The following is a 57,671-nucleotide window of genomic DNA, read 5'->3' on the forward strand; positions in this document are numbered from 1 at the left end:
GTAGAGGCTACCGAGCGCGTACAGAACATGGTTCGCCAAATGGATCTCGAAGGCTTCGGAAACTGCACCAATACCGGGGCGTGCGAAGTAGAGTGCCCCAAGGGTATTTCACTTGAGAACATCGCCCGTATGAACCGGGAGTACTTAAGTGCGACTACAAAAGGTTAGCCCATTACGAGTGCAAAGCGCACTTTTTTACATATAGAAAATCCCAAACCCAAGATAAGGAGTTTGGGATTTTTTGTTATTTTAAACCATGCCCAAAGAGTATTCCGAAGAGCGTATAAAAGTACCCCGTTTCAACGAAGAATTAGGGTTCTACACTACACCCGAACGTTCGAAGATTATGAGCAAGATAAGGGGAAGGAATACCAAGCCCGAACTTGCCTTTCGAAAGGCCCTGTACGCAGCGGGCTATCGGTACCGGGTCGATTATAAAAAGCTTATGGGCAAACCCGACATCCTTCTCAAAAAATACAAAACGGCCATTTTTATCGATGGCGAATATTGGCATGGCCACAAATGGGAGGAACGTAAGCCCAAAATAAAGACCAATCGCGAATTTTGGATCGCAAAGATCGAACGGAACATGCAACGCGATCGTGAGGTAAACCAAGAGTTGGAGCGCTTGGGCTATACCGTTTTCCGGTTTTGGGAAACCGAGATCAAGAAAGAACTCGAACGCTGCCTTGCCGAGGTCATCGATCACCTTAAGTCTGTTCAAACGAGCTAATATCTTCCCGAATTCCGCAAAGGGATGCGGTTTTTACCCGGTATATTGCGAATGAACGAATTAATAATCATTTAAAATATACATATGAAGAAGATAGCAATATTGGCTACGAACGGATTTGAGGAAAGCGAACTGGCATCGCCAAAAGAGGCCATGGAAAACGAAGGCTTCCAAGTAGATATCGTTAGTCTGGAGGCAGGAGAGATCAAAGGATGGGCCGACGGGAATTGGTCGAATGCGTATAAGGTAGACAAAACCTTGGACCAAGTAAATGCGACCGACTATAATGCCCTGATGCTGCCGGGCGGGGTTATCAATCCCGACTTGCTCAGAAGGGAAGACAGGGCCCTGACCTTTGTACGCGATTTCTTTAAGCAAGAAAAGCCCGTAGCGGCCATCTGTCATGCCCCGCAGGTGTTGATCAGCGCGAATGTTGTGGAAGGTAGAAAACTTACATCGTTTACATCCATTAAAGACGACTTGGTCAATGCCGGTGCCCATTGGGTAGATGAAGAGGTGGTCGTAGACCAGGGCTTTGTTACCAGTAGGAACCCGGGCGACCTACCCGCCTTCAACGCCAAATTGATCGAAGAAATCAAAGAGGGGAAACACGAAGAGCAGCACGCCTAGTCAACGAAACGTTTGACCCGGTCTACACCAACGAGCCCCTGCCCTGCGCAGGGGTTTTTCATTGGGTAAGGCGAATCATCAGGGCAATGTTGAGGGGTATTTTATCGATGAATTTGACCGCTCATATTTTTCACAACATATTGGGGCCGGTTCACAACAATAATTTAGAAAGCTGAGGCAAGGGGCGTAAGTTTACAGTGTAATTGAGTGATGGTTACGACCCCAAATCGAATCTAGAACTTAACCGAAACAAGTAACGAACCCCCAAGTCCGCTACTTAACCTACAAAAGCTTATACAGTATACCGGTTCCCGCCGGAAGAACAAAGACCTACTTAAAAAAAATAAAGCCCTGAAACGGGGCTTTATTTTTTTGTGGTGTCCACGATTTTAAATTCTTGTCGGACCTCTATTCCCTTTCCTTTCAATTCGACCGTATAACTTCCTTTGGGCAAATAGGCTTTTCCGTTTTTTGCGGCCTCAATGTGCTGTTTGCCCTTTTTCATGTAGGCTTGCTTACCGCTTTCGGAGAAGGCAAGATCGTACGAGAGGATGTTCAGCCCTTGGTCGGAATCGATGGTCGTGGCACTGACCACGATTCCCTTTTCATTGCGGATTTCGGCGCTTAGGCCCTGTGCTTTTTTGCTGAAAAAAACGACGTCGAGACCGGGAGTACTCGGTTTGCTCCAGGGGCTGGGCGCCTTGCCCCAGTCTTTGCTATATTCGATATCGTCCAGCTTAAAGACATGGAGGTCCTTTGCCAGCAGTTCGGGGGTGATTTTTTGAAGTACGGCAATATCTGCCTTGTAAATGCTTCTTCCGTGGGTGCCGACCAATAGGTGTTTGTCCCTGGGCTGGATCACTAGGTCGTGAACGGCCACGTTGGGCATTCCGTTTTGGAAGGCGTGCCAAGAGGCCCCTTGGTCAAAAGAGGTATACAGGCCGTTGTCGGTGCCGACAAAGAGCAGGTTTTCGTTTTCGGGGTCTTCCATGATGGTGTTAACCGGTGAGGCGGGAATGTTGCCTGAAATATCCTTCCACGTATTTCCATAGTCTTCGCTTTTGTAGAGGTAGGTGGTAAAATCGTCTTGCCGATACCCGTTCAGGGCCAGGTATACGCGTTCTTTTTTGTGTTTTGAGGCGAGTACACGGCTTACCCACCTGTTTTGGGGAAGGGTGTGGGAAATAAGCTTCCAGTCGGCCCCTCCGTTTTGGGTAAGGTGTACAAGGCCATCGTCGCTACCCGTGTATATGAGTCCGAATTTTAGGGGCGACTCCGAAATGGTGGTCAGGGTACCGTAGGCTACATTGCCCTTTTTTCCCCCTTGTGTCAAGTCTTCCGAAAGGGTTTCCCAATCGTCACCTTGGTTCATCGACCGATGGAGCCGGTTGCTTCCGAGGTAAAGAATATCCTGGTTGTGCGGCGAGAGCAAGATGGGTGTCTGCCAATTAAAGCGAAAGGGTTTTTCGCCCAAATCGCGTTTGGGCTGGATGTATTTTCGTCGGTCGTTTTTTAGGTCGATGCGGTAGTAGTTTCCGAATTGATAACCGGTATAGACGGTGTTGGGGTCGCGGTTATCGATTTCGATCTGCATACCGTCGCCGCCCATTATCGATTTCCAAGGGTAATGCCCCGTCTGATGCCAACTGCGGTCTTCCTTTGCGTTGTGCGGGCCCTCCCATACCCCGTTGTCCTGGAGTCCGCCATAGACGTGATAAGGCTCTTGGTTGTCGACGTTGATGGCATAAAACTGTCCTACGGCAGGCGAGTTGTTCTTGATCCAGGTTTCGCCGTCGTCGTAAGAGATGTTTACCCCGCCGTCATTTCCATTGATCAAATGGCCGGGCATTTTGGGATCGACCCATAGGGCGTGGTGGTCTACGTGTACGTTTTCGCGGTTGATGGAGGTAAAGGTCTTGCCCCCGTCGGCCGATTTTAACAGGGGCACGCCGCCCACATAGATTTTATCGGCATCGTTGGGGTCTACCCGTATCTCGCCAAAATAATAGCCATAGCTATAAAAAAGGGCATCGATATAATTTGTGTTCTGCTTTGCCCAAGAATGGCCGCCGTTATCGCTGCGGTATACCTCGGCACCGATTACGGGCGTATCGAAAAGCATGGTATTGGCATCCTCGAGGTATTGGGCCAGGTCTGCAGGTTCTACAAGGTTGCTGCGGATCATTTGCTTTACATTTTCCGAGCGGTATTTTTCCTGAAATCCGTTCTTTTTGAGAAAGTTGTTCAGTTTTTTATCGTCCAAGCCTAGAAAATCTTCCTTGGTCATCGATTTGAAGTCCGAGGCCGTAAGCACGTCGGGGTCCTTTGTTTTTTCTTCGGATGCCTCTCGGTGGTCTTGATTGTCGAGAAGCGCATATACGATGTTTTCATCAAAGACGGCCAAGCCGATGCGGCCCGTTCCATAACCTGTGGGGAAACCACTTCCGGCATTTGAGATTTTCGACCAGGAATTGCCCCCATCGGTGCTCTTGTAGATACCGGAACCATATCCGCTGCCTAAAAAATCCCATGCCTTTCGATCTTTTTCCCAAGCCGCGGCATACATGACCTTAAAGTTTTCGGGCGCATGGGCGATATCGATAATTCCGGTGTCGGAATTGATAAAAAGGGTTCTGTGCCAGGTTTGGCCCCCGTCGGTCGTTTTAAAGATACCGCGTTCCTCGTTGGCCGTATAAAGATGGCCCATGGCCCCCACGACTACTTCCTCCGGATTGTCGGGGTTGATTACGATACGGCCGATATGGTGGGAGTCGATCAAGCCCATATGCGACCATGTCTTGCCTTGGTCGGTCGATTTCAACAGGCCGATGCCCGCATAGGACGACCTTGAGGCATTGTTCTCTCCCGTTCCGACCCAAAGGGTTCCCGAAGGCCAATGTACGGCAATGTCGCCGATGTTTTGCGTGGGCGCATTGTCCATTACGGGGGTGAACGAGGTTCCGTTGTTGTTGGTGTACCACAATCCGCCACTGGCATAGGCCACGTAAAATTCGACGGGGTTTTCGGGGTTGACGTCGAGGTCGACTACCCGACCGCTCATAATGGTGGGGCCAATGTTTTTCAAGGGCCAGTTTTTAAGGATCGACCCGGTCTCCATGGCCTGCTTTTGAAGCAAGGCACTTTTTACCTTTGAGGGGGGTGTCGGTAAAATCTGCGAGTGGCCAATAAAACAGGAGAACAGAATAACAAGAACCGAAAGGTGTTTCATGGTTTCTTCGGATTGATGGTTTAGGTAACGAAAGGTAGCAAATCTTAAAAATTAACAGCAAGCATAATTGCGCAGCAACTTAATATTTTGTTAATTTATACCAGACTAAAACAAAACTCGATTAAAGGAGGAAAATAACATAACCAATCTTTAAATGAGGAAGAGGCCTTGAAAAGGGTCTCTTTTTTTGTTCTAACTTATTTGGGTTGGGCCCTTTGGGCCTTTTTCCGAAGCATAAAACCCGTTATTTTCCTTGTTTTTCCAAACCGCCCCACCCCTAATGTTTTTTACAGAATCGCTACTTTTGAAAAAACAAAAAATAGATGAAGTACGAACAAATTAAGAACAGTCTATTTATAAAGAATAGGAAAAAGTTTATGGCGGAAATGCAAGCGAAGAGCATTGCCGTGTTCAACTCCAACGATATTTACCCCATCAGTGCCGATAGCACCCTGCCCTTTGAACAGCACAGGGATATTTTTTACCTAAGCGGTGCCGATCAAGAAGAGACCATTTTGGTACTGTTTCCGGATGCGACGGATAAAAGGCACCGCGAAATTCTTTTTGTGCGTGAGACCAACGAACACATAGCCATTTGGGAAGGCGAAAAGCTGACCAAGGAAAAGGCTACCGAGGTTTCGGGAATCGCGACCGTTTATTGGTTACAAGATTTTGACAAGGTCTTTTTCGATTTGATGACCGAGGCCGAAACCATCTACTTCAATACCAACGAGCACTATCGCCAAGCCGTAGAGACCCAGACGCGCGAAGACCGTTTTATAATCGACTGTAAACGCAAGTTTCCGGCCCATAAGGTGGCCAAAAGCAATCCCATCCTGCAAAAGATACGCGGCGTAAAGGAGCCCGAGGAAATCGAGTTGATGCAAAAGGCCTGCGATATTACCGAAAAAGGCTTCCGTCGTGTGCTGGGCTTTACTAAACCCGGGGTCTGGGAGTACGAAATAGAAGCGGAGTTGCTACACGAGTTTGTGCGCAACCGATCAAAAGGCTTCGCGTATCAACCTATTATAGCATCGGGCAACAACGCCAACGTGCTGCATTATGTCGAAAACAACCAACAGTGTATGGGCGGGGACCTAATTTTGATGGACGTTGCCGCGGAGTACGCGAATTATTCGAGCGATCTTACCCGAACCATTCCCGTTAACGGAAGGTTCACCAAACGTCAAAAAGAGGTCTACAATGCGGTTTTGCGCGTTAAGAAGGAGGCGACGAAAATGCTGGTGCCCGGTACCCTTTGGGCCGAGTACCACAAGGAATGCGGCAAATTGATGACCTCGGAACTGTTGGGGCTGGGACTGTTGGACAAGGCCGATGTGCAGAATGAAAACCCGGATTGGCCCGCCTATAAAAAATACTTTATGCACGGCACCAGTCACCATATCGGATTGAACACCCACGATTACGGCGAACTGAAAACCCCTATGAAGGCCAATATGGTCTTTACCGTTGAACCGGGCATTTATATTCCTGACGAAAATATGGGCATCCGTATCGAAGACGATGTGGTCATCCAAGAGCAGGGAGAACCCCTTAACCTGATGCAGAATATTCCCATCGAGGTAGAGGAAATAGAAGAATTGATGAACCAATAATATCACATTATGAGATTAGTATCGTGGAATGTTAACGGAATTAGGGCCTCGGTCAAAAAGGGGTTTGCAGACGTTGTGTCGCGTTTTGATGCCGATATTTTTTGCGTTCAGGAAACCAAGGCCCAAGACGATCAGGTTAAAGAAGCCTTGGCGGGGGTTTCCGATTACGAGCTGTTTTGTAACAGTGCCGAAAAAAAAGGCTATTCCGGTACGGCAATCCTTTCCAAGAAAAAACCGCTGACCTTTACCGTCGATATGGGAAAGGAGGAACACGATGCGGAAGGGCGGATTACCCATGCGGAGTACGAAGAATTTCATTTGGTCAACGTATATGTGCCCAATAGTGGGAGTGGATTGAAGCGATTGGATTACCGGGCGGTATGGGACAAGGATTTTACGGCTTACCTCAAAGAATTGTCGCAGCACAAACCCTTGATTCTAACGGGTGATTTTAATGTGGCCCATACGGAAAACGATCTGGCCAACCCCAAGTCTAACTACAACAAAACCTCGGGCTTTACACAGGTAGAGATAGATGGCTTCGATGCCTTGTTAAAAGAACTGAACCTAGTGGATAGCTTTAGGACCTTGCACCCGACCACTTTTGATAAATACACTTTTTGGAGTATGCGCGGCGGTGCCCGGGGGCGTAACGTAGGTTGGCGTATCGATTATTTTTTGGTCAGTGAGTCCCTTTGGCCCAAGGTCAGGTCCGCCCAAATCCACGATCAGGTAATGGGCAGCGACCATTGTCCCATTAGTCTCGAAATAATGTTCTAGGATATGGGTATGTTTCTATTGTGGCAAGAGGTGTCCGAAATCGAGAAGAAGATTGAAGAGGCCCCGGACAGTGCCTACGAAATTGGGGTGGCCATAGGCACCTACCTTCCGTTTGTGGTCTTGGTCTTGGTGGCCTACGCCTTTTACTATTTTTCCAAAAAACGTAACGAAGACCAAGAAGGGTAAGCCCTTGCTGGTTTTTTTGTGTTTTGTGGCCGAATTTTTCGCCGTCCTGGCCAATTTGCCCTATTGGGGCCGGGCAAATAGGGCAGTCGCCATAAAGTAATCCTTTACTTATAAAATTAAACTTAAAATTTTGCTACCTTAGGGTTGTACTCATGTATAACCATTAACTAAATATTTCAAAATGAAGAAATTAGTAGCAGAATTTATCGGTACCCTTTGGTTGGTTCTAGGGGGGTGTGGAAGCGCAGTATTGGCTGCAGGTTTTCCCGAATTGGGAATTGGCTTTGTGGGCGTGGCCCTCGCATTTGGTCTCACCGTGGTGACCATGGCCTATGCCATTGGCCATATTTCGGGCTGCCATTTGAACCCGGCGGTGTCCATTGGCCTTTGGGCAGGTGGTCGGTTTGATGCAAAGGACCTTGTGCCCTATATCATAGCCCAAGTTTTGGGCGGGATCGCCGGGGCGGGTATTTTGTATGTCATTGCCTCCGGGCAACCCGGATTTGAACTGGGATGCTTTGCCGCCAACGGTTATGGCGAACACTCCCCGGGAGGCTATAGTATGATGGCCGCCTTGGTCTGCGAAGTCGTCATGACCTTTATCTTTTTGTTCGTAATTCTCGGGTCTACCTATACCAAGGCGCCGGGCGGCTTTGCCGGATTGGCCATCGGCCTTTGTTTGACCTTGATCCACCTGATCAGTATACCGGTTACCAATACCTCCGTAAATCCGGCCCGGAGTACGAGCCAAGCACTATTCGTGGGCGATTGGGCCTTGGGCGAACTGTGGTTGTTTTGGGTTGCGCCAATCGTGGGTGCCGCGTTGGCCGGACTGGTGTACAAGGCCCTTTCGCCGGAGATAGTGGAATAGCTCGTATGGGACGGTTTTAGTAGGGGAGCCGGAAGGGGTGGTTTTAGGCCTGATCTTTTCCGAGCAGGTTGGCCATTGTAAAAACCGCCCCTGCCGGTAATACCCATCCTAGGCTATAAGTACCCAAAGGAACGAATCCCTGTAGGTAGGATTGGGCTTCGGCAAGGCCCAGGCTTCCCAAAAAATCGGGAACACTGAAAACAAAGGTGGTAACGACCACGGCCCGAAACACTTTTTGGGAGGCCCATTTGTCGGGCACTATATTTAAAAGGATAAGTACAATGGTAATCGGGTAAATGAACATAAGGGCGGGCAGGGCTACCGCAATGATGTATGCTACGTTAAATTGACCCATCGTTATTCCCAGTATACATCCCAATAAGGCAGTGGCCGTATACGCCGTTTGGGAATCGTGAAAACGGTATTTTACGAAATCGGCAGTGCCCGTTACTATGCCCACGGCAGTGGTAAAACAGGCCAGGCTTACCAAGATGCTGATGAACAGGTGGGCCGTTCCGCCCAAGGTTTTTGAACTTATGCCGTTCAACAGGGCCGTACGTGAGACGGTGGCTCCGAACTCCCCCTGCATAAGCGCACCCGTAAGGATGAGTCCGCAATAAATAATTAGGAGGCCGAGTCCGGCCAATAGGGCCGAACGCCTTATCAGGGCTTTTTTTTCCTCGTAAGTCGCTTCTTTCTTTCTTAGGTTGATCGAGATGATGATGACCCCTCCCACCACTACGGCTCCTATGGCGTCGAAGGTTTGGTATCCTTCAATGACGCCTTCTGAAAACGGGTGTTGGTACAGGGGCGTGCCGAAATGGAAATCGTATGAAAAGACGGCCGTGCCAATAATTAGGAAGAGAATAAGGATAATGGCCGGGGTCAAAAGTTTTCCGAGAATATTTAAAATCTTTGAGCGGTTGATGACGAATAGGAAGACCAAGGAAAAGTAAACCACGCTGGTCAGTAGGGCCGGCGAATCGAAAAAAGGTTGGATGGCCATTTCATGGGTCACCGCGGCGGTTCGGGGCGAAGGTAGGCCAATGGAGATGCAATAGATCAGCAGGGCATAGACGAGGCTAAAGCTCGGGGATACTTTTTTGCCAAAATCGAAAATCGTGCCCTGCAGTTTGGCATGGGCCATTATGCCCAGTATGGGTATGAGCACGGCGGAAGCACAGAAGCCCAGGGCAACGAGCCACCAGAGCCCTCCCGATTTATGGCCCAAGAGCGGGGGCAAAATCAAGTTTCCGGCTCCAAAGAAGAGCGAAAAGAGGGCGAAGGCCGTAACAAGGGTTTCCTTGGTGTTCACTGTAATGGGCATACTATCAAGATCACGGGGCATATATAAGAATTTAAATTCGATAAATCCCAAAAAAGGAGTGTCGTACATCGAATTCGATGAACTACGGGCACAACGAAAAGGGGGCGCCCCATTTTATAGAACCTTTGGAAGATGCCGTAAAACCACTTGATCACAAATGTTGTTCTCCCTGTAAAAAAGCTTCATTTCATCGAAAAAAATGCATTTCGTCGAAAAAAGGACCTTAAAAAAGACATCGACCCAATAAAAAAAGAGGTGTGTGCGTTCAGGATAAAAAGTGGTTCACATCACTTGAGTTTTTTACCCAAATTTTGATCAGGCAATTAGCGGTTTCCCAATGACCGACAATGCGTTTTAAACCTACAATTATGAAAAGATTCTTTTGCAGCCTTTTCGGCCACCATTACTCGGTTTCAAAAAAAGTAACCCTACACATCAAAGAGTACAAATGCATCCACTGTGGTAAAGAGGTAACCACGGATGTGAGCGGTAACCTGTCAACGCTAACCCCAGAGCTTCAGGATATCAACAAAACCTTGGAAAATATATTTCAAAAGAGACATAGGGCAGCCGATCACGCTGCCTAACCCTGAACTTGATTCAGCGTTAACTATGCTTTGGCAACCAAATCTTGACCCTTAGGGACATCAGGATTTAAATGACATTCCCGAAAAGTAAGTTGCAACCACGTTCTCCACTGTCGTTCGCCCCACAACAGTTTAGTTAGGTTTGCCTTTTTCGGGAATTCTTTTTTTATACCGGTCGTTTACAGGCCGCCCTTCCCGCACAAAAAACATCAATCGTTTGTAAAAGAGTTCCAGCCTTGGGCCGTCAAAGGTATTTTGGTATTGGCCCGCGTAACCAAATGGTTGCCTTCGTTGGCCTCGGTCATATGACCGATTACCGTAAGGTTCGGATTCCCCTTGATTTTATCAAAGTCCTTTTGGTCGATGGTGAAAAGAAGCTCGTAGTCTTCGCCCCCGCTGAGGGCCACCATGGTACCGTCCATCTTAAACTCCTCACAAGTGGTAATAACCGTAGGGTCTAGGGGTATCTTGTCTTCAAAAAGGTTGCAGCCAACCTTGCTGCACTTGCTGAGATGAAGGATTTCCGACGATAGTCCGTCGCTGATATCGATCATCGAGGTGGGCTTGACCCCAAGTTTTTTCAATAGGTGGACGATATCCCTGCGCGCTTCAGGCTTTAATTGCCTTTCGACGATGTACGAGTAGGGTGAAAGGTCGGGCTGGTTGTTCGGGTTGACCTTAAAGACCTCTTTTTCACGTTCCAAGACCTGAAAGCCCATGTAGGCGGCGCCCAGGTCTCCGGTTACCACCAAAAGGTCGTTGGCTTGGGCCCCACTGCGGTAGGTGATATCGGCTTCGGCAACCTCGCCAAGGGCCGTAATGCTTATGAGCATGCCCTTGGTAGACGAGGTCGTATCGCCACCCACCAAATCGACGTCGTATATTTTACAGGCCAGGGCAATACCCTCGTATAGCTCTTCGAGGGCCTCGAGCGGAAAACGGTTCGATACGGCCAGGGAAACGGTAATCTGTGTGGCCTTGGCGTTCATGGCGTACACATCGGATAGGTTGACCATTACCGCCTTATAGCCCAAATGTTTTAGGGGCATATAGCTTAGGTCGAAATGCACACCTTCTACCAAAAGGTCGGTAGTGAGCACCGTTTTCTTGTCCGAGTGGTCCAAAACGGCTGCATCGTCACCGATGCCTTTTACCGATGAGGGGTGGTTGATCTTAAAATTCTTGGTCAAATGGTCTATAAGTCCGAACTCGCCCAATTTCTCCAAGGGGGTTCGCGCTTTGTTCTTGTCTTCTAGCATGCTGCAAAAATAAGCGTTATTTCTTGGATAACCATTAGGAAGGTGGCGGCAATGGGCCTTAGTATCGAGATACGATTATACCAATTGGAATATTTATTGGCTCTCAGCAAAGACCGGTCATCTGTTTGCTGCCGGAATGGATCTGCAGGTAGAAAAAAGGATGCTTAGGGGGCAGATTTTCCTGAATAGGGAGCTCAAGCCAAGGCAAAAAAGGGATCGTAAGTTCAGTTTAAATCGTATACGATTTTATAGCTAACCGATGTATTTATTGGGTTTTTGTGTAAGTCGTTACGGGAAGGGGGAGTGGAATTGACCAAAAACAAGGTTCGTCTGCCTAGGGGCGGCAGAACCTTAAAAAATCGGTTTGGCCCGAAAGTTCGAAGTATTTCTCCAAGACCATAAAGCATAATAAATCTTCGGTACGCCGGTTTTTGAATTGAGCCACATGTCGGTGGGCGTTTGCAATAATCGCTTGTGCTTCCTTGGGCCGGCGAATATAGTATTGCATCTTTTCCTCCATATCGGAAAAATCGTTTTTCACTTCAACATAATGCTTTTCGGCTTCGAGGGTGCCCTCCATGAACCAGGTTTCGCAGGTGGGTTTGGGCATAATGCACAGCGAGTTCGAAGACATGGCCCATTTGAGGTTGGTCGCCACATCGTAGCCTTCGATACAGGCAATGAATTTGTGTTCGAGTTGGGTTTTGATATCCATAAACCCCTTTAAGTGCCGCCCTTGGGTGTGCAGCTTGTCGGTGAGGCCTACGTCAAAAGTCGGATTTTCCCAATACTTTTCGACAAAATACCGGCGTTGCTTTTGGTGCGATCGCCCCCGCCAGACTACCATGTCCTTTTTCTGTTCAAAGGTACGGGAGTCGCTTACCCATCGAAAATGCCGGCGTTTGTTCAGTTTGAAAAGCACGGAATTGGCATTTTTGTCGTTCAGGGGCCTGGCCTTGAACAGGGTGGGGTACGGGTTGATATGGAGTTCGTCGCCAAAGTGGTAGGTGAATCTGGCATCGGGTGAAAAATAATGCAGGAACTCCTTTAGGTCGAGGTAATAGCCGGTGCCCTTGGTTCGCTTGAAGTTTTTTGCCGCTACGGCATCCTCGGGGAGCTGGAATGCCGAATCGAGCTTGAGGTAATAATCCAGTCGCTTTTGCAGGTACGCTTGGTCGCACCGGTCCCGGTAGGCTTGAAGCCTTTTGAACTTCCTCTTAAAATAAAAAGGGGGCATGGCATTTTTGCCAAAATTCTTGGCATAGTAGTAGGCATTGATGTCGTCAGGTCGCATGGGCAGTATTAGGTAATGGAATTTCCAAAGTTAAGAATTCTACCCTTTGGGTGCGTTTGGAAGGATAGAGTCCGGTTTTGAAGGGCAAGTATAGGAATTGCCTATTAATGCATTCGTTATAATAATGTTAGTAAGCATGGTAAAACCCTACTAATAACCTATATTTGTGAACTATTTAGATTAAACCGAAAAGCAATGATACAAGTATCTGAAACAGCTAGAAAAAAGGTCGTGGACTTGATGACCGAAGAGGGTTTTGATGCTACGAAGGATTATGTGCGAGTAGGCGTAAAAAGCGGTGGGTGTAGCGGCCTGTCCTATGAATTGAACTTTGACAACAAGGTCAATGAGTCCGACAAGTTGTTTGAAGACAACAACGTGCGCATCGTTGTAGATAAAAAAAGCTTTCTGTATCTCGTGGGGACCACCTTGGAGTATTCCGGGGGACTCAATGGCAAGGGCTTTATTTTTAATAACCCGAATGCACAGCGTACCTGCGGATGTGGGGAAAGTTTTTCACTGTAAAAAGAGAATATGGCATATACTGAGGAAGAGTTAAAAAAAGAACTTGAGACCAAGGAGTATGAGTATGGATTTTATACCGATATCGAATCTGATACCATGCCCGTTGGGTTGAACGAGGATGTAGTAATCGCCATCTCCAAAAAGAAGGGAGAGCCCGAATGGATGACCCTCTGGCGCTTGGAGGCCTTTAAGTATTGGAAGGAGATGGAAGAACCCGAGTGGGCCAATGTCAAATATGAAAAGCCCGACTTTCAGGCAATTTCGTACTATTCGGCGCCGAACAAGAAACCCAAGTACGACAGCCTTGACGAAGTAGATCCGGAGTTGCTCGATACCTTTAAGAAATTGGGTATTTCGATAGACGAACAGAAAAAACTTGCCGGTGTCGCGGTCGATATTGTTATGGACTCGGTTTCTGTGGCCACTACCTTTAAAAAGACCTTGGCCGAAAAGGGCATTATCTTTTGCTCCATATCCGAGGCCATTAAAGAGCACCCTGAGTTGGTGAAAAAATACATCGGTTCGGTGGTTCCCAAAAAAGACAATTTTTATGCCGCGCTTAATTCGGCGGTTTTTTCCGACGGGTCTTTTTGCTATATCCCGAAAGGGGTTAGATGCCCTATGGAGCTTTCGACCTATTTTAGGATCAACCAGGCAGGCACGGGCCAGTTCGAAAGAACCTTGGTGATCGCTGATGAAGGAAGCTATGTCAGCTACCTCGAAGGCTGTACGGCCCCTTCACGTGACGAAAACCAGCTCCATGCCGCCGTTGTGGAACTGATTGCGCTTGACGGAGCCGAAATAAAATACTCAACGGTACAAAACTGGTTCCCCGGTGACAAGGAGGGAAGAGGGGGCGTTTACAATTTCGTGACCAAAAGGGGTCTTTGCGAGAAGAACGCCAAAATTTCGTGGACACAGGTCGAGACCGGTTCCGCGGTTACCTGGAAATACCCCTCCTGTGTGTTGAAGGGCGATAATTCCATCGGTGAGTTCTATTCCATTGCGGTGACCAACAATCACCAACAGGCCGATACCGGTACCAAAATGATCCATTTGGGCAAGAATACCCGCAGCACCATTATATCTAAGGGAATATCGGCCGGAAAATCGCAGAACAGCTATAGGGGGCTAGTGCAAGTGAACAGCCGTGCGGAAAACGCCAGGAACTTCTCCCAGTGCGACTCTTTGTTGATGGGCAACGAGTGCGGCGCACACACCTTTCCGTATATCGAGGCAAAAAACAAGACGGCCCAGATAGAGCACGAGGCCACGACGAGCAAAATCGGCGAAGACCAGATCTTTTATTGCAACCAACGGGGCATCGATACCGAAAAGGCCATCGCCTTGATCGTCAACGGCTTTAGCAAAGAGGTGTTGAACAAGCTTCCGATGGAGTTTGCGGTCGAAGCCCAAAAACTGCTCGAAATCAGTTTGGAGGGATCCGTGGGTTAAGAAAACAAATAGTAAAAACGAACGATTGAAACAAAAGGGCCGTTTGGCTTTTAAGAAGTAGACATTAAGAAGAGAATATATGCTTAAGATCGAAAATTTGCACGCAAGTGTAGAGGATAAGGAAATATTAAAGGGAATCAACCTCGAGGTAAATGCCGGTGAGGTACATGCCATTATGGGGCCCAACGGATCCGGAAAGAGTACCTTGTCGGCGGTTATTGCCGGAAAGGAAGAGTTTGAGGTCACCGAGGGCAGTATAAAGCTCGACGGGGAGGATTTGGAGGACGTATCGGCCGAAGAACGTGCCCACAAAGGTATTTTCCTGTCGTTTCAGTATCCCGTGGAGATTCCCGGGGTGTCGGTTACCAACTTTATCAAAACGGCCATCAACGAATCGAGAAAGGCCCGTGGCCTCGAAGATATGCCCGCCAATAAAATGTTGAAGCTCATCCGCGAAAAATCGGAGCTCTTGGACATTGACCGCAAGTTCTTGTCGCGTTCCCTGAACGAAGGCTTTTCCGGTGGTGAAAAGAAACGTAACGAGATATTCCAAATGGCGATGTTGGAACCCAAACTCGCTATTTTGGACGAGACCGACTCTGGTTTGGACATCGATGCACTGCGTATCGTCGCCAATGGCGTGAACAAATTGAAAAGTAAAGACAATGCGGTAATCGTAATTACCCACTACCAAAGATTATTGGAATACATAGTACCCGATTTTGTACACGTGCTGCACAACGGTAAGATCGTTAAGTCGGGCGGTAAGGAACTGGCCATCGAACTGGAAGAGAAAGGGTACGACTGGTTGAAGAACGAGGCGGTAGTTGAATAGCCGTGCCTAACCAAGGGCCCTAGGGTTTTAGCGAACAGGTACAAGCAATAAGAATATTATGGATTTAAAAGATAAACTGATATCGTCATTTATGGCATTTGAGAACAACGTCGACATCGAACACCCGGTGCACGATGTCCGTACCGAAGCCATGAAAAACTTTGAGCTTAAGGGGTTTCCATCAAAAAAGGAGGAAGCTTGGAAATACACCTCCCTAAAGAGCTTGCAAAAAACCGATTTTAGCATTTTTCCCAAAGAGGAAGGGAATACCTTGGAATACAAGGACGTCAAGCGTTATTTTTTGCATGAGATCGACACCTACAAGATCGTATTTATTGATGGTATCTATAGTTCGTACCTCTCCGAGACAACGCACGACGGGGTCGATATCTGCCTTATGAGCTCGGCCTTGACCAAGCCGATGTACAAGCCCGTTATCGACGTTTATTTCAACAAGGTAGCTTCCAAAGACGAGTCGCTTACCTCATTGAATACGGCCTTTAGTAGGGAGGGGGCCTATATCTATATACCCAAAAACAAAATGCCCAAAAAACCGATCGAGATCATCCATTTCGCGACCGGGAACGAGGCCTCTTTGTTACTGCAGCCACGCAACCTGATTATTGCCGAGGAAAACGCCGAACTGCAGGTCATCGAACGGCACCAGAGCCTGACCTCCAATGAGGTGCTGACCAATTCGGTCACCGAAATTTTCGCGGCCGATAGCGCCATCGTCGACTATTATAAAATACAGAACGATGCCGAAAACGCCTCGCTGATCGACAATACCTATATCGACCAAAAAAATAAGAGTGTGGTCAAGGTACATACCTTTTCATTTGGGGGCAAGTTGACGCGCAACAACCTGAACTTCTATCAGAACGGTCAGTATATCGATTCGACCATGAAGGGGGTTACCATTTTGGGCGATAAGCAGCACGTAGACCACCATACCTTAGTGCATCATATAGAGCCCAATTGCGAAAGCCACCAAGACTACAAGGGCATTTATGGTGAAAATTCCACTGGGGTTTTCAACGGAAAGATCATCGTCGATAAAATTGCTCAAAAGACCAATGCCTTTCAACAGAACAACAACATTTTGATCAGCGATAAGGCGACGATCAACACCAAGCCCCAATTGGAGATTTTTGCGGATGACGTAAAATGCTCCCATGGCTGCACCATAGGACAATTGGATGAAGATGCCTTGTTCTACCTGCGGTCGCGCGGTATTCCCAAGAAAGAGGCCCGTGCCCTGTTGATGTACGCTTTTGCCAACAACGTTTTGGAGAGTGTTCGTATACCCGAGCTAAAAGCAAGGATCAACAAGCTGATCGCTAAAAAACTAGGTGTTAATCTGGGGTTTGACCTGTAACACAGGGCCTTAGAGAGTTTTGTGCAAACCTATTCTTCCTGACCAAATATGCGGTCGCTTATAGTAACATTATCGGCCAGGGATTTCTTCTAGGGTCTATCGGGCCGAAGGCTATAGGTGGCAACTGATCAAATTAGAATTTGTCTTATACCCGATTTGTTTTTTCAATCGGGTATCTTTGTATTTAAGAAGAAGGACTTATGTTAGATATAAAAAAAATAAGGGGAGATTTCCCCATATTAAACCGGGAGGTAAACGGGAAACCTTTGGTGTACCTTGACAACGCGGCCACTTCCCAAACCCCTAAACAGGTAATCGATGCCATTGTAGATTATTATGAAAACTACAATGCCAATATTCACCGTGGGGTGCATGCGCTTTCGCAAGAGGCGACCGATAAGTACGAGCAGGCCAGGATCAAGATCCAAAAGCATTTTAACGCGGCCAAGTCCCATGAAATCATATTTACTTCGGGTACGACCCACGGTATCAACCTAGTGGCCAGCGGATTTACTTCCTTGTTGAAGGCTGGGGACGAGATTGTGGTGTCGGCCATGGAGCACCACTCCAATATCGTACCGTGGCAGATGTTGTGCGAGCGTACCGGGGCGGTACTTAAGGTCATACCCATGAACGACGAGGGCGAGCTGGTGATGCAGCAGTACGACCAATTGTTGTCCGACCGTACCCAACTGGTTTTTTGTAACCATGTTTCCAATGCCTTGGGTACCGTCAACCCCATTGCCGAAATCATCGAAAAGGCGCACAAGCTAGGGGCCGCCGTACTTGTAGACGGCGCACAGGCCGCTCCCCATATCAAGGCCGATGTGCAGGCGTTGGACGTTGATTTTTATACCGTATCGGCCCATAAGATGTGTGGTCCTACGGGAGTTGGCATGCTCTACGGAAAGGAAGAATGGCTGAATAAGTTACCGCCCTATCAAGGCGGGGGCGAAATGATCGCCGAGGTTACCTTCGAAAAGACGACCTATGCCGATTTGCCCCATAAGTTTGAAGCGGGTACCCCCAATATCTGTGGGGGAATAGCCTTTGGGGCCGCACTTGCTTATATGAATGCCATTAGCTTTGATCAAATTGCCGAATATGAACACGATTTGCTCGAATACGCCACCCAAGAACTTCTAAAAGTAGAGGGACTCAGAATTTACGGCACCGCAAAAAAGAAGACCTCCGTTATTTCCTTCAATATCGAAGGTGTCCATCCGTACGATATCGGGACGATTTTGGATAAATTGGGCATTGCCGTCAGAACGGGCCACCACTGCGCCCAGCCGATAATGGACTTTTACGGTATTCCCGGAACGGTAAGGGCCAGCTTTAGCTTTTATAACACCAAAGACGAAGTCGATGTGCTGGTCGAGGGGGTGAAACGCGCAAGAAATATGCTGCTTTGAATCCGTCGGCCTATCTTTGCACCAAAGAATTGATAAGCATCGAGACTTGTCGTATTTTTACAAAAAATGGATACCATGGGTATTAAGGAAATACAGGAAGAGATCGTCGACGAATTTTCGATGTTCGACGATTGGATGCAGCGCTACGAATATATGATCGAGCTAGGCAAATCCCTTCCGTTGATAGATGAAAAATACAAGACCGACGACAACATCATCAAAGGCTGTCAGAGCAAGGTATGGGTACATGCCGAACTGGATGGCGATAGACTGGTCTTTACGGCCGACAGCGATGCAATTATAACAAAAGGTATAATTGCTATCCTGATCCGGGCATTTAGCAATCAAAAACCACAGGATATTATTGATGCCGATACCGATTTCATTGACGAAATCGGTCTAAAGGAGCACCTTTCACCGACCCGTGCCAACGGTCTGGTAAGCATGATCAAGCAATTAAAGCTGTATGCGGTGGCCTATCAAACACAGTTAAACTAATACAGGGTCGACCCGAAGCGGAGAGCAAGCGGCTGGACCCTATAAAAACAAAAGACAATGAGCGACGAAATAACTACCATTGACGCCAGCGAATTGGGCGAAAAAATCGTCAAAGTACTAAAGACGATATACGACCCCGAAATTCCCGTAGACATTTATGAACTTGGGCTCATATACGATGTGTTGGTCAACGAAGACAACGAGGTGCGTATACTGATGACCCTAACCTCGCCCAACTGCCCTGTTGCCGAGTCCTTGCCCGTAGAGGTAGAGGAAAAAGTGAAGTCCTTGGATATGGTCAAGGATGCCGAGGTCGAAATAACTTTTGACCCGCCTTGGACGCAGGATTTAATGAGCGAAGAGGCCAAATTGGAACTCGGCCTGCTCTAAAAGAACCTTTTTAAGATATACTAGCCATGGAGCCATCCAAAATGCCGGAAAATAGCGGGCCTATCGTTAATAGGGTCGCCCAGAGCAAACTGCTTACCTTCGACCTTGAGGACTACTATCAGGAGGGCAGCCGAGTCTTGTTCGATATCTCCGAATGGCTGTACGAAGGCATTATCCTAAGGGAAAAGGAATTCAGGGCCGCTGCCGAGGCCCACGATTGGACACGGTACCAAGATGCCTACGTGGCCCTTCATTGTGCTACCGATGCCATCGTACCGGGCTGGGCCTATATGCTCTTGACCGTAAAACTATCACCCTATGCGAAAAGAGTGGTGCAAGGTGATCTCGAGATGTTGGAAACTTCCTTATACCAATCGGTACTTGAAAACCTGGACCTTTCGGCCTATCAAGATAAGCCGGTTATCGTAAAAGGCTGTAGCAAAAAACCCGTTCCCCCCAATGCTTATTTGTTGATAACTGGTAGGTTACAGAGGGTGGCAAGGTCGGTAATGTACGGTGAAGCGTGCTCTTCCGTGCCTTTGTTCAAAAGAAAATAATCGTTGATAAACTTGTTTATTAAATGTTAGCATCGTTAACTTTGCCGTTGATAAACACTTATTCACTAACATTAACATTATGAAACGATTAGTAATTTCTTGCCTTGCAACGCTCGCTTTTTCCGCAGGTTTTGCACAAACAATTGACGAACTTAAAGCCGAGCAAGCGGCAAAAAAAGACTCAATCAACGCCATTCAAGGTAGGGTAGATGCCCTGCAATCGCAAATTGACGCATTTCCCGGGTGGAAAATAGGCGCCTTCGGTACCATTGGTGCCAACCTATCGAAATTCAATAACTGGTATTCGCAAGGAACACCGAACAATTCTTCCGGAAATATAGGGGTTACCGTAAACGCCTACGCCAATTTGGACAAGGAAAAATTCTTCTGGAAGAACTCCGCCAACATCAACCTGCAATGGGTCAAATTGGACGATAAGGACGATCCTACCGACAACGAGGGATTCGACGGAACTACCGATGTTTTTAATATCGTGTCCCTTTACGGTTATAAGCTGAACAAAAACTTTGCGATTTCGGCCTTGGGCGAATACCGAACCTCGATCATCAATAACTTTAACGATCCTGGTTACTTGGATCTTGGTGTGGGTGCAACATGGACCCCGATTGCCGATATGGTAGTGGTGATCCACCCATTGAACTACAACTTTGTGTTCGCCGACAATGATGCGGCCTATGAGTCTTCGGCAGGTGCCAAGATCGTGGTCGACTATACCAAGAAAATCGGTGCGATCAATTTTAAGACCAATTTCTCGACCTTTCAGAGCTATGAAGACGGTGATTTGTCCAACTGGACATGGATCAACTCCTTTGGTTACACCCTATGGAAGGGGATAGGCCTTGGTTTTGAATTCGGATTGAGAAGCAACAAACAAGAGGCCCTTGGCAATGCCTTGGCGCAGACTCCCGTTCCGACCCCGACCCCAACCTTGGGCAACATCGATAACGATCTACAGAGTTATTACCTCTTTGGTCTGAACTACTCGTTCTAACACGAAAGAACCTTAGATCCGTATAAAATAAAATGCCCCGGCCATTTTGGTCGGGGCATTTGTTTGTTAAGTAGGATGCTTTAATTTGGTACAGTTAATAAAAAAATCAAACTAAGCGGTTAAGTCGTAGCGATTTGGGTCGTAACACTAAATTTCAAATACAAAGCTAATGTACCCGACACTCGCCGAATTGCGAAAATTTTGTTGCGAAGGCCTCCATATTTGTGGTGAAATACGTTAAAATGCCTTTTTTTTCGACGAACGGACACAATAAAGGCTTTTTCCGCGATTTGGGTGGCAAGCCTACAAAAAAAGACCCTTCATTTGAAGGGTCTTTTTTTAAGTAGGTATTGGTAAGGTTAAGCTTTGTAGGTAAATTTCCGATCTGGGGATCGTAAGCTTTTCGGTCAAGTTCAAGGAGCGATTTGGGAATCAATTCTCTCACTTAATTACACTGTAAATCTACGCCACTCCTTTGAGATTGCTAAATAATTGTTGTGAACCGCGCCCCTGTTGTTGTGAAAAATATGAACGGTTTTGTTTCTTCGACGAATGGTGGCTTCGAATGCCAACCGGGGTTAGTATTCATCCAAATGCTCGGGGTATAGAAAGTTGTTGTACGGAAACCGCGTCACGTGGATATCGCGTACCTCGTCGTATACCCGCTTTCGGAACTCGTCGAGGTTCTGTTTGTTGAGTGCCGATATAAAAATGGCCTTATCCCCCACCCTTTGCATCCAGGTGCGTTTCCATTCCTCAATCGTAAAATGCCTTTCCGTTTTTTCGGTCACCAGATCGTCCGAATCGATTACCTCGTGCCGGTACTGGTCGATCTTATTGAAGACCATAATGGTGTTCTTGTCGGAACAGCCAATTTCGTGCAAGATTTTGTTGACCGAGTCAATGTGCTCTTCAAACTGCGGGTGCGAAATATCCACCACGTGCAATAGCAAATCCGCCTCGCGCACTTCGTCCAGGGTACTTTTAAAGCTCTCCACGAGCTGCGTGGGCAGTTTACGGATAAATCCTACCGTGTCGCTCAAAAGAAAGGGGAGATTGCCTATGACGACTTTTCTGACCGTGGTGTCGAGCGTCGCAAAAAGCTTGTTTTCGGCAAAGACCTCGCTTTTACTGATTACGTTCATCAAGGTCGATTTGCCCACATTGGTATATCCGACCAAGGCCACCCGGACCAGTGCCCCGCGATTGCCCCGCTGGGTTTCCATCTGCCGGTCGATTTTTTCAAGCTTCTTTTTGAGCAAGGAAATCCGGTCGCGTACAATACGCCTATCCGTCTCGATTTCGGTTTCACCCGGTCCGCGCATACCGATACCCCCTCTTTGGCGCTCCAAGTGCGTCCATAGTCCCGTTAACCGGGGCAAAAGGTATTCGTACTGGGCCAGCTCCACCTGGGTACGGGCGTAGCTGGTCTGTGCGCGCTGCGCGAAAATGTCGAGTATAAGGCTGGTACGGTCTACGATCTTGCAGCGCAGCAGCTTCTCTATGTTGCGCTGCTGGGCAGGGGTAAGTTCGTCGTCAAAGATTACCGACCCTATGTCGTTGGCCTTGACAAAAGCCTGGACCTCTTCCATTTTACCGCTTCCTATAAGCGTTTTGGGATTGGGAACGTCCATGCGTTGTACAAATCGTTTGACCACCTCTCCCCCTGCCGTATAGGTCAAAAACTCAAGTTCGTCAAGAAATTCGCTGACCTTTTCCTCGTTCTGTTCACGATTGATGACACCGATCAAAACGGCCTTTTCGTGCTCTATGCTATTCTTTTCTATCATATAGGTTGTAAATTGCAAATTTAATCAATACTGGCCGACCTATTTGAGCAATAATAGTGGCCCAAAACGTAAAAACCATGATTTTTTCGTTCTTAAAAAAGAAAAAAAAGCAAAACCGCCTAAATACCGTTGCATTTTATAACCTTGAAAACTTGTTCGATACCACCAACGACATCCATACCCTTGATGATGATTTTACGCCCAAGGGCTCTAAAAGGTGGACACCCAAGCGTTACAAAAGCAAATTGGACAAACTGGCCAAGACGGTATCGCGGTTGGGCCAGGGCGAAACCGGTGCGCCTCCTGTAATCGTCGGGGTGGCCGAAGTGGAGAACAAGAAAGTGGTACAAGACCTGCTCGCCTGTAATCCCTTGGACAAGATCGACTACGATTGTGTCCATTACGATTCTCCCGATGAACGGGGTATCGATTGTGCGCTGATTTATCACCGTAAACATTTTAAGGTAGAACACTCGGAACCGATCAATGTAATGGTCTATCAGGAGGACGGTACCCGCGACACGACCCGCGATATCCTATACGTAAGGGGTACGTTGAACAAGGAAAAGGTGCACCTTTTTGTAAACCATTGGCCGTCTCGAAGGGACGGAGATGTGCAGACCGAATCGAAGCGCTTGAAGGCGGCCGAGACCCTACTTGACTTTATGGCCCGCATTGAGGCTTCGGAAGCGGCCCCCAATTACATTGTAATGGGCGACTTTAACGACGACCCCCATTCAAAGAGCATACTGGCCCTGACAAAGGGCAAAGGCTTGTACAACCCCATGGAAAAATTGCTTACCCCACATCGGGGAAGTGCCAGTTATAGAAAGTCTTGGATGCTTTTCGACCAAATCATGGTGTCGCACAGTTTTTTGAACTACGAGAAAGGAACCCATAGTTTTGCCCATGCGAACATTTTTGACGAACATTTCTTGACCGAATTCAAGGGCAAATACAAGGGCTCGCCCTACAGGACCTATGTCGGCCGGAAGTATATAGGAGGCTATAGCGACCACTTTCCGGTCTACATCCAACTCAAGTACAACATGTAGCCTTGATCGTTACTTGGGGGCTAGTTGACGGCCAATAGGTCGATTTCGAAAATAAGTACCGAGCCCCCCGGGATACCATTGTAATCGAAGGTGCCGTAGCCCAAATGGGCAGGTACGAGTAAGAGTCCGCTACCGCCCTCCTTAAAATAGGTGATTCCTTCCGTCCACCCCGGTATAACCTGTTGAAGATTAATGGAGATGCCGTTTTCGTCGCTTTCGTCAAATACGCTTCCGTTTAGAAAATATCCTTTGTAGACCACGGTCACATCGGAGCTGCCTGTCGGTTGTGGCCCGGTACCCTCTTCGTCGATGATATAATAAAGGCCGCTCGCACTTCGTTGGGCCTCCAAATCGTTTTCTTCGAGATAGGTTCGTATATCTTCGTCGTTTTGGACACTAAAATCAATGGGGTTAGGGTTTGAGCTGTTGTCGTCCAAACACGAGGTTAGCGCAATGAACAGGAAGGATAAAAAAAGTATTTCATGTTGTAGTTTGCGGTAAATATAGAAAAGAACGAGGTATTCTCATACTTTTTTAATCTCCTCGTCGTGCAGGAGCTCCTCGCCCCTAAGGCGTAAAAATACCTGTGCGGTGGTCACGACATCCAGTTCGCAATACGTCACGATGCGATCGATGTCCTTTTCCTCGTAATACACTTGGCGTACCATACTCCCGTCAATGTCCTGTTTTGGGGAGGGGATGCCCAGGATATTCGCCAAGAGCTTCAATGACGTAAAGTGTTTGTAATCGCCGAATTTCCAGAGTTCCATGGTGTCCAAATGAGGTACTTCCCACGGTTTTTTGCCAAAGAGGTTCAGTTTGTAGGGCAGTTCGATACGGTTGATGATCATGCGCCGTGCGATGTACGGAAAATCGAACTCTTTGGCATTGTGTCCACAAAGCAGGTATTTGGGGGCGTTGAAATGGGTGTCGAGCAGGTTTTTGAAAGCTTTTAACAGTTTGGCCTCATCTCCATAATACGAGGTGGTGCGAAAGGTCCTAAGGTCGCCCCTAAAGTTGAAATAGCCTACCGATATACAGACGATCTTTCCGAATTCGGCCCAAATACCGGCCCGGTCGTAAAATTCTTCGGGGGTGTATTCGTCCTTGCGCTGGTACTGCGATTTCTGTTCCCAAAGCTCTTTTTTCTCCTCGTCCAACAGCTCGAAACGCTCCTTTTCGGGAACGGTCTCGATATCCAAGAAAAGAATATGTTCCAAGTTGATCCGCTTTAACATAAAGCCCTGTTACTTTCGTTTTCGGTCATTCAATATACGAACAAAACCGGAATGGTGTACATGGTCTTAACCTGGGGATGGTACCAGGGCACCTTAGGCCAAAACCGACCCCATAGTTGGTTCCGTACTTTCCCTTTCCGGGGGAGGGATAGGATGGCTATTGAAAATGCACGCTTTTATCGATGAACGGCATATTGATGGAATGGCGGCTTGGATGGGGGGCAAGGTACCGACCCATGGGTCGGTTAATTTTCAAAAAGCGATTGTTGTTTTATGGGATTTTCGTGCTCGAGAAGCCATTTTTTTCGGTGCAGTCCGCCGGCATAACCCGTTAAGGAACCGTCACTTCCAATAACGCGGTGGCAGGGCACCACGATCCACAAGGGGTTTTTGCCATTGGCCGAGGCGACCGCCCGGATGGCTTTGGGGTCTCCTAGCGATTTGGACAGGTCGAGGTAGGTTATCGTTTTTCCGTAGGGTATTTGGGCGAGGGCCTGCCATACCCGTTTTTGAAATTCGGTGCCCTGTGGATTGGTTTTCAGCGAAAAGGACGATCGTTCTCCCGCAAAGTATTCCTTGAGTTGGCGGGCGGGTTCTTGCAAGCTTTTCGGTATTTGGTGCGAAGGCATGTCGGTATGGTCAAGAACCCTGATCGACGATACGCCTTCCGAATCGCCGCGAAGTTCGGCAAGGCCCAAAGGGGTTTTAAGAAAGGCTACCTCCATGGGTCAAAGGTCTTTTTGTCCTTGGTCTAGTTTTTCATCGATAATCCCGATTCTTTGGGCTCGGTTTTTCCAGTTTTTACGGGCCAAATCCTGAAGATCGGCCACATTGTCGCTCTCGTCCATAATTTCCAGGCCCAAGAGGGTTTCAATAACGTCTTCCATGGTTACAAGGCCGCTTACCGAGCCGTATTCGTCTACGACAAGGGCAATGTGTTCGCGTTTGGCGATCAAGGTTTCAAAGAGCTTGGGAATGGGCGTGGATCTTTCGGTGACCAATATTTTCCGTTTGATATCCGATAGGGGAATGGAACCGTTGTCCTTTACCATTTCTTCGAGAATGTTGTCTTTCAGGACAAATCCGTCGATATGGTCCATTCGCTCGCCATATACGGGAATCCGGGAGAACCGCATCTTGGGGTTGGCTTCGAAAAATTCGCGGATGGTCTTGTTCTCGGGCGCAATCTTCATTACCGCACGGGGCGTCATGATATCCTTTACCAGCACTTCGTCAAATCGAAGCAAGTTCTTGATTATGGTCGATTCCGATTTTTCAAAAACCCCTTCTTCGTGGGCTATGTCGGTCATTGCCGTAAAATCTTCGCGGCTGAGCACACTGCCTTCGTGTCCGTGTCCGCCCACCAATTTGGTGAATAGCTGTAACAACCACAACAATCCCGTGTATTTAAGGCCTAGCACCATTATCCGGAGGGTTTTCGAGGTGAAATTGGCCAGGGATTTCCAATAGGTGGCGCCAATGGTCTTGGGAATGATTTCGGAAGCGACAAGGATCAAGATGGTCATTATTGTCGAAACGACCCCGACCATTAGGTCCTCCGAGAAGGGTACGCCCAAGACCGTTCTTTCGGTCGTTCCGTAAAGTTGGGCATAGGCCACCTTGGCCTGAACCCCCACCAAAATGGCTCCGACGGTATGGGCAATGGTATTCAAGGTCAAAATGGCGATAAGGGGCTTGTCAACGTCCTTTTTCAGTTCTTCGAGAACCAAGGCGTACGACTTGCCTTCCTTCTTTTTTACATTGATGAAGGTTGGGGTAATGCTTAAGAGCACCGCTTCGAGAACCGAACACAGAAATGAAAAAAATATGGAAATTAACGCATAGAAGATCAGCAGACCCATGACTTGGTTGTTTAATGGCTAAGATACCAATATTTGTATAATCTTGTGTGCTTATTCCCCAGGCAATGTTGCTTGGTAAAATACTTGTTGTACCGCAGTGCGTATGTTCATACGGTAGAGGTTGCGGTTTTCGCGGGTGGGATTGACCCGGTTGGACAAGAATATATATACCAATTGGTTTTCTGGATCGGCCCAGACAAAAGTTCCCGTAAAACCGGCGTGTCCAAAGCTTTGGGCGCTTACTTCGGGGGCAGGATACGCGTCTTTCAAGTCCAGTTTCGAATTGTTCAAAAGGGGCTTGTCAAAACCCAGTCCCCTTCGGTTGCCGTTCTCGGGGTATTGTTCCTTGATGAACTCTTTTACGGTTGCTTCCGAGAAATAGCGTTTGCCGTCGTAGATACCGTACTGCATGTACATTTGCATAAGTTTTGCCAGATCGGTAGCCGTGGCGAACAGGCCGGCATTGCCCGAAACGCCTCCCAAAAGGGATGCATTTTCATCGTGTACCCAACCCTGGGTCAGGGTATGGCGAAAAAGGGTATCGACCTCAGTGGGAACGATTTTGTTCGTAAAGCCCTTTAGTTTGGGGTTAAATCCCATGGTCGGTGCCCCTAGGGGCAGATAAAAGTTCTTTTCGAGGTAGTATTCGTACGACTCGCCGCTCAATTGCGTTACCAGTTCGGGGAAAATTAAGAAGGTGAGCCCGGAATAGGTGTATTTTTTCTCTTTTGAGACCTCGGAACGGTCGATAAGACGGTACATTTTTTTATTGAACCTGTTCTTGATATAGAGTCCGTCGTAGGCCTGATGGCTAAACCGGCTATTGGGGGATGCCCTTACAAACCGTTTTTTCACCTTGCCATTTTTCTTGAGTACCTTATTGAGAAAAACGATATAGGGAACCAAACCGGCCTGATGGGCCAGAATTTCGCGAAGGGTCAGGTCTTTTTTATCGGAAATTTTCCTCCAGCGGGTCCAATAGGTGCTAAAGGGCACATCGAGTTCAAGTTTTCCCTCGTCGACCAGCTTCATAACGGCAGGGAGGGCCGCCGTAATTTTGGTTACCGAAGCCAGGTCGTAGATATCGTCAAGGGCCACGGGCTGTATGCTGTCGTAGGTGTGAAAGCCATAGGCCTCGTGAAAGATGATCTTGCCATTTTTGGCGACCAAGACCTGTGCCCCGGGGAAGGCCTCATTTTTTATACCATTTGTTATTATAGAGTCGACACGGGCCTGTATGACCTTTGAGTCGAGACCCACCTCTTCAGGACTTCCGTAGGTGAGGGCATCGCTTCGACCTAGGTTCAGTTCAACCCTCGGGTTTTCCTGCCCGTGGACCAGCACAAAAAATAAACCAAATAGTATAAAAATATAAGACCTCATTGGGAACTACGATTAGGGTTGTTGTTTTTGGGGCTTAGCCCAATAGTTTTACGGCATCTTTGGCAAAATAGGAAGCGATAATGTTGGCACCTGCCCTTTTTATGGCGGTCAGTTGCTCCATCATCACCGCATCGTGGTCGAGCCATCCTTTCTGGGCGGCGGCCTTAAGCATGGCATATTCGCCTGAAACCTGGTATACGGCCAAGGGTACGTCTACCTCATTTCTGATTTCACGAACAATATCCAAATAGCAAAGTCCCGGTTTTACCATAACGATATCGGCACCTTCCTCTATGTCCATCTCGGTTTCCTTTAGGGCCTCGAATCGATTGGCGTAATCCATTTGATAGGTTTTTTTGTCCTTCGGGATATCTTGTACATCTACGGGGGCCGAATCCAGGGCATCCCTGAACGGACCGTAGAAGGCACTGGCGTATTTTGCGCTGTAGCTCATAATGGCGGTATTGAGGTAGCCTTCTTCTTCCAAGGCCTCCCGAATGGTGAGTATGCGCCCGTCCATCATATCGCTGGGCGCCACTACATCGGCACCGGCTTGGGCATGGGATAGGCTCATTTCTGCCAAGACCTCGGTGGTTTCGTCGTTCAGTATTTGTCCGTTCTCAACGATTCCATCATGGCCATACGATGAAAAGGGGTCCAGGGCCACGTCGGTCATTACCAGCATGTCCGGACACGCATTTTTGGCCGTTTTAATGGCCCGTTGCATCAATCCGTCGGGGTTAAGGGCTTCCGAGCCCTGGTTGTCCTTTAGCTTGTCGTCAACCTTTACAAATAGCAAAACCGATTTTAGGCCCAGTTTCCAGAGCGCCTTAACCTCCTTCTCAAGGTTATCGAGGCTAAGCCGATAGTAATCGGGCATGGAGGGAATCTCCTCTTTTACATTTTTTCCTTCCACCACAAAAAGGGGTACTAGAAAGTCGTTGGGGGTCAAGAAAGTTTCCTGCACCAATTTTCGCATGCTGTCGGAGGTCCTGAGACGTCGATTTCTTCTTAATGGATACATATGGTTTTATTTATTTTTCGCATTAAATTCACTATTCCCCCCAAATCCGAAAATTACCCTCATTACGGGTAATATCAAAGTTTGGGCGATTAAAATATGCACGGTTTTCACGATCAATGGTTTTGCCTGCATCGTATATGTTGGGCCAACTTGTCATTAAAGCCGTAGGCACCCCATAGGGTACTATCTTTCTGTATGGCCAAGGGGTCTTGGTCGGCGTCGATATAGTTTTTGATCGATTTGACCAAGGGGTGGTCCATGCCCCCGATTTTTAAGATGGATTTGTCCCCGGGGATGCTTAAACCTCCTTCGTACTCGTAGCAGAATACCAAAACCTTGTCACCTACCGATAATTCGAGATCGTTAAAACAGTCGCTTCTAAAATATTTTTGGTTTTCGTAACCGCCCGATGGCGGATTATTGATTTTAAATACCCTGTCCAAGGCAATGGTGCCCCATTGCGAAGTGTAGAGCGGTCCGGGATCATGGGTGGGGTTTTCGAGGTCGGTGATGGTACCGGCAAAGGCCAGGCTGTAATCTTCGCCGCAATAGCCTATAAAGGGGCCCGACTCTTCCCACCAGTATGTGTAGGCGACCTCGAGCGTATCGGAGGTAAACTCGATGTCGATATCGCTTTTCGAGCGGGTTCGCTTACAGGAGGTGCCCAGGCATAAATACGCTGATACCAAAATAAGGACAAGCGGTTTTAGACCCATGACCTGGGGTTTTTCAAAACGTTTACCAAGCGTTCTTCCTCACTGCCCGCTTTCGGGTGGTGGTCGTACCTCCATTGTACATGGGGCGGAAGGCTCATGAGAATGCTTTCGATACGGCCATTGGTCTTTAAGCCGAAAAGCGTACCCTTGTCGTGTACGAGGTTAAACTCGACATAACGGCCCCTGCGTATCTCTTGCCAATCGCGTTGTTGGGGCGTGTAGGGGAGGTCCTTTCTTTTTAAAACAATCGGTATATAACTCTCCAAAAAGCTGTTTCCTACTGCCGTAACAAAGTCGTACCAGTTTTCCATGGACATGTCTTCGGATGCCTTGCAGTAATCGAAAAAGAGTCCACCAATGCCCCTGGCCTCGTTTCTATGGGAGTTGTAAAAGTATTCGTCACATTTTTTCTTGTATTGGCTATAGAATTCAGGATGATGTTCGTCGCATACGTTTTTGCAGATGGTGTGAAAATGAACGGCATCTTCGTCGAAGAGGTAGTAGGGGGTTAGGTCTTGGCCTCCCCCGAACCACTGGTCTACGATATTTCCTTGCTTGTCGTACATTTCAAAATACCGCCAATTGGCATGTACGGTGGGTACCATTGGGTTTTTTGGATGAATCACCAAACTGAGTCCGCAGGCAAAAAAGTCGGCATCCCGTACACCGAAGTACTGTTGCATGCTTTTGGGCAGTTCGCCGTGTACGCCTGAAATATTGACCCCTCCTTTTTCAAAAACAGTACCGTTCTCGATTACCCGCGAACGGCCTCCACCACCTTCGTCGCGTGTCCATTGGTCTTCGCGGAATGTTGCCTTTCCGTCTACCTCTTCCAACTTGGAGGTAATCGTATTTTGAAGTTCCTGTATGTAGCTAAAAAATTTGTCTTTCATCGTTTGGATAACTTGCGCGTCGGTTTAGGTGCAAAATTACGGTTTAAAAACAAGGCTTCTATAAGTGCGAGCGAAGAATAGTAGCATAGGCCAAAGGCCATTATGGCATGGGGGATGTCGACAAACGCCCCTTCCGTATAAATTGAACGACCGTATCCCGTAATTTTTAGGAATTCATCGGTAAGTCCGAATTTTGGAATGTAATCGGCCGCCAACAAAAAGAAAAACAGCATAAAGAAATAGATAAGGGCCCCGAGTACCGAGGTAGTAATGATGCGATTTCTTATTTCTTTTGAAACATCCGAAAAGGCAAAGCGCATGCGATTGAACACGACCAAGAGATAGGCGATCAATACAATGTTGTTTTCGGCCATTGAGTTTATGGCCAGGGCGAACAGGCCATAAATCGGAAACAAAATATAGAGCGATAGTTTTTTGGGCATTAAGGCCATAAAAACCCCGGAGTGTACCATTACAAATTCGAAGAGCATCATAACCGACAAGGTGGCCAAGCGGCCCGTATCGTTGATTTGCGGATCGAACCAGAGGGTAAAAAACTGATAGGCCACAAATAGATTCATCAATATGCCGCCGTATTCGAACTGCCTATCGTATCTCTCGATTATCTGCATTTACCGGTCTTTTGAAAGTTGAAACAACAGCATATCCAAGGGTTTTTCATGGGGAGGCGTATATGCGGCCTTGAGCGCCTTCGTAAAGCTAAACCCGCTCTTTTCGGCCACCCGTCTGCTGGCCACGTTGCTTTCGTGCACTAAAATTTTAAGGCTTGTGAGGTTTAGTTTTTCAAATGCATGGCGCGAAAGTTCCATTACGGCACGGGTCGCCCAGCCCCGTCCTGTATGGGCCTGGTCCATACAATAGGCGACTTCCCCGACTTGGTCTTGCCGGTCGATATCTTTTAAGATAGCGAGTCCGCAAACCCGGTCGTCGGTTTTCCCCTTGATGGCGAAAGTGTATTCCAAGTGGCTGTCGAAGGCCTTGTTTTTTTGTGAGATATAGGCTTTTGATGCCTCAATGTCGAGGTTTTGGGCCAGGGTCACCGGGAAAAAGCGTTGAAAACGCCCTTGGTTGGACACCATCAATTCCGAAAGACTTTTGGCATCTTCGGGCCTTAATCGTTGCAGTATAAAAGCTTCATTTTGCATATCCCATCTTTGGGGCCATCCGTACCGTGCAAGAGCCAATCGGTCGGCACGTGAATGGCCTATCAAAAATTATACCTATTGGTATGTTAGGGTGCGAATAGGTATTATTGCCGGTATTCCTTGACCGCATCTATAAAAGCCTTGGCATTTTCCAACGGCACGTTCGGAAGGATGCCATGACCCAAGTTGGCCACATACCTGTCCTTACCGAATTCGTTGATCATTTGGGTAACCATTTTTTTGATGTCGGACGGGGGCGAAAGTAGGCGGGCGGGATCAAAATTACCTTGCAGTGTTATATGGCCACCGCTTAGGTAACGCGCGTTCTTTGCAGAGCAGGTCCAGTCTACGCCCAATGCGGCCGCCCCTGATTTTGCCATTTCGCCCAAGGCGAACCAGCACCCTTTACCGAATACGATAACCGGGGCCTCGTCTTTTAGGGCATCGATGATTTGTTGGATGTATTGCCATGAAAACTCTTGGTAGTCGACGGGTGACAACATGCCGCCCCAGGAATCGAAAACCTGTACCGCATTTACCCCTGCCTTGACCTTGGCCTTTAAATAGGCAATGGTGGTGTCGGTAATTTTCTGAAGCAGGGCATGGGCCGCTTCGGGCTGGGTAAAGCACATTTCCTTGGCCCGATCGAAGGTTTTGCTTCCCTGGCCTTGGACGCAATAGCATAAGATGGTCCAGGGAGAGCCCGCAAAGCCGATCAAGGGCACCTCGTCGTTCAGTTTTTCCTTGGTGGCCTTAATGGCGTCCATTACGTAACCCAAGGCATCGTTTACATCGGGTACGATGACACGGTCTACATCGTCTTGGGTACGAACGGGCTTGGGCAAATACGGACCGAAATTGGTCTTCATTTGTACTTCGATGTCCATGGCCTGCGGTACGACCAAAATATCGGAGAACAGTATGGCGGCATCCATTCCGAAACGCCTAATGGGCTGTACCGTTATTTCCGAGGCCAATTCAGGGGTCTGGCAGCGCGTAAAGAAATCGTATTTTTTCTTGATTTCCATAAATTCGGGAAGGTAGCGGCCCGCTTGGCGCATCATCCATACCGGTGGCCGTTCGACCGTTTCCCCTTTAAGGGCCCTAAGAAATAAATCGTTTTTTATCATTTTTAGTTCGAAGTTAATGGTTGATACTCGATTATCGCCCGACCATGTTCCGCTTTTATGTCAAAATGCCCTCTTGGGTCGGTCCTGATTTTGTTTCCGTCGTCCATGTACCCGCAGACCGCTTCGGGGTCACTTAACAATGCCCCGTTACGAATAACTTGAATTCACCAAGTCGATCGTACTTTCTACCGTTGGTATCTTGGCCACCCGTACCTCCTTAAAATGCTTTCTCGCCTCGGCGGCGGTTGTTTCGCCAATGCAGTAGGCCACCTTGTGGGGTGTGTTTTTCAGTAAATAGCTCTCGACTGCGGAGGGGCTGAAGAACATGACGCCTTCAACATCTTTATCGATCTCTACCGGTGCGTGCTTGGTGGTATACGCCTCTACCTCGTTTACCTTAATACCGTTCTGTTCCAATATGTTGGGAAGGTCGTCTAAGCGTAAATTGCTGCAGAAGTAGGTCACCTCGGTGCCGTCGATATATTCCACCAGATATTCGGCGAGCTTTTGGGCGTATTTTTCCTGATGCTTTACCGGGCCGATCCGGCGCTCGATCAATCGCTTGGTCTTTCGGCCAACACAATAGATGTTCTTGAACCTCAATTCGTCGCTAGTGGCTTGGGTCAATAGCGATTCAACCGTGTTTTTACTGGTGATGATGACGTTCTCGTGCTCCTTTTTTAAAACGGTTTTCGGTATGCGGTTGGGACTTATCTTGATAAAATCTTCCGCCTTCACCTTAATTTCCCCCTTAAATCGCTGTAGTTGGTCCGGGGTGAGGTTTTTGGTGGAGAATATATGGGTTTGAAGGCTTATTTCCTCGCTTTGGTTGATCAGGAGTTTTCCGCCTCGGGCGAGAATGCTGTTGGCGCAGTCGCGGCCCAAAAATTCGTGTTTGCCCAATGGGGCCGAGAACTCGGCTTCCAATTTTTTCTTTCCGTCAACGGAGAGCAAGACCCCCTTTAGGGTAACCTTGTCGTTTTCGTCAATGGTGGCATGGGCGCCGATGGGCGCCGAGCAACCTCCTTCGAGAATGCGGAGGAACTCGCGTTCGAGGTGGGTGCAAATGTCGGTGGCTTCGTGGTTAAGGGCGGCACAGGCATCAAGAATAAAATCGTTATCCTCCAAGGCGACCACCATTACGGCCCCTTGGGCCGGGGCGGGAAGCATCCAGGTCAATCCGATGGTGTTTTCGGGCTCCAGCCCTATGCGTTCCAGGCCGGCAGCGGCAAAAATGGCCCCGTTCCAGTCGTTGTTCAATAGCTTTTCGTATCGGCTGTTGACGTTGCCGCGTAAATCGACAACCGTATGGGTGGGGTATCGATTGAGCCATTGGGCCTTTCTTCGCAGGCTTCCGGTAGCGATTACCGCATCGCGTTGGGCGAGAAACTCCTCGTTGTTCTTATAGGCCAGTATGTCGAAATGGTTGCCCCGTTCAAGAACCGCTGCCTTGACGATGCCCTTGGGCAGGGCGGTCGGAACATCCTTCATACTGTGTACGGCGATGTCTATTTCGCCCTTGAGCATGGCGACGTCGAGGGTCTTGGTAAAAATGCCCGTAATGCCCAGTTCATAGAGGGGTTTGTCAAGTATTAGGTCGCCGGTCGATTTTACGGGTACGAGGGCCGTTTTGTAACCGAGGGCTTCAAGCTTGTCCTTTACGGTATTTGCCTGCCATAGCGCCAATTCGCTATCGCGGGTACCGATTCGGATGACTTTGTTCATGGAGTTTCTATTTCGAGTTGAAAAACTTTTTGGATCAGTTCGAGGCTGGTGTCGGCATCGACCTTGTCGTCTTTAAGGTGGTTGGCGAATTGTTTGGTGATTTTTTGGATGATGCGGTTGGAGATAACCTCGGCATGTTGCTCGTTAAAGTCGGAGAGCTTTTTCGATTGATAGTCGAGCTCTTCGTCCTTCATCGTCTTCAACTTCTTTTTTAGGGCCTTGATGACGGGTGCGAACTTTCGCGTTTCAAGCCACTGGATAAAATCGGTTTTCACTTCTTCTATGATCGCTTCCGCCTTGGGTACAAAGCGTTTTCTGCGTTCCAAGGTGTCGTCGGTAATACGCGAAAGGTGGTCTAAATGCACCAAGGTTACGTTTTCCTTTTCCGAAACGTCGTTCGCCACATTCTTCGGAATGGAAAGATCGAGGATCAAAAGGGGCTTTTTCGTATATATAAGTTCTTTTGAGATCGTGGGCGATTGGGCGCTGGTGGCCACGATCAGTACATCGGTATTTCTGATTTCGGTTTGAAGGTCGCCGTAATCCTTAACGATAAGATTGAATTTGCCGGCAATTTTTTCGGCCTTGTCCTTGGTCCGGTTGATCAGCGTAATCTGGTTGTTTTTGGTGTGCTTGATCAGGTTTTCGCAGGTATTTCGACCGATTTTTCCCGTTCCGAAGAGCAAAATGTTCTTTTCCGAGATGTCGGGTACATGCTCCATGATATAGCGTACCGAGGCAAAGGCCACCGATGTGGCCCCTGATGAAATTTCGGTTTCGTTCTTGATCCGCTTGCTGGCCTGGATGACCGAATTGCACAAGCGTTCAAGGAAGGGATTGGCGATACCGAATTTCTTGGACCGCGCAAAACTTTGTTTCAGTTGGCTGATAATTTCAAAATCGCCCAAAATTTGGCTGTCAAGTCCCGTGCCCACCCGAAAGAGATGGGTAATGGCATCGTTGTTCTTGAACACATAGGCCACCTCTTGAAACTCTTCTACCGAGCCCGAGGCGTTGTCGCAAAGTAATTTGATCAGTTGAAAGGGATGCTGTGCAAAACCGTGGAGTTCGGTACGGTTGCAGGTAGACGTAACCAAGAGTCCGTCTATACCTTGGGCCTTGGCCTGGGTCAGTATCCGGTCCATGGCATCGGCATCCAGGCTGAACTTGCCCCGGACTTCGGCATCCGCCTTTTGGTAGCTTAGTCCAATGGTATAGAACGAGTTATGTTTTGAAATGTGATAATCTTTCATGAAAGCCTTCAAAGCGGGACAAAAATAAGGGGGGATTATCGATAAAAATAACGCTAGCGGAACAATAAGTATCGTTACGGGTTTTTTTGGATGTATATGGATGTAAATCCGTTGAAAACCAATATTTTTGTAGGAAATGCAACGCTTCGACACTAATTTATTTAGAAGCGTTCTAAATAGAAGGGGAATATATTTTGGAGATTATGATGGAAAAAAATGTCGCTGAAGGTTCGTATCAGGAAGTGTTGATCGAAGATGGTTTCTTCGTGCTCAAAATTCAAAACGACGGGGTTCGTAAACAAAAGGTGGTTCGAGAAATCGACAGTTCGTTCATACAGTTTCATTTTTGCCTCAAGGGAAGTGCCAAGTTTATATTTAACGAGGGCAGGTATGCTCTCGAGGTTTCCGAAGAGAACTCGCTTTTGCTCTACAATACGCAACTGGACCTGCCCATCAATCTGGAACTCAACCCGAATTCGTGGTTGGTTTCGGTGGTGATGACCATTCGCAAGTTTCATTCGCTTTTTTCGAAGGAGGCCGATTACATTCCTTTTTTAAGTGCCGACAACAAGGACAAGAAATACTACTCGCAAGAAGGGGTAAGTCCGGCCATAGCCGTTATCCTGAGCCAGATAATGAACTACAACCTGCACAATTCGATAAAGGAGCTCTATATAAAGGGCAAGGTATACGAACTGATCGCCCTGTACTTTAACAAAAGCGACGATGCCGATATGGAGCAATGTCCCTTCTTGGTCGATGAAGACAATGTACGCCGAATTCGAAAGGCGAAGGAAATTATTATTTCGCGTATGGCCGAACCACCGACCTTGAGTGAACTGTCGGAAGAAATAGGCCTGTCACTGAAAAAGCTAAAAGAGGGCTTTAAGCAGATTTACGGCGATTCGGTTTTCAGTTTCCTGTTCGACTATAAGATGGAATATGCCCGTAAAATGCTTGAAACCGGCCAGTACAATGTAAATGAGGTGGGATTGAAAGTCGGGTATAGTACCGCTAGCCACTTTATTTCGGCCTTTAAGAAAAAGTACGGTACCACGCCTAAAAAATACCTGATGGCCCTGGCGAGCAATTAGCCCATGTTCGCTGTTTAGAGGGGAGCATGCGATTGCCTACCGGTTTAAGGGTATTCGGCCGTAAATTGGCTTGATGTCTAAAAAATATCGACATAAGGTTCGTTTTTGTCGCTGAAATTCAGATCTTCGTATCCCGAGATACTATAGCCCGAAGTTTTATTCCTTAATATCCCCCCCTGAAAATGAAAGAAAGACCTTTGTTAGGCCTGCTTTCCCTAACGTTTGTAATTTTATCGATTGTTTTATTTGCGGCCTGTCAAAAAGATGGGGAAGTGGTGCCCGAGGGGAGTATTAAGTCCGATATCATCGCCCCGGAACCTCCGAGAAATTTAACCGCTACCCATATAACCGATTCTTCGGCGGTCGTTTCGTGGCAAGAGGCAAAAGATAACATCGAGGTAGTCGACTATGTTTTATACCGCGATAGTGTGGAAGTTTTTCGCGATACGCTTACGTCGTACCACGCCACGGATCTAAAGCCGGCTACACCTTATAAGTTTTCCGTTAGGGCGGCCGACGCTGCAGGAAACCTTTCGGAATTCAGCAAACATGTGGAAGTGGTCACCAAGGCGGCCGATAGTTTGCCCGACGATGGTATAAATATCGATAGCCTAAACCGGTACAGCGTGTTGGTCTTGGCGCCGGTATTGGTGTTGGACAGCGTAACGACAACGGCGGTAAGCCTAAGCTGGAAATCGGAGACCAATGCTTCGGCAATTACCGAATATCGGGTCTATCAAGATTCCGTGAAGTTGGTTTCCTTGAACAAGAAAAAATATACCGTTCAGAATTTGGTTCCCGAAAACAGCTATTCTTTTTGGGTGGCGGCGGTGGACGTGTCGGGAAAGGAATCGAAACCGAGCAATGCGATCGACGTACTTACCTTGGCGGAAGAAGCTATAGTGCAGGATACGGTTGCACCACCGGCCCCGGTGGGGCTATCGGCCAATGCGATCACCTCGAATACGGTCGATCTTTCGTGGCGTTTTCCAACCGATAGTATACAAGTGTCGGGCTATAGCGTTTATAGGGACAGCGTACTTTTGACTACCGTGAAGGAAGCTTTTTTTCAAGTGGGGGATCTTGAGCCCGAAACCGGTTATAGTTTTACGGTAACGGCTTGGGACGATTCGGAAAACGAATCCCTGCCCAGCGAAGCCTTAATGGTGACCACGGAACCGGTTGAAAATCAAAACGAGGAGCAAGTCGATTCCATACCGCTTAGCGCCCCGATAAACCTTAGGGCGTTGGAAATAACCGACAGTACGGTAAGTTTGGCCTGGGACCGACCCAACGATAGTACGGTGGTGCAAGAATACTTGGTCTACCAAAACGGAACCTTGCTGGGCAATACGGCAGAGCCCGGGTTTATGGCCGTGGATTTGGCGGCTGCCACCGAATACACGTATACGGTTTCCGTTTTGAACGATCGGGGTCAGGAGTCGGTTAAAAGTGCGGCCTTGGCGGTGATCACCGAAAAAGAGGCAGAACTACCGGAAAACAATCAGCCCCCGGCAATCCCTACGGAATTGTCGGTCTCCGATATTACGACTACTTCAATACGTTTGAATTGGAAGGCCGATAGCGATAGTGACCAGGAACACCGATTCAAGGTCTTTCAAAACGACATTTTGATCGGCAATACCACAGCTTCGGCCTACGAGGTAAACGGATTATCGCCCAATACCGAATACAGCTTCTCTGTTTCGGCGATCGATGGCGAAGGGAACGAATCGGCACGGAGTACCAGTATTGCCGCCACTACAGAAGCCGAAGACAGGATCGAGGAAGATGTTGAGGCCCCTACCGTTCCGACCGGTCTGCTTGCCGATGGGGTTTCGGAGACCGCTATCGAATTGAGCTGGACACCTTCTACCGACAATGTCGGGGTTGCGGGGTATCGGGTCTTTATGGGGGGCGAATTGGCAGCCACTGTCGAAGGCCTCCGCTATAATGTGAGTAACCTTGCCCCCGGGACCGAATACTCCTTTGCCGTTTCCTCATTTGATGCGGTGGGGAACGAATCCCGGCAAAGTGTGGCCCTAAGCGTGTCTACGGCCGAAGAGGTGGTGGTAGATAACACGCCTCCGACGGCGCCCCGCAACCTTGGGGCCCAAGAGGTCTCACAAACCACGGTCGATTTGGTATGGGAAGCGGCTACCGACGATTACGGGGTCGTTGGATATAGGCTTTACCAAAATGGCGGCTACCTCGCAGAATCGTCCTCAACGTATTATCGAGTGTCGGGCCTGGATCCGGCCACAACCTATAGGTATGCGGTATCGGCCATTGATGCCGAAGGCAACGAATCGGAACAAAGTAGGGAAGTATCGGTTATAACCGAGGAAGAGATTAAGGAAGAAACCAGCGATAAGATATTGGTGTTTACCAAAACGGCCGGGTTTAGGCACGGTTCGATAGAAAAAGGGGTGTCGACACTTCAAGATTTGGGCCGGGCCAATGATTTTGAAGTGGTACAAACCGAAAACGCCTCGGACTTCAATGCGGACAACTTGGCCAAGTACAAGGTTGTGGTTTTTTTAAATACGACGGGAGATGTGCTTGATTATGGCCAACAGGTAGCTTTCGAAAACTACATCCGCTCCGGGGGTAGTTTTATGGGGGTACATGCCGCCACCGATACGGAATACGATTGGCCTTGGTACGGACAGTTGGTCGGTGCTTATTTTAACGGTCATCCGAGCATTCAGGAAGCCACCTTGAACGTGGTCGACCACAACCATTCGTCTACGGCACATTTGCCCGGCACGTGGACGCGTACGGACGAATGGTATAATTTTAAGGACGTCTATTCGGGTATCGTGCCCTTGGTGCTTTTGGACGAAAGCAGTTACTCGGGCGGAACGAACGGGGAATACCACCCTTTTTCGTGGTACCACGAATTTGACGGGGGAAGGGCTTTTTATACGGCCGGGGGCCATTCAAATAGCGCCTACGACGAAGCCGGGTTTAAACAGCATTTGCTGGGCGGCTTGATGTATTGTTTGGAAAGGTAACCTTTGAATTATTATAGTTTGGGCAAAGGTTATTGGGGCCTCGCCACCATAATTCCCGTATTCTTTTTGATGCCTTTGAGGTAATCGGCCAAGGGTAATTTGGAGACCTCTACCTTCATGGAACCCGTAGAGGCATGGAGCAGATGTATACGACCATCCTTTTCCCAAGTGGCAAACCCCGTGTGGGTAATGTCCAATCCGTCGATCGATGTGGTCAAGGCGATGATATCGCCGGTCTGTATCAAATGCTCGTTGGCCGCGATCTGGTCTTGGGGCAACATACAGATGCTCCCGTTGTTGAGGTATTGCTCCGATGCCTTTATTTTTTCGTAGTTGGTGTCATCGGCCAAAAAAGGATACAAATCCCTATGGGTACTCATAAAATTGATTTCCTTTTTCACTTCCGTGCCACCGATTTCCGAGGTAATATCCCTTAACAACCCCTTCTTTTCGTTGTTGGCGATCCATTCCGAAAAGTAATGGAGGCGCGAGGCATAACCCGATAATTTCCCGTCTTTATACCGAATGGTCTCTAGGGCCCCGGTAAAGGCATCAAAGCTGGGTTCCCCGTTTCTTAAAAGGTTTCCGAAGGCCAACACGTTTTCGACAAAGGTGGTGCAGTCGAGTCCCCTAAGGTTGACGACCAAGGTTTCGGTATCGCCTATCTCAAGGGTTTTGGCCACGTAGGGGGTTTCCAAAAAGGTTTTTCCTATGGCGGCCAAGGTCTTGCCAAAGTCATCTTCCAACAGGCCATCGATTTCAAGCAATTTGTTTTCTACGGCCTGTTTGTCGGCCGGGGTACAGGTAATCTGTTGGGCGGTGGTTATCGCACAAACAAAAAGGGCGATTGCGAAAATGAACGACTTCATAGGTCTAAAACTTTGTGTAAAAATAGCCATTTGCCCTAACCTAGGGGCAATTACCGGAAATTAGGCGGTAGGGGTTTCGTTTTTACGATCAATTTGTTTTCTCCACCCCCAACGAATTCTCAAAACTGACCCGGGTACGCGGCAGGCTTTCGGGATAGTTTTGTTGTAGAAAAGTGATCAGTTTTTCACGGACAAAAACCCGTAGGTCCCAAGCCGTAGGCGAATCCTTGGCACTCATAAGGGCACGTATCTCCACGTAGTTGGCCTTGGTGTCGGTTACCTGAAGTACATTGACCTCGCCGTCCCAAAGGTCGGTCGACTGCAATATACGGGTAAGCTCTTGGCGGAGGGCGTCGAAAGGCACCTTATAGTCGGTATACAAAAAAACGGTGCCCAAAATATCGGCCGACGATTTGGTCCAGTTTTGAAACGGGGTCTCAATAAAATAGGTCGTGGGCACGATCAACCTCCTTTTGTCCCAAATTTTCACCACCACATAGGTGAGCATTATTTCCTCTATACGGCCCCATTCCCCTTCTACGATGACGACATCGTCGATCTTAATGGGCTGGGCTATGGCGATCTGGATACCGGCCAAGATGGTACCTATCATTTTTTGGGCCGAAAAACCGATGATGATCCCTGCCACCCCCGCCGAGGCAAATATACTGACGCCTACCTCACGGATGCCCTCGAAACTCATCAGGGCGGCACCAATGGCCAATATAATGATGATGAATATGACCACGCGTTCCAGAATGTTGAACTGTGTGGTCACCTTTCTTGCCTTGTAGTTGTCCGAAGCCTGCAGGTCGTACTTGCGCATCATATGGTGCTTTAAGATCTTTAGCAGGCTCAGCAATAGCCAGGTAAAGGCAAATATAAAGAGCAGGGTACTTGATTTTCTGAACCAATAGGTATAATCTTGGAGTCCCAATAAGTTCCGCAACGACTCCAAGCGGATGAAAATGGAAAACAGGACAAATCCTAAGGGGGTACTGATCTTTTTTACGGTTTCCAGGGGGATGAGGTACTTCGGGTTGGCGCCCAAACGCCTTACAATCCTTAGAACCACAAAATACGCCAAAAAGAGTAAGGCCAATGTGCTTAATAGGTATAGGAAGGACGTGCTGTTGATTTCAATAAAGTCATTGAGCATACCGTACATGTTTGGTTCTTTAAGTTTACTAAAAATACTTGGCATGACGTGTCCGTTCGGGCGTAAAATTGATGTAATCTATCGCATCATCAAAAAGTATTTCGAAATTCGGTCGGCAGGCTACCGATCAACCCTTATTTTTGCAGCTGAAAAACAGTGCTTTTTCGGGTTCGGGCGTGCCAAGGCCCGATTAAGGTACTGATATAATTTAGTCTGATGAAAGGAGTATTGTTAGTTAACCTGGGTTCCCCGGACAGTCCGACCGCAAAGGATGTTAAACCGTACCTCGACGAATTTTTGATGGATGAACGGGTCATCGATGTAAACAAGGTTTGGCGAAACATTTTGGTACGGGGCATCATTCTGCAAACGCGGCCCAAAAAATCGGCCGAGGCCTATGCCAAGATTTGGTGGGAGGAAGGCTCGCCCTTGATCGTAATCTCCGAAAGGTTTACCGAAAAATTAAGGGCACAGACCAATATGCCCGTAGCCTTGGGGATGCGTTATGGTTCGATGACCATAAAAAACGCACTTCAGGAATTGGCCGACAAGGGGGTCGACGACGTACTCCTGGTTCCCCTGTATCCACACTATGCCATGTCTTCCTTTGAGACCGTGGTGGTAAAGGTGATGGAAGACCAAAGACAGTTCTTCCCCAACATGAGGCTGACGACCCTGCAGGCATTCTACAAGAACCCCGACTATATCAAGGTGCTGTCAAAATTGATAGCCGACGAGTTGAAGGATTTTGAGTACGACCATATTTTGTTTTCGTACCACGGCATTCCCGAGAGGCATATCCGCAAATCGGATCCGACCGGTTACCATTGCAAGATCGATGGCAGTTGCTGTAAGGTTAATTCCGTGGCCCATAATACCTGCTATCGCCATCAGGTCTATGCGACCACCGAAATGGTAAAAAAGGAATTAGGTCTTCCCGAAGATAAGGTCAGTTCTTCCTTTCAGTCGCGTTTGGCGGGCGATCCTTGGTTGAAACCCTATACCGATTATGAGTTCGAACGCTTTCCCAAGGAAGGAAAAAAACGGTTGGCCGTGATTACCCCCGCCTTTGTATCGGATTGTTTGGAGACCTTGGAAGAGATAGCCATGGAAGGAAAAAAGCAATTTTTGGAAGCAGGCGGAACCGACTATAAGCACATACCTTGCCTAAACGACAACGATGCATGGGTCGGGGTAATGGCCAAATGGGTAAACGAATGGCAGGTCACCGGGGCCTTGCCCAGCTAATTTTACCTGGGTCGCATACCTTTAAGGTAACAATGGTCCTTGCTCTTTTTGATGATGGCATTCTAAGAACGATTCAAAGAAATTAATGGCAAACGTTTCTGCAGAACAACTCGGCGCCGAGCCCATAGGAAAACTTCTGGTCAAACAGGCCGTACCCGCATCTATAGGTATTTTGGTCATGTCGCTCAATGTTTTGGTCGACTCGATCTTTGTTGGCAATTGGATCGGGGCCATAGCCATTGCCGCCATCAATGTGGTTCTGCCGGTTTCGTTCTTTATAGGAGCCTTGGGAATGGCCATCGGTATAGGAGGTTCAAGTATCATTTCCAGGGCTTTGGGCGCCGGTGACCCTGCCAAGGCCACCAAAACCTTTGGCAATCAAATCGTGCTTACTTTCTTGATCACCATTACCATGGCCATCTTGGGCATTGGGTATGTAGATCGGCTTATACCTGCCTTCGGGGGCAAGGGTGCCATCTTCGAACTGGCAAAGACCTATTATATCATCGTACTTTATGGCGTTCCTTTTTTGGCCTTTAGCATGATGGGCAACAACGTGATCAGGGCCGAGGGCAAACCCAAGTTCGCCATGATCGCCATGATCATCCCCTCGGTGAGCAACCTGGTGCTTGACTATGTTTTTATTTACCTCCTTGATTGGGGCATGCAGGGAGCGGCATGGGCCACTACAGGAGGTTATATATTTTCGTTTTCCTATATCGTTTACTTCTTTTCCTCCAAAGGGTCGGAACTAAAGCTCAAACTCCATAGTTTACAACCCGATTTGCCCATTATCAAGGAAATCGGGGCGCTTGGGGCCGTAACCTTGGCACGGCAGGCCACTACGAGCGTAGTATACCTTTTGATGAACAATATACTGTTTGGTTTTGGAGGGGAGTCGCTTGTGGCGGTATATGGCATTGTCGGCCGTATGCAGATGTTCGCCCTTTTTCCCGTTTTTGGTGTGACCCAAGGGTTTTTGCCCATTGCGGGATTTAACTATGGGGCTAAAAAATACCAAAGGGTACGTAAATCCATAGCCATCGCCATCAAATACGCATCGCTTATGGCGGCCCTGGTCTTTATTGGTCTAATGGTCTTTCCGCAGGAAATAGCCTCCCTTTTTCTCAGCGATAGGCCGGATCAGTCGGCGGCCGATCTGGAGATCAATGCCTTTGTTTTGGGCCATATTCCCTTGGCCATGCGTTTGGTTTTTGCGGCAACGCCCATTATTGCGCTCCAGTTGATCGGATCGGCATATTTTCAGGCCATAGGCAAGGCCTTGCCCGCCTTTTTGCTCACCTTAAGCCGCCAAGGGTTCTTTTTTATTCCCCTCATTTTAATTCTTCCCAATTATTTTGACGAGTTGGGGGTATGGCTCGCCTTTCCGATTGCCGATGTATTGGCCACCATTGTTACCGGAATTTATTTGTGGAGGGAAGTACGTGCCACCTTGGCCAAGGGCGGAGGCTGATTGGCCCCTAATCCGGGGTGGGCTAAACCTATCCTTCTTCCTGCGGCAACTTGCATTGGCTTTATTTTTTCGGTGGGTACTTATTCCGCTTTTCCAGCGGCGTGCAACAGCTCCATTCCCGTCGATGACCTGGGCTTAAAGCCCGGCCAGTCTTTTTCGTTTGAGTTTTCAGGAATGTTTAGATACAGGCTGTGGTCTTCCCCTTTGAGATGGGTGCCCAAAAAGGCCGTTACAAAATGCTGGTTGATATTGTTGATCTTCCGTTGGTCCCACGAGGGTTCGGCATAGCGATAGTACTCATCGATGTGCAAACCGGGCCGCAAGGCCTCGGCAGGGGGTGGGTTGGGAGCTACATTGTGACGTGCGTTTTTATAGGTCAACAGATAGCGCTCGGCGTTAATGGCTCCCTCGTATATGGCCTTTATGCCCTTTTCATAGCCCGAGATATCGTCTTGGTCCCCTGCGACGAAGAAGGTCGGGGTGCGTAGCCCTTTCAGTCCCTCCAGGTCCCATACGCCGCGCTCCATGCCCCATGGGGCAAAAGCTACTACGGCCTTGATTCTTTGGTCTCCTTGGTTTTGATAATCGGAATTACTGGCCGCCAATTCGGCTATGGCTCTACTGCCCCCTGTCATTTGCCCGAAAAAGGCGGTGAGCCCGTCGCTGTATCCGGCCCCGGCAACGTTGAGCACGCCGTAGCCTCCCATTGAATAGCCGATAATGCCCACATGGTTGCCGTCTATGAGTCGTCCCAATTGCCCTTTCGGATCCTTTTTTCCCAAATCGGCCATGGCATTTATTACGAACCGGATGTCTTTGGCCCTGTTCAGCAGGGTGCTGTAAAAGGCATTGGCATCCTTAAAGGTCGAATCGGTATGGTCAATGGCTACGACGACATAGCCTTTCGACGCCAGGTTTTCGGTCAAATAGGTCATCAGGTACCTCGAACCGACATAGCCATGGGATACGACCACCAAGGGAAACGGTTGTGCTGCCTTTACCGGTTCGGCGTCCCTTAGGGCCCTTCCCTTGAATTCAAAGGGAAGTAAGGGGCGTAAGGAGTCGCCGCGGGTACCCATTACCTCGTGGTAGGTTACGGAAGCAGGGGTGCTCGGAGCTATACTTGCCGGATACCATATTTCGATCGTCAAAGGACGGTCGTATCTCGCTTCCTTTCCGTTTTTAGAATTCAAGATGTCGATTTGGTCGGGGTTGACCAATTGCATGGTCCGCACACCTACCCCATACGGCCCACGTGCCGCCAGTTCGGGGGCATCGGGCAGGGGGTCGCCATAAAGAAAGTCTTGGCCCTGCACATCGAATAGGATGCCCAGTAACAAAAGGAGGAAAAACGGGTACCTTGATCGGGAAAATGTAAACGACTTGGTTTTCATAAGTGTTGTATTGAGTTGATTTTAAATATATTCAATAAAATCGGTAGACCTAAACGGGGCGTCGCGATTGTTTTTGGGGTACGGTCATCTCTTCGTAACGCTGCCGGATCAGCGCTTCCCCGTATTTGCGTTCGAGCCTTCGGATGCTAAAATGGGCCTGGGCCATATTTTGAAAGTGCTGGATAAAGGCCAGGTTGATGGAGGCCCCGCCGACCGCACCGATCAAGGGAATCGCCTGCGCCACGAACTTTTCGGAAACCTGTATGCTAAAACGGGAGGCTATGGACGAAACCAAACGCAATACGGGACTGCCCGTGCCTACCAAAAGTCCTTCTATCAATTTGCCCGACGAGCCTTTGACCGCTGCATTGAGGGCAATTCGCGTGGCATAGTATCCGGTATCGAGGCTGTCGTCGTGTTTGGTTTTCCCGCCGAGGGCAAAGACCTGCAAACAGGCCAGTTGGGTATCGAGTTCCGTCAAGTTTTCCCCTTCGCTGCGGGCGATATCCATTATTGAGCGCATCATCAATTTGGTGGCGATACCCAGGTCTACGGCAAAGGCCGTGGCCCCAAATGCGCCCCCGACCGCCCCCGATGAGGTTACCATGGCCTTGTACAGGAGGTTTAAGGGCGTTTTGGGCACCTTGCCTTTACGCATCGTAAGCAAATTGGTGTTGACGACGGTATGCAGTACGTTGTACGACAGTTGTTGAAGCCACTGTTGCTGCTTCTTGGGCAGGAGCTGGATCCTCTTGTCGATAAGGTTTCCCATCTGGTTCAGTCCTTGCATGGCCCAGCTGACTTGTTCCATTTTTTGCTTGGCATTGCGGAGGGCTTCTTGGTCTTCGGTAGATAGTGTGTCGGTAGTTCTTATAATGGCCATGGTCGATGTCGTTTAAGGCTAAGTAATATAGCGAGGCAATTCGGTTATTAAAAGTACCGGGGGTTGTTTTTTTGTGGCCCCATGACCTGGGCAGGTATAATTTTTGGCTTTAAAACGATGGGGTCGGTGCGATTTGTAGGGGGTGTCACAGTTGCGGCCGATACTTTGGCCGATGTACGCCCTTCGCATACTAAAACCGTCAGAGGGGGTTAAAAGTTGAGACATTTGTCTAACTTTGGACCTCAAATAGAAACGAGTGTTGGAGTATTACAACTACATCAAGGCCTTGCATTTAATATTTGTAATCACCTGGTTTGCCGGTCTTTTTTATATTCCCCGACTGTTTATTTACCATATCGAGGCTTCCCAAAAAGCATCGCCCGAAAGGGAAATCCTTGTTAAGCAATTACAGTTGATGACCAAACGCCTATGGTACATCATTACATGGCCTTCTGCCGTACTTGCCGTACTCTTTGCCGTTTGGCTCTTAATATTGGCCCCAAATTTTCTACAACAGCCCTGGATGCATGTCAAACTGACCTTTGTCGCCCTTTTGATCGCCTATCATCTCAAAAACCACGTCATCTTTAAACAGTTGCAGCGTAATGAGGTGAACTATACTTCCAAGTATATGCGTGTTTGGAACGAAGGGGCGACCCTGCTCCTGTTCGCCATCGTCTTTTTGGTCATTTTAAAAAATGCGTTCAACTGGATTTTTGGCGTGGTGGGCATCATCGTATTGGGCATATTGCTTATGCTGGGTATTCGGCTCTACAGGCGCGTACGCGATAAAAATCCCGAAGCATAGCCCTTCTTCGATGTTTCCGATCGGCCGTATCGTTTTGACGCATTGAAAAGCGAAAGAATTTGGTGCGATATTTGCTACCTTTGATGGCAAACCCTGGTCTCTTGCTTACCGAATTGTCTCTTAGGTCCCGCATCTTCATATCGATGATTTTATTGGTGGTCATTGCTTCCATATTGATTGCCGGTATTACCATCTATCAGTACCACGAACAGGCGAAGGATTACCATAAGGCGCGTTTGGAGCGCAAGGAAGAACAAGTGAAACAGAGTGTGGAGTACGTACTGAGGGAAACCACTTATCCGGTAACGACCGAGAACCTGCCCCATATTTTTCAAATGGAAATCTATCGGATCGCCAATGTGCAGAACCAACGCCTGAATATCTATGATCTCGAGGGGCAACTGCTTAAAAGCTCCCGTCCGAAATTCGAGCAGGATTCGGTTTCCAATTGCCTTGACCCCTATATCTTGAACAGCCTCGAGGCGAGTCCCACCAAAAGGTTTGTCGACGAAAAGGTCGTTGCCGGTGACAATTACAGGGCATCGTATACCTACATTAACGACCATAAGTTCAAACCGATCGGTATATTGAATTTGCCATATTACGAAGACGATTCGATGAGCAACATGGAGTTGCGGGAGTTCTTGACGCGCTTGGCCGGGGTATATGTCCTAATGCTTTTTATAGCCATAGGCCTGGCCTATTTTATATCGACCTATATTACCCGATCGTTGCAGACCGTATCCGATATGTTGGGAAAAACCCACCTGCACCGGAGAAATGAAAAAATCTATATCAACAACCCTAGCCTAGAGATAAAAAAATTGGTAACCTCTTACAACGCGATGATCGACGAGTTGGAGCAAAGTGCGGTAAAGTTGGCCCGAAGCGAGCGGGAACAGGCCTGGCGCGAAATGGCCAAACAAGTGGCGCACGAAATCAAGAATCCTTTAACGCCCATGCGACTGAGCGTTCAGAGTTTTGAGCGCAAGTTCGACCCGACCGACCCCGATATCGAGCACAAGGTCAAGGAGTTTTCGAAGACCCTGATCCAGCAGATCGACACCATGAGCAGTATTGCCTCGGCCTTTTCCAATTTTGCCGAAATGCCGGCACAGCAGAACGAAACCCTGAACGTGGTGAAAATTGTAAAGTTGGCGCTCGATATTTTCAATGAAGAGTATATCCACTTCATTTCCGAAGAAGAGGAAATTATCGCTAAAATGGACCGTACCCAGTTGATCCGGGTGGTGACCAACTTGGTAAAAAATGCCATCCAAGCGGTGCCCGAGGTCGAATCGCCCCGTATCTTGGTTTCGGTGGCCTCTGAGAACCAGTATGTAAAAATTTGTGTGGCCGATAACGGGATCGGAATCGAAGATCAGTACAGGGATAAAATATTCGAACCCAAGTTTACGACCAAGTCGAGTGGCATGGGATTGGGTCTGGGTATGGTTAAAAATATTGTGGAGACCTACCAAGGAAGTATCGAGTTCACTTCGCAGCCCAAAAAAGGAACGGTATTTACCGTCAAGTTGCCCAAGGCAAAACCCTGATCGTTAAAACCATGGATATCCAATTGAAATAATTTAAACACTTTTACCAATGAGTTATAACAACATTCTTCTGTCATCGAACAATGGTGTGGCGAACCTAAGCATTAATCGTCCTAAAAAACTGAACGCACTTAACAAGGAAACCTTGGATGAACTGCACGCCGCCTTTGCCGATCTGGAAAAGGATGCGGAAATTAAAGTTGTCATTTTAACGGGCAGTGGCGACAAGGCCTTTGTCGCCGGGGCGGATATTTCAGAGTTTGCGCACTTTTCGGAAGAAGAAGGCGGACGGTTGGCCGCAGAGGGGCACGAAAAGGTGTTCGATTTTATCGAGAACCTTTCAAAACCGGTTATTGCCGCCGTCAACGGATTTGCCCTGGGTGGGGGACTCGAACTGGCCATGGCCTGTCACATTAGGGTAGCCAGCCAAAATGCGCGAATGGGCCTCCCCGAGGTGTCCTTGGGCGTCATTCCGGGGTATGGGGGTACGCAACGCCTACCGAGGCTTATTGGCAAGGGGCGGGCCATGGAATTGATTATGACCGCAGGCATGATCGATGCCGATAGGGCCCTAAGCTACGGCCTGGTAAACCATGTGGTTCCACAAGGGCAACTTTTGGATTTCTGTGGGGAGTTGGCCGGCAAGATATCGAATAATTCGCCCGTTGCGATCAGCTACGCAATAAAAGCGATAAATGCGGGTTTTAAGAATAGTAATGGATATGCCGCCGAGATTGCCGCTTTTGGGGCCTGTTTTGGCACAGAAGACTTTAAGGAAGGCACCTCCGCGTTCTTGGAAAAACGGAAAGCCGACTTTCCGGGAAGGTAGCATACCCGAAAATACCTACTTATGCAAATTCGAAAAAGATGGGCGGCCCTAATTCTTTGGGTGGCCATTACCGGTGTCTATGCGCAGGAAATACCTGTAGATTATACCCTGGGCGAAAACTATTCCGATAGGCATAAATATTCCAGGGTTCTGTCCATTGAGAGCGCCGAAAAGGGCAAGACCATTTTGGTGCGTACCTATTATGGGGGCTTCCCCCTTAGGCCGAAGGGCCATTTTATAGAGGTGTACGATGAGGGCCTTAACCTAGTGGCCGACTACAATTACAAGGAGTCGGGCGAGCACATGGTAGACGGCTTCGTAAAGAACGGCCAACTATACCTGCTAGAACTCCGATACGACTATAACAGCGAGGCCTACACCTATGTGGTACACCACAGTCCGATCAACGAATTCAATTTTACCGAGAGACGGCTGCTATCCATTCCTTCGAAAGAAGTACCCAATCCGCTGGCGGTCAATAAATACAACCGAAATTTCGGCAACGGGTTTTCGACGACGACGCATTTTAACGACGACCGGAGCGCCTTTGCCATTACCGTACACCACCGCGAGGGAAAGGAGCAGAAATACCGTATATTTCTCTACGGAACGGATTTAAAAAAACGGTTGGAGTACGACTTTTCCGAGGCAATCGCCGAAAAGAACTATGCCTTTGAGAACATCGAGGTGTCAAATGATATGTCATCACTTTATTTGATGGGCAAGGCCTACTTTAAGAAAAGAAGGAACAACCTTAAGGAGCGACGGTTTCAATATGAGCTGGTCAAGGTATCCGAATCGGGGCATACCATACAGGAGTTCTTGAGTGCCGGAAAGTTTCCGGAGTCGCTCAAACCCATTTTGGTCGCCGATGACCTTAAAGTGGTGGGCTTCTATGCCGACCGAAAGGATAACCGCTACAATGGTTTGGTTTACTTTAATTTAGATGCCAATACCCTGGACATACGCAGCCAAAAGTACAATCCTTTCTCGGATCAGTTTATGTTGGACAAGTTCGGACGGGAAGTGGATGCGGAAATCAAAAACCTGATTTTTAAGAGCGTATATGTAACGCCCAACAAGGACATTCTTTTTAGTGCCGAAGAGTACTTTGTGACCAAGGGGGAAGATATCAGCTCCGGAGCCACCCAAATTACCGAACGCTACCATTACAACGACATTGTGTTGGCCAAGCTCGATGCCTCAGGTAACATGGTCTGGGCCCGTAACATCAATAAGACCGAGGTTACCCAAGGCGATGCCTCCTACGCTTCGTATTCGGCATACGGCCACGGGGAAGACATGTACTTTTTTATTAATTCAGGTGAAAACCCACAAAAACTAAGCAACGAGCGCATCCTGTTCAAGCAAGGTTTTAGCCGGAACCCCAATATGTTCGTCATCAAGGTCGATGCTTCGGGCGACCTTTCGTACAAAAAACTGGTCGACGACAAGGAAGTGCGTTTGCCCATAATGGTCTCCCGCCCCTTGGTCGACAAAGCCCATGACAAGCTATTGTTCTATGCCAAAAGGGGAAGCAAGAAACAAATGGTCGAGGTGACTGTTAATTAAAGTTCCAAAACATTATAAATTGGATTTATTCCATAAATTTGGATAAAATCCAATATTTGTGAAATCCGATGATTTAATCAAGGGCCGGGGTGCGCAACGGCAGGTACCCAACAAGTTTCTCGAGCACATCCACGAGACGCGCGACGACTTTTTGGAGTACTGCAGGATGGAGGGCGAGGCGTCCGACAAGAACAAGACCCAATACCTTCCTATATTCCCAAAGACCATCGTTAACAAGGTGACGAGTCCCGATGTGGGCATGATGTATTCCATGAATCCCTACCAGGGCTGCGAACATGGGTGCATCTATTGTTATGCCCGCAACACCCATGAGTTCTGGGGCTATGGGGCGGGCCTAGACTTTGAACGAAAAATACTGGTCAAGAAAGCGGCTCCGGAACTGCTGGAAAACAAGTTGAAGGGCCAAAAATGGGAGGCCCGGACCATCGTCCTATCCGGAAACACCGATTGCTATCAGCCCGCCGAGAAAAAGTTTGAAATTACACGGGCCTGCCTTGAAGTTTTTCTCAAATACAGGCATCCCGTAGGAATAATCACCAAGAACGCCCTGATCCTTCGCGACCTCGATATCTTAAAGGAACTGGCCAAACACCGTCTTGTTGGCGTTAACGTGTCGGTCACCACATTGTCTGAAGAAACACGTAGAATACTTGAACCGCGGACAGCCACTATTTCAAAGCGGTTGGAGACCATACGGATTTTATCGGAAAACGGAATCCCCGTAAATGCCATGTTGGCCCCTATCATACCCGGTATCAACAGTCACGAGATCTTAAATTTGGCGAAAGCGGTTTCGGGGAATGGGGCCCTTTCCTTTGGCTTTACCGTGGTGCGCCTGAACGGTGCCATTGGACAAATATTTTCGGACTGGATCAAAAAGGCCCTTCCCCATAGGGCCGACAAGGTATTGCATCAGATAGCCGAATGCCATGGGGGCTCGCTGAACGATAGCCGTTTTGGGCTTAGAAATCGGGGGGAAGGAAGTATTGCGACCCAAATCCACGATTTGGTCCGACTTGCCCGGCGCACCTATTTCAAAGACCGGAAATTTCCGGAACTTAACCACGATCTGCATGCGGGGCACAAAGGGGGCCAGCTTAAACTGTTTTGAAATACGCCATTTTTTCATACTTCGTGTTAACCTTTTCGCCCATGGGGCACTAACAAGCGAAACAATTAAATAAAATTTAAGTATGAAAAAACTGGTATTTATTTTCACGTTGATGCTTTCGACCTATCAAGTAAGCGCGCAAGACTTTGGTTTTGGGGTAAAGGCAGGATTGAATATTGCGAACATAGGAGGTTCCAATTACTATGGCAATTTGGGCAGTTTCGGCTCTAAGGTAAGCTTTCACTTGGGCGGGGTGGCCGAAATTCCCATTTCTGAAAAAATGGCCATTCAGCCCGAACTGCTCTATTCGTCCCAAGGAACCAAATGGAGTTATGGAAGTAACGGTGACAACCTAACGCTCGATTACGTGAACCTGCCCATTCTTGGCAAGTATTATATCATTGAAGGGTTGAGTGCCGAGGCCGGACCATTGGTCGGGTTTTTGATTTCTGACAATGTCGACGATGAAGATCGGTTCAAAAAACTCGATGTCGCCTTTGCCATCGGGGCCTCATATAAACTGAACGCGAATATCTTTTTCAGCCTTCGATACAACAAGGGAATCGCCAATATCAACGGCAGCGATGTTAGCGGCAGCAGCCAGAACAACGTGGTTCAGATTTCGGCCGGGTATGCCTTTTAAAAAATAAGTAGTTGGTTAGTGTTGGTTAAAGACCGAAGGCGCTACTGAAAAAGCGAAAATGCTTTTCCGACGCCTTCGGTTTTTGTAAGCGCTTAGGATAGTTCCCAGCCCTTTCTGTATTTGCCTTTGACCCATGCGTTGGCCATGTCCCAATTGGTGACCTTCATGTTTTGCCCGTCCCAAAGGATTTTTCTTCTTCCGGGGTATTCGAAAGGATCCCAATCGCCAATTTTTTTACCTTCCTTCAACTTTTTGTATTGGAAAGCCTTAATGGCAAGGTTGCCCATGAGTACGGCTTCGGTCAATGGTCCTGATCGTTTAAAATCGGAAGAGGTCTCGATACCGTTCAGGCAGCCTTCCACAAAGTTGCGTTGGTGCCCGTCTACGTCGCCATCGATCCTCTTGAGATAGGGGGCCGGTGCCTTGAACATTTCCATGTTCTTACTGGGTAGCAATCGGGCGTTTCGAGAATAGGTGTCGGCCACCAAAATACCCTTGGTACCATAAAAAACGGAGCCTCCGCCACTATCGCCTATGGTTTCGCCATCGGCAAGTTCGTCGGGCAGGTCGGGCATTAGGCCGCCATCGTACCAGTTCAGGGCGATGTCGCCATGCTCTTCGGTATTGAATTTCAAGCGGACGATCGATGAGGCAGGGCACGACTCGCTATAGTCGGCCTCGACAAAATCGCCCACCCAGTTGGTGGTACAACTAGCTTCGGCCTCTGTTGGGTAGCCCAGGTCGAGCACTCCGAAAGGGGTTTCCATAATGTGGCAGCCCATATCGCCCAAGGCGCCTGTTCCGAAATCCCAGAAACCTCTCCATTTAAAGGGCAGGTAGGCCGCATTGTAATCGCGTTTTTCGGCAACTCCCAGCCATAGGTCCCAGTCGAGTCCCTTGGGTACGGGCTGCTTTTCGGTAGGTGCCGGTACCCCTTGTGGCCATACGGGGCGGTTGGTCCAACAATCTACTTTGTAGACTTTGCCGATTATCCCCGATTGTATCCATTCCTTGGCTTCCCGGCTGCCATCACTGGAGGCCCCTTGGTTGCCCATTTGGGTTACGATACCGTTTTCCTTGGCCACGGTGGTCATCAAGCGGGCCTCGTTAATGTTGTGTGTTAAGGGCTTTTCTACATACGCATGTTTTTTGGCCCGCATAAAGGGTAGGGCGATCGAGGCATGCATGTGGTCGGGCGTAGCTACCATTATGGCATCGATGTCTTTGATGTGCTTGTCGTAGACCTTTCTAAAGTCCTTGAACCTTTTGGCCTTCGGGAACTTTTTGTACGTGTCGGCTGCCCTTCGGTCGTCTACATCGCACAAAGTTACGAACTTGACCTTTCCGGTTTCGTGGAGTCCCCTCATTACGCTCGCCCCTCGGCCCCCGACGCCGAAAGCGCCCATGTACAGGGTGTCGCTGGGCGGTACATGGTCTTTGCCCATTACGAAACTAGGCACAATGGTAAAGGCGGTCGATGCGGCCGCCGCATTTTTAATAAACTTTCGTCTTTGCATAATTTTTCAGTGAGTTTAGATTGAGCATTTGAAGGTACAAAAAATATAGTTTTTTTGCCCGCGCCCTTGGGTATCAATGTGCGGTTCCCGATGACAAGGGATCCCACTCTTTGTAGAATTGTTCCAAGAAGTCCAGCATGTACTTATGTCTGGTTTCGGCCAATTTTTTCCCCGTGTCCGTATTCATCCTGTCCTTGAGCAGGAGGAGTTTTTCGTAGAAGTGGTTGATGGTCGGGGCCTTCGACTTTTTATACTCTTCCTTGGTCATTTTAAGATTGGGCGGTATGCCGGGATTGTACAGCTCCCTGTTCTTGAAACCACCGTAATTAAAGGCTCGGGCAATACCTATGGCGCCCATGGCGTCGAGGCGGTCGGCATCTTGGACGACCTGAAGTTCTTTCGAATCAAAGGGGCGATCCGGACGGGATGTAAGGGTATTCTTGAACGAAATGTTCTCGATAATCTTTATAACGTGTTGTACCGTATTCTTATCGATGTCCAACTCCTTCAAAAAGGTGCGGGCCAATTGCGGGCCGACCGTTTCGTCGCCGTCGTGAAATTTGGCGTCGGCAATATCGTGAAGCAGGGCCCCTAGGCTCACCACCAGTAGGTCTACCTTTTCTTCCTTGGCGATAAGCAGGGTGTTCTTAAAGACCCGTTGGATATGAAACCAATCGTGTCCGCCCTCGGCTCCTTTTAGGGTTTCCTTGACAAAGGCAATGGTATGTTCTACAATTTCGGCGTCGTTCATTTTTCGGTTCGGAAAGAGGTTAGGCCCGATACTACGGCTTTTTCCGCTTCCGCCAAAACGGCATCATAATTATTGTTGATCTCGATGGGCTTGTGAACGGTAAAAGTGATGTGGTTTCCTATGCCGCTCGGAAATTTTCCGTACCGCATCATTTTCCACGAATTGTCTATGGTGATGGGAACCACCAGGGCAGAAGGGGCATTTCTCATCAGGATCTTTAGGCCGGTGGCCTTAAAGGGCTTGGCATGTCCCGTACGACTACGTGTCCCTTCAGGAAATATAACGGCACTTCGCTTGTGCTTTTCGATGTACTTGCCCAATTTCGAAATTTCGACCAGGGCCTGTTTGCTGTCCTTTCTGTCGATCAATACCGATCCGCCGTGCCTTAGGTTGTACGATACACTGGGAATGCCCTTGCCCAGTTCCTTTTTGCTTACGAATTTGGGGTGGTATTTGCGCATGTACCAAATGATGGGCGGTATGTCGTGCATGCTCTGGTGGTTGGGCACAATGATCAACGGTCGATCGGTGGGCAGGTCATAGGGGTTGTTAAAGCTGTAGGTCGTGCCCAAGACATGGGTACATCGCATTAGGCAAAGGTTCAATAGGCTTACGCTCCTTTTATGGGCACTGTAACCGAAAAGGTTAAAGCAGACCCATTGAACGGGATGGAAAACCAAAAGACACAGCCCGAAGAGAATCTGGTATAGGACTGTTAACGGATAGGCCAATACTTTTTGCATGCCGCAAAAATAAGATTATTGCAAGTTCGCCAAAAAAACAGGGGGTACTAAAATACGCGATGCAGGAAAATTTTGCCATTTGACAGGGCGGGCTACCAAAAAACGGACCTTACTGTCGCCAGAAGGTCCGCTATATCAATTGTAAGATCTTGGTCTAAGAACAAAACTCCTCGAAAGCACCGATCAGGTTTTCCGCGATCAATTCCGCCGGTCTGCCCTCAATATGGTGACGTTCGATCATATGCACCAGCTCGCCATCTTTAAAAAGGGCCATACTTGGTGAAGAAGGGGGAAAAGGAACCATAAGGTTTCTGGCCGCGTTGACGGCCTCGGTATCCACACCTGCAAAAACGGTTACCGCCCTATCGGGTCTTTTGGCGTTTTGAAGGCTCAATTTGGCTGCCGGCCTTGCATTGGCGGCGGCACAACCACAAACCGAATTTACTACCACCAAGGTAGTACCTTCCTTTTTAATGGCATTTTCGACCGCTTCGGCCGTATACAATTCTTCGAAGCCGGCAGATGCCAAGTCTTCTCTCATAGGTTTTACCAATTCTTCAGGATACATATACTTCTATTTTTAGGATGACAAAGATACTTAATTAGTCGCATTTTGTTGGACGACTTAACATTACCTTAGGTAAGTTCCTTATTTTAAGAGCGTGCTTTTCGTTTTGGTTTGTGGTCCCCTGGTTTTTATTGATGTTTCCACCGCCAGAAGTTTGTGCGGAAAAGCCTTTGAAAGCTCTTTGTGCCCTTTTCGGGATATCTGGGCTCTTTTAATATCTTTGCCAAAATTTTATAGACGTTATGATAAAATGGTTCGCGGCCATTCTAGGGTATTTCCTTTACCGGTTTCCGGGAGCTATCTTGGGGTTTTTGTTGGGTAGTTTTATAGATAATCTAAGTGGGGGAGGCCGAAATGCACAGACCATTTTTCAGGACATGACTCGGCAGACCGTCTCGCCAGCCGATTTTGAACTCAATCTTCTTTCGCTGTGCTCTATTGTGATAAAGGCCGATGGTAAGGTGACCCAGCGAGAATTGGACTATGTTCGGCAGTATTTTGTCAGCACCTATGGTAAGGATAGGGCCAATGCCATTTTTCGGACCTTCAATGAAATCAACAAAAAGCACGAGATTTCTGCCCAGCGCATTTGCTCCTACCTC

The 57,671-nt window shown here is 48.2% G+C and carries 55 protein-coding genes (2 of these 55 only partly in view); 29 read left to right on the plus strand and 26 right to left on the minus strand.

Annotated features, from left to right (window positions below; all coding sequences use genetic code 11):
* The 3 genes from BUB37_RS02695 to BUB37_RS02705 all read left to right on the plus strand — a co-directional run.
* A protein-coding gene (locus BUB37_RS02695; RefSeq protein WP_072988092.1) for a succinate dehydrogenase/fumarate reductase iron-sulfur subunit crosses the window boundary here: on the plus strand, window positions 1-168 show its 3' end. Its footprint begins 579 nt before the window's first position; the window shows 168 of its 747 coding nt (coding positions 580-747); its start codon lies off the left edge, out of view; it ends in the stop codon at window positions 166-168.
* Between the two features lie 88 nt (window positions 169-256).
* The gene (locus BUB37_RS02700; RefSeq protein WP_072988095.1) at window positions 257-733 is read left to right on the plus strand and encodes a very short patch repair endonuclease; all 477 of its coding nucleotides are present in this window, start codon (window positions 257-259) and stop codon (window positions 731-733) included.
* 84 nt (window positions 734-817) lie between these two features.
* Complete coding sequence (locus BUB37_RS02705; RefSeq protein WP_072988098.1) at window positions 818-1,363, plus strand: type 1 glutamine amidotransferase domain-containing protein; 546 nt, start codon at window positions 818-820, stop codon at window positions 1,361-1,363.
* 364 nt (window positions 1,364-1,727) lie between these two features.
* Here the strand turns inward: BUB37_RS02705 and BUB37_RS02710 are convergent, their stop codons facing one another.
* Window positions 1,728-4,592 carry a VPS10 domain-containing protein gene (locus tag BUB37_RS02710; RefSeq protein ID WP_072988102.1) on the minus strand — a complete coding sequence of 955 codons (2,865 nt, stop codon included), beginning with the start codon at window positions 4,590-4,592 and terminating at the stop codon, window positions 1,728-1,730.
* A 323-nt stretch (window positions 4,593-4,915) separates the two neighbouring features.
* Here BUB37_RS02710 and BUB37_RS02715 point away from each other — a divergent pair, with 323 nt between their 5' ends.
* The 4 genes from BUB37_RS02715 to aqpZ all read left to right on the plus strand — a co-directional run bounded on the left by BUB37_RS02715 (window position 4,916) and on the right by aqpZ (window position 8,045).
* Window positions 4,916-6,208: an aminopeptidase P family protein gene (locus BUB37_RS02715; protein WP_072988107.1), complete on the plus strand. Its 1,293-nt coding sequence runs from the start codon at window positions 4,916-4,918 to the stop codon at window positions 6,206-6,208.
* A 9-nt stretch (window positions 6,209-6,217) separates the two neighbouring features.
* A complete protein-coding gene (locus BUB37_RS02720; protein ID WP_072988111.1) occupies window positions 6,218-6,988 on the plus strand; it encodes an exodeoxyribonuclease III in 771 nt (256 codons plus the stop codon).
* A 3-nt stretch (window positions 6,989-6,991) separates the two neighbouring features.
* Window positions 6,992-7,174: a hypothetical protein gene (locus BUB37_RS02725; protein ID WP_072988114.1), complete on the plus strand. Its 183-nt coding sequence runs from the start codon at window positions 6,992-6,994 to the stop codon at window positions 7,172-7,174.
* A 181-nt stretch (window positions 7,175-7,355) separates the two neighbouring features.
* Window positions 7,356-8,045 (plus strand): aquaporin Z, encoded by a 690-nt coding sequence (gene aqpZ, locus BUB37_RS02730; protein ID WP_072988117.1) that lies wholly within the window; start codon window positions 7,356-7,358, stop codon window positions 8,043-8,045.
* 43 nt (window positions 8,046-8,088) lie between these two features.
* Here aqpZ and brnQ read toward each other — a convergent pair whose 3' ends face one another.
* A complete protein-coding gene (brnQ, locus tag BUB37_RS02735; RefSeq protein WP_244526703.1) occupies window positions 8,089-9,393 on the minus strand; it encodes a branched-chain amino acid transport system II carrier protein in 1,305 nt (434 codons plus the stop codon).
* A 347-nt stretch (window positions 9,394-9,740) separates the two neighbouring features.
* Here brnQ and BUB37_RS02740 point away from each other — a divergent pair, with 347 nt between their 5' ends.
* Entirely contained in the window at window positions 9,741-9,959 is a 219-nt protein-coding gene (locus BUB37_RS02740; RefSeq protein ID WP_072989709.1) for a hypothetical protein, read from the plus strand.
* Window positions 9,960-10,168: 209 nt separating this feature from the next.
* Here BUB37_RS02740 and thiL read toward each other — a convergent pair whose 3' ends face one another.
* Together thiL and BUB37_RS02750 are read right to left on the minus strand one after the other, a co-directional pair.
* Window positions 10,169-11,218, minus strand: a complete 1,050-nt coding sequence (gene thiL / locus BUB37_RS02745) for a thiamine-phosphate kinase (protein WP_072988120.1) — start codon at window positions 11,216-11,218, stop codon at window positions 10,169-10,171.
* A gap of 334 nt (window positions 11,219-11,552) precedes the next feature.
* Window positions 11,553-12,512 (minus strand): glycosyl transferase family 90, encoded by a 960-nt coding sequence (locus BUB37_RS02750; RefSeq protein WP_072988123.1) that lies wholly within the window; start codon window positions 12,510-12,512, stop codon window positions 11,553-11,555.
* Window positions 12,513-12,707: 195 nt separating this feature from the next.
* Between BUB37_RS02750 and BUB37_RS02755 the strand changes: the two genes are divergently transcribed.
* From BUB37_RS02755 to BUB37_RS02795, 9 genes are all read left to right on the plus strand, one after another.
* A complete protein-coding gene (locus tag BUB37_RS02755) occupies window positions 12,708-13,037 on the plus strand; it encodes a HesB/IscA family protein (protein ID WP_072988127.1) in 330 nt (109 codons plus the stop codon).
* Window positions 13,038-13,046: 9 nt separating this feature from the next.
* On the plus strand, window positions 13,047-14,492 hold the full coding sequence (gene sufB, locus BUB37_RS02760) for a Fe-S cluster assembly protein SufB (protein WP_072988131.1): 1,446 nt from the start codon (window positions 13,047-13,049) through the stop codon (window positions 14,490-14,492).
* Between the two features lie 79 nt (window positions 14,493-14,571).
* Window positions 14,572-15,327 (plus strand): Fe-S cluster assembly ATPase SufC, encoded by a 756-nt coding sequence (sufC, locus tag BUB37_RS02765; protein ID WP_072988134.1) that lies wholly within the window; start codon window positions 14,572-14,574, stop codon window positions 15,325-15,327.
* Window positions 15,328-15,385: 58 nt separating this feature from the next.
* Window positions 15,386-16,705, plus strand: coding sequence for a Fe-S cluster assembly protein SufD (sufD, locus tag BUB37_RS02770; protein WP_072988137.1), 1,320 nt, complete (start codon window positions 15,386-15,388; stop codon window positions 16,703-16,705).
* Between the two features lie 200 nt (window positions 16,706-16,905).
* Complete coding sequence (locus BUB37_RS02775) at window positions 16,906-18,120, plus strand: aminotransferase class V-fold PLP-dependent enzyme (RefSeq protein WP_072988140.1); 1,215 nt, start codon at window positions 16,906-16,908, stop codon at window positions 18,118-18,120.
* Between the two features lie 75 nt (window positions 18,121-18,195).
* Window positions 18,196-18,618: a SufE family protein gene (locus BUB37_RS02780; protein WP_072989712.1), complete on the plus strand. Its 423-nt coding sequence runs from the start codon at window positions 18,196-18,198 to the stop codon at window positions 18,616-18,618.
* Window positions 18,619-18,675: 57 nt separating this feature from the next.
* The gene (locus BUB37_RS02785) at window positions 18,676-19,008 is read left to right on the plus strand and encodes a DUF59 domain-containing protein (protein ID WP_072988143.1); all 333 of its coding nucleotides are present in this window, start codon (window positions 18,676-18,678) and stop codon (window positions 19,006-19,008) included.
* 26 nt (window positions 19,009-19,034) lie between these two features.
* On the plus strand, window positions 19,035-19,565 hold the full coding sequence (locus BUB37_RS02790; RefSeq protein WP_244526705.1) for a DUF2480 family protein: 531 nt from the start codon (window positions 19,035-19,037) through the stop codon (window positions 19,563-19,565).
* A gap of 79 nt (window positions 19,566-19,644) precedes the next feature.
* Complete coding sequence (locus BUB37_RS02795) at window positions 19,645-20,577, plus strand: DUF3078 domain-containing protein (protein WP_072988145.1); 933 nt, start codon at window positions 19,645-19,647, stop codon at window positions 20,575-20,577.
* A 578-nt stretch (window positions 20,578-21,155) separates the two neighbouring features.
* Here BUB37_RS02795 and hflX read toward each other — a convergent pair.
* Complete coding sequence (hflX, locus tag BUB37_RS02805; RefSeq protein WP_072988151.1) at window positions 21,156-22,367, minus strand: GTPase HflX; 1,212 nt, start codon at window positions 22,365-22,367, stop codon at window positions 21,156-21,158.
* Window positions 22,368-22,444: 77 nt separating this feature from the next.
* Here hflX and BUB37_RS02810 point away from each other — a divergent pair, with 77 nt between their 5' ends.
* The gene (locus tag BUB37_RS02810) at window positions 22,445-23,422 is read left to right on the plus strand and encodes an endonuclease/exonuclease/phosphatase family protein (protein WP_072989718.1); all 978 of its coding nucleotides are present in this window, start codon (window positions 22,445-22,447) and stop codon (window positions 23,420-23,422) included.
* A gap of 20 nt (window positions 23,423-23,442) precedes the next feature.
* Here the strand turns inward: BUB37_RS02810 and BUB37_RS02815 are convergent, their stop codons facing one another.
* From BUB37_RS02815 to hemA, 13 genes are all read right to left on the minus strand, one after another.
* Window positions 23,443-23,859: an FKBP-type peptidyl-prolyl cis-trans isomerase gene (locus tag BUB37_RS02815; protein WP_244526707.1), complete on the minus strand. Its 417-nt coding sequence runs from the start codon at window positions 23,857-23,859 to the stop codon at window positions 23,443-23,445.
* An 87-nt stretch (window positions 23,860-23,946) separates the two neighbouring features.
* The gene (locus tag BUB37_RS02820) at window positions 23,947-24,660 is read right to left on the minus strand and encodes a 3'-5' exonuclease (RefSeq protein WP_072988157.1); all 714 of its coding nucleotides are present in this window, start codon (window positions 24,658-24,660) and stop codon (window positions 23,947-23,949) included.
* A 245-nt stretch (window positions 24,661-24,905) separates the two neighbouring features.
* Window positions 24,906-25,385 carry a methylated-DNA--[protein]-cysteine S-methyltransferase gene (locus BUB37_RS02825; RefSeq protein WP_072988159.1) on the minus strand — a complete coding sequence of 160 codons (480 nt, stop codon included), beginning with the start codon at window positions 25,383-25,385 and terminating at the stop codon, window positions 24,906-24,908.
* Window positions 25,386-25,388: 3 nt separating this feature from the next.
* Window positions 25,389-26,522 carry a CNNM domain-containing protein gene (locus tag BUB37_RS02830; RefSeq protein WP_072988161.1) on the minus strand — a complete coding sequence of 378 codons (1,134 nt, stop codon included), beginning with the start codon at window positions 26,520-26,522 and terminating at the stop codon, window positions 25,389-25,391.
* A gap of 51 nt (window positions 26,523-26,573) precedes the next feature.
* Window positions 26,574-27,905, minus strand: a complete 1,332-nt coding sequence (locus BUB37_RS02835; RefSeq protein ID WP_072988164.1) for a serine hydrolase domain-containing protein — start codon at window positions 27,903-27,905, stop codon at window positions 26,574-26,576.
* A gap of 34 nt (window positions 27,906-27,939) precedes the next feature.
* Window positions 27,940-28,929, minus strand: a complete 990-nt coding sequence (gene hemB, locus BUB37_RS02840) for a porphobilinogen synthase (protein ID WP_072988167.1) — start codon at window positions 28,927-28,929, stop codon at window positions 27,940-27,942.
* A gap of 113 nt (window positions 28,930-29,042) precedes the next feature.
* Window positions 29,043-29,645: a hypothetical protein gene (locus BUB37_RS02845; protein ID WP_072988170.1), complete on the minus strand. Its 603-nt coding sequence runs from the start codon at window positions 29,643-29,645 to the stop codon at window positions 29,043-29,045.
* Window positions 29,636-30,538: an oxygen-dependent coproporphyrinogen oxidase gene (gene hemF, locus BUB37_RS02850; RefSeq protein WP_072988173.1), complete on the minus strand. Its 903-nt coding sequence runs from the start codon at window positions 30,536-30,538 to the stop codon at window positions 29,636-29,638. Before hemF ends, BUB37_RS02845 begins: the two co-directional genes overlap by 10 nt.
* On the minus strand, window positions 30,535-31,170 hold the full coding sequence (locus tag BUB37_RS02855) for a hypothetical protein (RefSeq protein ID WP_072988176.1): 636 nt from the start codon (window positions 31,168-31,170) through the stop codon (window positions 30,535-30,537). Before BUB37_RS02855 ends, hemF begins: the two co-directional genes overlap by 4 nt.
* Complete coding sequence (locus BUB37_RS02860) at window positions 31,171-31,704, minus strand: GNAT family N-acetyltransferase (RefSeq protein WP_072988179.1); 534 nt, start codon at window positions 31,702-31,704, stop codon at window positions 31,171-31,173.
* A 104-nt stretch (window positions 31,705-31,808) separates the two neighbouring features.
* A complete protein-coding gene (gene hemE / locus BUB37_RS02865; protein ID WP_072988183.1) occupies window positions 31,809-32,834 on the minus strand; it encodes a uroporphyrinogen decarboxylase in 1,026 nt (341 codons plus the stop codon).
* A gap of 147 nt (window positions 32,835-32,981) precedes the next feature.
* Window positions 32,982-34,559 carry a hydroxymethylbilane synthase gene (gene hemC, locus BUB37_RS02870; RefSeq protein ID WP_072988186.1) on the minus strand — a complete coding sequence of 526 codons (1,578 nt, stop codon included), beginning with the start codon at window positions 34,557-34,559 and terminating at the stop codon, window positions 32,982-32,984.
* Entirely contained in the window at window positions 34,556-35,812 is a 1,257-nt protein-coding gene (hemA, locus tag BUB37_RS02875; RefSeq protein WP_072988189.1) for a glutamyl-tRNA reductase, read from the minus strand. The genes hemC and hemA overlap by 4 nt, the downstream gene beginning before the upstream one ends.
* Before the next feature lie 203 nt (window positions 35,813-36,015).
* Here hemA and BUB37_RS02880 point away from each other — a divergent pair, with 203 nt between their 5' ends.
* Entirely contained in the window at window positions 36,016-36,906 is an 891-nt protein-coding gene (locus BUB37_RS02880) for a helix-turn-helix transcriptional regulator (RefSeq protein ID WP_072988193.1), read from the plus strand.
* A gap of 182 nt (window positions 36,907-37,088) precedes the next feature.
* Complete coding sequence (locus BUB37_RS21290) at window positions 37,089-39,923, plus strand: ThuA domain-containing protein (protein WP_094766505.1); 2,835 nt, start codon at window positions 37,089-37,091, stop codon at window positions 39,921-39,923.
* 29 nt (window positions 39,924-39,952) lie between these two features.
* On the opposite strand, the gene BUB37_RS02910 is transcribed toward BUB37_RS21290, so the two are convergent.
* Together BUB37_RS02910 and BUB37_RS02915 are read right to left on the minus strand one after the other, a co-directional pair.
* Complete coding sequence (locus BUB37_RS02910) at window positions 39,953-40,792, minus strand: N-acetylmuramoyl-L-alanine amidase-like domain-containing protein (RefSeq protein WP_072988197.1); 840 nt, start codon at window positions 40,790-40,792, stop codon at window positions 39,953-39,955.
* A gap of 88 nt (window positions 40,793-40,880) precedes the next feature.
* Entirely contained in the window at window positions 40,881-41,951 is a 1,071-nt protein-coding gene (locus tag BUB37_RS02915; protein ID WP_072989723.1) for a mechanosensitive ion channel family protein, read from the minus strand.
* 216 nt (window positions 41,952-42,167) lie between these two features.
* On the opposite strand from BUB37_RS02915, the gene hemH reads away from it, so the two are divergent.
* The gene (gene hemH / locus BUB37_RS02920) at window positions 42,168-43,199 is read left to right on the plus strand and encodes a ferrochelatase (protein ID WP_072988200.1); all 1,032 of its coding nucleotides are present in this window, start codon (window positions 42,168-42,170) and stop codon (window positions 43,197-43,199) included.
* An 85-nt stretch (window positions 43,200-43,284) separates the two neighbouring features.
* Complete coding sequence (locus BUB37_RS02925; RefSeq protein ID WP_072988204.1) at window positions 43,285-44,673, plus strand: MATE family efflux transporter; 1,389 nt, start codon at window positions 43,285-43,287, stop codon at window positions 44,671-44,673.
* A gap of 80 nt (window positions 44,674-44,753) precedes the next feature.
* Here the strand turns inward: BUB37_RS02925 and BUB37_RS02930 are convergent, their stop codons facing one another.
* Both BUB37_RS02930 and BUB37_RS02935 read right to left on the minus strand, forming a co-directional pair.
* Window positions 44,754-46,067 (minus strand): alpha/beta hydrolase family protein, encoded by a 1,314-nt coding sequence (locus tag BUB37_RS02930; protein WP_072988207.1) that lies wholly within the window; start codon window positions 46,065-46,067, stop codon window positions 44,754-44,756.
* A gap of 49 nt (window positions 46,068-46,116) precedes the next feature.
* A complete protein-coding gene (locus tag BUB37_RS02935) occupies window positions 46,117-46,950 on the minus strand; it encodes an EcsC family protein (RefSeq protein WP_072988211.1) in 834 nt (277 codons plus the stop codon).
* Window positions 46,951-47,206: 256 nt separating this feature from the next.
* Between BUB37_RS02935 and BUB37_RS02940 the strand changes: the two genes are divergently transcribed.
* The 6 genes from BUB37_RS02940 (at window position 47,207) to BUB37_RS02965 (ending at window position 53,490) form a co-directional block, all read left to right on the plus strand.
* A complete protein-coding gene (locus tag BUB37_RS02940; RefSeq protein WP_072988214.1) occupies window positions 47,207-47,758 on the plus strand; it encodes a CopD family protein in 552 nt (183 codons plus the stop codon).
* Window positions 47,759-47,901: 143 nt separating this feature from the next.
* Window positions 47,902-49,314 carry a sensor histidine kinase gene (locus tag BUB37_RS02945; RefSeq protein WP_072988218.1) on the plus strand — a complete coding sequence of 471 codons (1,413 nt, stop codon included), beginning with the start codon at window positions 47,902-47,904 and terminating at the stop codon, window positions 49,312-49,314.
* Between the two features lie 49 nt (window positions 49,315-49,363).
* The gene (locus tag BUB37_RS02950; protein WP_072988221.1) at window positions 49,364-50,143 is read left to right on the plus strand and encodes an enoyl-CoA hydratase/isomerase family protein; all 780 of its coding nucleotides are present in this window, start codon (window positions 49,364-49,366) and stop codon (window positions 50,141-50,143) included.
* 21 nt (window positions 50,144-50,164) lie between these two features.
* The gene (locus BUB37_RS02955; protein ID WP_072988225.1) at window positions 50,165-51,715 is read left to right on the plus strand and encodes a hypothetical protein; all 1,551 of its coding nucleotides are present in this window, start codon (window positions 50,165-50,167) and stop codon (window positions 51,713-51,715) included.
* Between the two features lie 58 nt (window positions 51,716-51,773).
* The gene (locus BUB37_RS02960) at window positions 51,774-52,847 is read left to right on the plus strand and encodes a PA0069 family radical SAM protein (protein ID WP_072988229.1); all 1,074 of its coding nucleotides are present in this window, start codon (window positions 51,774-51,776) and stop codon (window positions 52,845-52,847) included.
* 82 nt (window positions 52,848-52,929) lie between these two features.
* Window positions 52,930-53,490, plus strand: a complete 561-nt coding sequence (locus BUB37_RS02965) for a porin family protein (RefSeq protein WP_072988233.1) — start codon at window positions 52,930-52,932, stop codon at window positions 53,488-53,490.
* Window positions 53,491-53,582: 92 nt separating this feature from the next.
* Here the strand turns inward: BUB37_RS02965 and BUB37_RS02970 are convergent, their stop codons facing one another.
* The 4 genes from BUB37_RS02970 to BUB37_RS02985 all read right to left on the minus strand — a co-directional run bounded on the left by BUB37_RS02970 (window position 53,583) and on the right by BUB37_RS02985 (window position 57,069).
* Window positions 53,583-55,007, minus strand: coding sequence for a Gfo/Idh/MocA family protein (locus BUB37_RS02970; protein WP_072988236.1), 1,425 nt, complete (start codon window positions 55,005-55,007; stop codon window positions 53,583-53,585).
* Between the two features lie 73 nt (window positions 55,008-55,080).
* A complete protein-coding gene (locus BUB37_RS02975) occupies window positions 55,081-55,758 on the minus strand; it encodes an HD domain-containing protein (RefSeq protein ID WP_072988238.1) in 678 nt (225 codons plus the stop codon).
* A complete protein-coding gene (locus tag BUB37_RS02980; protein WP_072988241.1) occupies window positions 55,755-56,501 on the minus strand; it encodes a lysophospholipid acyltransferase family protein in 747 nt (248 codons plus the stop codon). Before BUB37_RS02980 ends, BUB37_RS02975 begins: the two co-directional genes overlap by 4 nt.
* Window positions 56,502-56,655: 154 nt before the next feature.
* Entirely contained in the window at window positions 56,656-57,069 is a 414-nt protein-coding gene (locus BUB37_RS02985; RefSeq protein WP_072988244.1) for a BrxA/BrxB family bacilliredoxin, read from the minus strand.
* 242 nt (window positions 57,070-57,311) lie between these two features.
* Between BUB37_RS02985 and BUB37_RS02990 the strand changes: the two genes are divergently transcribed.
* Window positions 57,312-57,671, plus strand: partial view of a TerB family tellurite resistance protein gene (locus BUB37_RS02990; protein ID WP_072988248.1) — the start only. The gene runs 378 nt beyond the window's last position; the window shows 360 of its 738 coding nt (coding positions 1-360); the start codon lies at window positions 57,312-57,314; its stop codon lies beyond the right edge, outside the window.

This window comes from Pseudozobellia thermophila (assembly GCF_900141855.1).
Classification (GTDB): Bacteria; Bacteroidota; Bacteroidia; order Flavobacteriales; family Flavobacteriaceae; genus Pseudozobellia; species Pseudozobellia thermophila.

Coding starts and splice junctions, on each gene's coding strand:
- BUB37_RS02700 (WP_072988095.1), top strand. CDS start 257: ATGCCCAAAGAGTATTCCGAAGAGCGTATAAAAGTACCCCGTTTCAAC.
- BUB37_RS02705 (WP_072988098.1), top strand. CDS start 818: ATGAAGAAGATAGCAATATTGGCTACGAACGGATTTGAGGAAAGCGAA.
- BUB37_RS02710 (WP_072988102.1), bottom strand. CDS start 4,592: ATGAAACACCTTTCGGTTCTTGTTATTCTGTTCTCCTGTTTTATTGGC.
- BUB37_RS02715 (WP_072988107.1), top strand. CDS start 4,916: ATGAAGTACGAACAAATTAAGAACAGTCTATTTATAAAGAATAGGAAA.
- BUB37_RS02720 (WP_072988111.1), top strand. CDS start 6,218: ATGAGATTAGTATCGTGGAATGTTAACGGAATTAGGGCCTCGGTCAAA.
- BUB37_RS02725 (WP_072988114.1), top strand. CDS start 6,992: ATGGGTATGTTTCTATTGTGGCAAGAGGTGTCCGAAATCGAGAAGAAG.
- aqpZ (WP_072988117.1), top strand. CDS start 7,356: ATGAAGAAATTAGTAGCAGAATTTATCGGTACCCTTTGGTTGGTTCTA.
- brnQ (WP_244526703.1), bottom strand. CDS start 9,393: ATGCCCCGTGATCTTGATAGTATGCCCATTACAGTGAACACCAAGGAA.
- BUB37_RS02740 (WP_072989709.1), top strand. CDS start 9,741: ATGAAAAGATTCTTTTGCAGCCTTTTCGGCCACCATTACTCGGTTTCA.
- thiL (WP_072988120.1), bottom strand. CDS start 11,218: ATGCTAGAAGACAAGAACAAAGCGCGAACCCCCTTGGAGAAATTGGGC.
- BUB37_RS02750 (WP_072988123.1), bottom strand. CDS start 12,512: ATGCGACCTGACGACATCAATGCCTACTACTATGCCAAGAATTTTGGC.
- BUB37_RS02755 (WP_072988127.1), top strand. CDS start 12,708: ATGATACAAGTATCTGAAACAGCTAGAAAAAAGGTCGTGGACTTGATG.
- sufB (WP_072988131.1), top strand. CDS start 13,047: ATGGCATATACTGAGGAAGAGTTAAAAAAAGAACTTGAGACCAAGGAG.
- sufC (WP_072988134.1), top strand. CDS start 14,572: ATGCTTAAGATCGAAAATTTGCACGCAAGTGTAGAGGATAAGGAAATA.
- sufD (WP_072988137.1), top strand. CDS start 15,386: ATGGATTTAAAAGATAAACTGATATCGTCATTTATGGCATTTGAGAAC.
- BUB37_RS02775 (WP_072988140.1), top strand. CDS start 16,906: ATGTTAGATATAAAAAAAATAAGGGGAGATTTCCCCATATTAAACCGG.
- BUB37_RS02780 (WP_072989712.1), top strand. CDS start 18,196: ATGGGTATTAAGGAAATACAGGAAGAGATCGTCGACGAATTTTCGATG.
- BUB37_RS02785 (WP_072988143.1), top strand. CDS start 18,676: ATGAGCGACGAAATAACTACCATTGACGCCAGCGAATTGGGCGAAAAA.
- BUB37_RS02790 (WP_244526705.1), top strand. CDS start 19,035: ATGGAGCCATCCAAAATGCCGGAAAATAGCGGGCCTATCGTTAATAGG.
- BUB37_RS02795 (WP_072988145.1), top strand. CDS start 19,645: ATGAAACGATTAGTAATTTCTTGCCTTGCAACGCTCGCTTTTTCCGCA.
- hflX (WP_072988151.1), bottom strand. CDS start 22,367: ATGATAGAAAAGAATAGCATAGAGCACGAAAAGGCCGTTTTGATCGGT.
- BUB37_RS02810 (WP_072989718.1), top strand. CDS start 22,445: ATGATTTTTTCGTTCTTAAAAAAGAAAAAAAAGCAAAACCGCCTAAAT.
- BUB37_RS02820 (WP_072988157.1), bottom strand. CDS start 24,660: ATGTTAAAGCGGATCAACTTGGAACATATTCTTTTCTTGGATATCGAG.
- BUB37_RS02825 (WP_072988159.1), bottom strand. CDS start 25,385: ATGGAGGTAGCCTTTCTTAAAACCCCTTTGGGCCTTGCCGAACTTCGC.
- BUB37_RS02830 (WP_072988161.1), bottom strand. CDS start 26,522: ATGGGTCTGCTGATCTTCTATGCGTTAATTTCCATATTTTTTTCATTT.
- BUB37_RS02835 (WP_072988164.1), bottom strand. CDS start 27,905: ATGAGGTCTTATATTTTTATACTATTTGGTTTATTTTTTGTGCTGGTC.
- hemB (WP_072988167.1), bottom strand. CDS start 28,929: ATGTATCCATTAAGAAGAAATCGACGTCTCAGGACCTCCGACAGCATG.
- BUB37_RS02845 (WP_072988170.1), bottom strand. CDS start 29,645: ATGGGTCTAAAACCGCTTGTCCTTATTTTGGTATCAGCGTATTTATGC.
- hemF (WP_072988173.1), bottom strand. CDS start 30,538: ATGAAAGACAAATTTTTTAGCTACATACAGGAACTTCAAAATACGATT.
- BUB37_RS02855 (WP_072988176.1), bottom strand. CDS start 31,170: ATGCAGATAATCGAGAGATACGATAGGCAGTTCGAATACGGCGGCATA.
- BUB37_RS02860 (WP_072988179.1), bottom strand. CDS start 31,704: ATGCAAAATGAAGCTTTTATACTGCAACGATTAAGGCCCGAAGATGCC.
- hemE (WP_072988183.1), bottom strand. CDS start 32,834: ATGATAAAAAACGATTTATTTCTTAGGGCCCTTAAAGGGGAAACGGTC.
- hemC (WP_072988186.1), bottom strand. CDS start 34,559: ATGAACAAAGTCATCCGAATCGGTACCCGCGATAGCGAATTGGCGCTA.
- hemA (WP_072988189.1), bottom strand. CDS start 35,812: ATGAAAGATTATCACATTTCAAAACATAACTCGTTCTATACCATTGGA.
- BUB37_RS02880 (WP_072988193.1), top strand. CDS start 36,016: ATGATGGAAAAAAATGTCGCTGAAGGTTCGTATCAGGAAGTGTTGATC.
- BUB37_RS21290 (WP_094766505.1), top strand. CDS start 37,089: ATGAAAGAAAGACCTTTGTTAGGCCTGCTTTCCCTAACGTTTGTAATT.
- BUB37_RS02910 (WP_072988197.1), bottom strand. CDS start 40,792: ATGAAGTCGTTCATTTTCGCAATCGCCCTTTTTGTTTGTGCGATAACC.
- BUB37_RS02915 (WP_072989723.1), bottom strand. CDS start 41,951: ATGCTCAATGACTTTATTGAAATCAACAGCACGTCCTTCCTATACCTA.
- hemH (WP_072988200.1), top strand. CDS start 42,168: ATGAAAGGAGTATTGTTAGTTAACCTGGGTTCCCCGGACAGTCCGACC.
- BUB37_RS02925 (WP_072988204.1), top strand. CDS start 43,285: ATGGCAAACGTTTCTGCAGAACAACTCGGCGCCGAGCCCATAGGAAAA.
- BUB37_RS02930 (WP_072988207.1), bottom strand. CDS start 46,067: ATGAAAACCAAGTCGTTTACATTTTCCCGATCAAGGTACCCGTTTTTC.
- BUB37_RS02935 (WP_072988211.1), bottom strand. CDS start 46,950: ATGGCCATTATAAGAACTACCGACACACTATCTACCGAAGACCAAGAA.
- BUB37_RS02945 (WP_072988218.1), top strand. CDS start 47,902: ATGATTTTATTGGTGGTCATTGCTTCCATATTGATTGCCGGTATTACC.
- BUB37_RS02950 (WP_072988221.1), top strand. CDS start 49,364: ATGAGTTATAACAACATTCTTCTGTCATCGAACAATGGTGTGGCGAAC.
- BUB37_RS02955 (WP_072988225.1), top strand. CDS start 50,165: ATGCAAATTCGAAAAAGATGGGCGGCCCTAATTCTTTGGGTGGCCATT.
- BUB37_RS02965 (WP_072988233.1), top strand. CDS start 52,930: ATGAAAAAACTGGTATTTATTTTCACGTTGATGCTTTCGACCTATCAA.
- BUB37_RS02970 (WP_072988236.1), bottom strand. CDS start 55,007: ATGCAAAGACGAAAGTTTATTAAAAATGCGGCGGCCGCATCGACCGCC.
- BUB37_RS02975 (WP_072988238.1), bottom strand. CDS start 55,758: ATGAACGACGCCGAAATTGTAGAACATACCATTGCCTTTGTCAAGGAA.
- BUB37_RS02980 (WP_072988241.1), bottom strand. CDS start 56,501: ATGCAAAAAGTATTGGCCTATCCGTTAACAGTCCTATACCAGATTCTC.
- BUB37_RS02985 (WP_072988244.1), bottom strand. CDS start 57,069: ATGTATCCTGAAGAATTGGTAAAACCTATGAGAGAAGACTTGGCATCT.